This is a genomic window from Corynebacterium frankenforstense (assembly GCF_030211955.1).
Lineage (GTDB): Bacteria > Actinomycetota > Actinomycetes > Mycobacteriales > Mycobacteriaceae > Corynebacterium > Corynebacterium frankenforstense_A.
On the sequence record NZ_JASODI010000010.1, the window covers coordinates 55,505 to 103,212 of the forward strand.

The window sequence follows — 47,708 nt, forward strand, 5'->3', positions numbered from 1 at the left end:
GCGCTGGTTCACCATGATCCTGCGCGTCGAGTTCGACGACGCCGCCACGGGCATCGAGGCGATCCAGGAGCGCATGGGCGCGGTGGAGAAGGAGCAGAACCTGGTCATCCGCATCCAGTCCGAGGCCCTGTTCTCCGCGGTCAACGAGATTTAGGAGGCCGCGACCCATGGCTCTGACACTGAACGCGGCCAACATCCTCGACACCATCGAGATGATCGAGAAGTACCGCCTCGACATCCGCACGGTCACGATGGGCATCTCGCTGCTCGACTGCGCGCGCCCCACGATGGTCGAGACCGCCCGAGCCGTCCACGACAAGGTCGTCGGCCAGGCCAAGGACCTGGTGTCCACCTGCGAGGCGATCAGCTCCGAGCTGGGCGTGCCGATCGTCAACAAGCGCATCTCGGTCACCCCGATCTCGCTGGTGACCGCCGCGGCCGAGGGCGACCCGGTCGAGGTGGCCCGCGCGCTCGACGCCGCGGCCAAGGAGGTCGGCGTCAACTTCATCGGCGGCTACTCCGCCCTGGTGGAGAAGGGCGCGACGACCTCCGAGCGCCGCCTGATCCGCTCGCTGCCGACCGCCCTGTCGGAGACGGACGTCGTCTGCGGCTCGGTCAACGTCGCCTCCTCGCGAGCCGGCATCAACATGGACGCCGCCCGCTCGATGGGCGAGGTGGTCAAGGAGGCCGCCGCGCTGACCGCCGACGACAGCGCGATCGCCTGCGCCAAGCTCGTCGTCTTCGCCAACGCCGTCGGCGACAACCCCTTCATGGCCGGCGCCTTCCACGGCGTCGAGGAGCCGGACTGCGTCGTCTCCGTCGGTGTGTCCGGCCCCGGCGTGGTCGACCGCGCGCTCGGTTCCCTGGAGGGCGCGACCCTGGACCAGGTCGCCGAGGAGATCAAGAAGGCCGCCTTCAAGATCACCCGCACCGGCCAGCTGGTGGGCAGCATGGCAGCCGAGCGCCTGGGCGTGCCCTTCGGCATCGTGGACCTCTCGCTGGCCCCGACCGCCGAGGTCGGCGACTCCGTGGCCCAGATCCTCGAGCACATGGGCCTGGACCAGGTGGGCACCCACGGCACCACCGCCGCGCTCGCGCTGCTCAACGACGCGGTCAAGAAGGGCGGCATGATGGCCTGCTCGCGCGTGGGCGGCCTGTCGGGCTCCTTCATCCCGGTCTCCGAGGACCGCGGCATGATCGACGCCGTGCGCGCCGGCACGCTGCGCATCGAGAAGCTCGAGGCGATGACCTCGATCTGCTCGGTCGGCCTGGACATGATCGCGATCCCGGGCGACACCACCGCCGAGACCATCGCGGCGATCATCGCCGACGAGTCCGCCATCGGCATGATGAACCACAAGACCACCGCCGTGCGCGTCATCCCGGTGCCGAGCACGAAGCCGGGTGACGACGTCAACTTCGGCGGCCTGCTGGGCCACGCCCCGGTCATCGACGTCAACCAGGTCGCGGCGACCGAGTTCATCCACCGCGGCGGGTTCATCCCCGCGCCGGTGCACGGCTTCCGCAACTAGGCGCCGATTGACGACGCCGCGCAGATCGCCCCGGGCGGTTTTGCGCGGCGTCGTCCGTGCGTCGCCGGCTGCGCCGGCCACCGGTCGTTCGGCTCCTGCGGTTCCTGTGGTACCTGCCGCGCCTGTTCCGGCCGCGCGAAGGACCGAGCCCGGCGGCCAACCCCGGGCGCTCCCCCGCGGCCGCTACTCCCCCTCGCCGGAGTCGGGCAGCAGGCGCGGGACGACCTTGCCGGCGTCGGTGCGCGGCAGCTCGTCGAGCCAGACCACCCGGTCGGGCAGGTTGTGCTCGGCGAGGTTCTCGCGCACCAGCTCGCGCAGCGAGTCCTCGTCCAGGGCGCGGCCGGCCTCGTTGTCGGCGCGCACGAGGTAGCAGTCCAGGCGCGACATGATCTCGCCGCGCACGCCCTTGACGTAGACGTCGCCGACGGCCTCCTGCCTGCCGAGGAACTCCTCGAGCTCGCGGGGGTAGACGTTCTCGCCGCCCTTGATGACCATGTCGTCGGCGCGCCCGCGCACGTGCAGGAAGCCCTGCTCGTCGAAGAAGCCGAGGTCGCCGGTGGAGAGCATCCGCCCGCGCACGGTCGTGGCGTCCTTGGCCGAGAGGTAGCCCTGCATCGACTCCGAGTTCGCCGAGTAGATCGTGCCCACCTCGCCGGTGGGCACCTCCTTGCCGTCGTCGTCGAGGATCGCGATGCGCACGCCCGGCGCGACGGTGCCGGCGCGGTCCGGGTCCGCGGCGAGCTCGCGGGCGCTGGCCACGGCGACGGGACCGTGCTCGGTCGAGCCGTAGAAGTTGCAGGTCACCACGCCGAAGCGGGCGTTGAGGTCACGGACGAGGTGCGGCGGGATCGCGTTGCCGGAGGAGACGATGAACTCGACCGACTCGCCGATCCGGCCGTCGGCGGCGGTGCGGTCCCCGGAGGCGACGGCCTCGTCGAAGGCTCCGGTGAGATCGCGCAGGAAGACCGCCGCGGAGATGACGCCGGTGACCTTGTGCCGGGTGATGTCCGCCATCGCCTCGCGGGCGTCGAAGTGGCGGCGCAGCACCATCGTCGAGGCGGTGGCGAAGACCAGGTTGAGGTTGAGCCAGCCCCAGGCGTGGAAGAGCGAGGCGGTCAGCTGGATGACCCCGCCCGGCCGCCACGGCACCTCGGGGAAGATCGAGCCGATTACCTGCGGGCTGCGCGGTACCCCGCGCACCACGCCCTTCGGGCGGCCGGTGGTGCCCGAGGACATGATCACCGTCGGGTTCTGCTTCGGGTGGAAGGGCAGGTTCGGGCGGCGCCCGACGGACTCGATGGCCGTGCCGTAGCTGACCGGGGCGCGCCCGCCGAAGTGCAGGTCGCGCAGCTTCTCGGGCACCCCGTTTTCGGAGCCGTGGCCGACGATGAGCGGGGTGGAGCCGTCGGCGAAGCCCTCGGCGTGGTCGGCGTCGGCGACGACGACCTTGGCCCGGTACTCGTCGGCGGTGCGGCGCAGCTGCGCGGCCGAGGACATCGGGTTCATCACCATCGCCACGGCGCCGAGGTACCCGCAGGCCAACATGGTGATCACGGGCACGCGCGAGTTGCGGGCCACGAGCGCCACGCGGTCGCCCTCGGCCACCCCGTGGGCACGCAGCGCCGCGGCGAAGCGGCGGGCCTGCTCGCGCAGCTCGGCGTAGGTCAGCTCGCCGACCTCGTCGATGAGCGCCGTGCGCTTCGGGCGTCCGGCGGCCGCGCCCTCCATCAGCGACGCCATGGAGAAGCCCCAGCGGACCAGGTTGCCCACCAGCCTGCCGTAGTAGCCGGGGGCGGCCACGTGCACGTAGTCGGTGCGCAGGTAGGACGGCACGCCGGCGATGAACTGGCGCGCGAGGTCCCGCACCGGGACGGCGAGGTCGAGGGGGCGTTCCACCAGAGGGCTGGCCATGTGAACCTTTCATCTTCGGTAGAGGGGCGGGGCGGGGACGGTCCCGTGCAGTGACCATCATCCCGGGGCGCGGGATTGTTACGTTCCTCTGCCAGACTACCTTCACGGGCGCTGCCGCCCGGCGCACCGCGCCGGGCCCCACGCTCCACCGCGCCGGGCGCGCCGGCCGCGATCGGCGGGGCGTCGGCAATTGCACGCCGGATATTTTTATTCACCTGTTGAACTGGGATTTTCCGTCCCCACGCTGAAGGTGCTTCCGGTCACGCCGCCGGTGTCCTAGGCTCATCGGCACCTATTCAGAGCGGCCGAGAGACCCGGCTCGATGACGCCGCAGCAACCCCCAGAGCCCTGGAACGGTGCTAACGCCGAGGTTCGATAGGAACTCCCATGCCCACAGGACTTCTCTACTCCGACTACCGGCCTGGCACGCCGACGGAGCACCCCACGGTGTCCTTCGAGCTGTACCCGCCGCGCAACCCCTCGAAGGTCTCGGGGATCTGGGCCGGCGTGAACAAGCTGGCCACCGCCCGCCCCGACTACGTCTCCGTGACCTACGGGGCCGGCGGATCCGGCGGCGACACCCGCGACACCTCGGTGCAGGTGCTGCTCAACATGATCGACCGCCACCCCGGCCTGCCCGCCGTGGCCCACCTGACCTGCCTGGGCTCCACCCCGGCGGAGATGACGCTGATCATCCGGCTGCTGCTGCGCGCCGGGGTCCGTGACTTCCTCGCGCTGCGCGGCGACCCGCCGGCCGACGACCCGGACTACTCACCCACCCCGGGCACGCTCACCCACGCCGCGGAGCTTGTCGAGCTGATCCGCGAGGTCGCCGCCGACGAGCTGCCCCACGGCGTGGGCACCGGCCCCGGCGGCTCCGGGGCGGCCACCGCGCCGGTGGTCGAGGACTACGTCTCCATCGGGGTGGCCGCCTACCCGGCCTCCCGCGGGGCCAAGCGCGACGGCGACCTGGCCGCGCTGACCGACAAGGCCCGCGCCGGCGCGGACTTCGCGATCACCCAGGTCTTCTACGACCCGGAGGACTACATCTCACTGGTGCGCGAGCTCGCCTTCACCGGAGTGCGCCTGCCGGTCGTCCCCGGCATCCTGCCCCTGCACGATCTGCGTCGACTCCGGGCCATGGAACGCCTGGCGGGTATCCCCGTGCCGGCGCCGCTCGAGGAGATCCACGCGACCGCCGACCCGGCGCTGCGCGTGCGCCGCGCCCTCGGCGCGACCGCCCAGCTGATGACGCGGGTCCTCGACGCCGGCGCGCCGGGGGTGCACCTCTACACGTTCAACCGACCGCGGCCGACCCTCGACCTGCTCGAGTACCTGCGCGCCGCAGGCTACCTGCGCCAACACGCCTCCGCGGTGACCGGGCTGCCCGGCACCGCCGGTGCGCTCGGCGGCGCCGACCCGGCCCGCCGCCAGGCCCACCGCATCGCCCGCGGCCAGGCCGTGGACAGCGAGCTGGTCGGTCTGGCCCTCGGGCGCCTGACGCCCGCGGTCTGAACACCCGTAGAAGCACGCCCCGGGGTGCGACCCCGAAACCCAACGCCGAGCCCGGCTGCAACCTCAACACATTCTTAGAACCTGAAAGGTCCCCTACACCCATGTCCGCCACCTTCCCCGCCGCCACCGTCCTCGGCTACCCGCGCATCGGCGCGGACCGCGAGCTCAAGTTCGCCCTCGAGAAGGCCTGGTCCTCCGACTCCCCGGCCGAGACCGAGGCCCTGCGCGCCACCGCTGACGAGCTGCGCAGGACCCGCACCGCCCGCCTGCAGCAGCTGGGGCTGAAGGCCCCGGCCGCCGTGCCGGAGGACTTCTCCTACTACGACCAGGTCCTCGACATCGTCATCGCCGCCGGTGCGGTCCCGGCACGCTTCGCCGCCGAGGCCGAGGCCCTGCGCGCCGCGAAGGCCGACCCGGAGGCCGCCGCCGCGCTAGCCGCGCAGTTCACCGTCGCCCGCGGCGAGGGCGACCGGGCCGCGCTCGAGATGACCAAGTGGTTCGACTCCAACTACCACTACCTGGTCCCCGAGATCGGCCCGGAGACGAAGCTGGCCTACAACGGCTCGCCGCGCGTGGCCGCCGCCCGCGCCCTCGGCGGCGCCGTGCGCCCCGTCCTCGTCGGCCCCGTGACCTTCCTCGCCCTGGCCAAGCCCACCGAGGAGGCCGGCTCGGGCTACAACCCGCTCGAGCGCCTCGACGACCTCGTCGCCGTCTACGCCGAGCTGCTCGCCGAGCTTTCCGACGCCGGCGTCGAGTGGGTCCAGTTCGACGAGCCCGCCCTGGTCACCGACCGCCACCGCACCCCGCAGGACCGCGGCGAGCTGCTCGCCGCCCTCGAGCGGGCCTACACGACGCTCTCCGACGCCGCGCCGAAGCTCGCCGTGGTGCTCTCCTACGGCCACGCCGAGGACGCCGTCGACGTGCTCGCCGAGAAGACCTCCGTGGAGGCCGTGGGCATCGACCTGGTCCGCGGCCGCGAGCCGGACGCCGAGACCCTGGCCCGCTGGGCGAAGTCGCTTTCCGGACGCACCCTGATCGCCGGCGCGGTCTCCGGCCGCAACATCTGGCGCGCCGACCTGGACGCCAAGCTGGCCCAGCTGGTGCGCATCCGCACCGGCCTGGGCGACCAGGTGGCGCTGTCGGTGTCCACCTCGACCTCCCTGCAGCACGTGCCGCAGGACGTCGAGCGCGAGACCGGCATCGACCCGGAGATCCGCTCCTGGCTGGCCTTCGCCGACCAGAAGGTCCGCGAGACCGCGCTGCTGGCCGCCGCGCTGGCCGACGGCGAGGAGTCCGTCGCCGACGAGTTCGCCGTGACCCGCGAGGCGCTGCGCACCCGCGCCGACCACCCGGGCGTCAAGCGTACCGAGGTGCGCGACGCCACCGCCGCCGTCACCGAGGCCGACCGCCGCCGCTCCCCCTACGACAAGCGCCGCGCCGCGCAGGAGAAGGCCCTCGACCTGCCGCTGCTGCCGACGACGACCATCGGCTCCTTCCCGCAGACCGGCGAGATCCGCAGGACCCGCGCCGCCTTCCGCAAGGGCGACATCAACGAGGCCGCCTACACCGAGGCGATGAACGCGGAGATCGAGAAGGTCATCCGCGCCCAGGGGGAGATCGGCCTGGACGTCCTGGTCCACGGCGAGCCCGAGCGCAACGACATGGTGCAGTACTTCTGCGAACACTTCGACGGCTGCCTGGCCACCACCCACGGCTGGGTGCAGTCCTACGGCTCGCGCTGCACCCGCCCGTCGGTGCTGTGGGGCGACATCTCGCGCCCCGAGGCGATCACCGTGCCGTGGTCGGCTTACGCCCAGTCGCTGACCGACAAGCCGGTCAAGGGCATGCTCACCGGCCCGGTGACCATAATGGCCTGGTCCTTCGTCCGTGAGGACATCGCCTGGGGCGAGGTCGCCGACCAGATCGGCCTGGCGCTGCGCGCCGAGGTCGCCGATCTGGAGGCCGCCGGCATCGGCGTCATCCAGGTCGACGAACCGGCCATCCGCGAGCTGCTGCCGCTGCGCGCCGAGGACCGCGAGGACTACCTGGCGTGGTCGGTCGGCTCCTTCCGCCTGGCCACCTCGGGTGCGGCCGACCAGACCAGCATCCACACCCACCTGTGCTACTCCGACTTCGCCACCATCGTCGACGCGATCGACCGCCTGGACGCGGACGTGACCAGCGTGGAGGCCTCCCGCTCGCGGCTGAAGGTGCTGCCGGCCCTGGCCGAGCACGGCTTCGAGCGCGGCCTGGGGCCGGGTGTGTGGGACATCCACTCCGCCCGCGTGCCCTCGCAGGACGAGGTCCGCGGCCTGATCGACATCGCCGTCGACGCCCTCGACCCGCGGCAGGTCTGGGTCAACCCGGACTGCGGCCTGAAGACCCGCGCCTGGCCGGAGACCACCGCGACGCTGAAGAACCTCGTCGCCGCCACCGAGGAGGTCCGTGAGCGCCTGCAGAAGTAGGACCGCGTGAAAAAGGCCGGAGCGAGATGCTCCGGCCTTTTCCTTGTGGGACGCTAGCGGACCGCCGCGATGGCCTCCTCGAGCGCGCCCAGGATCATCGGCACGGAGGCCGGCTGGGCGTTCGGGCCCATCAGGCCGATGCGCCAGACCGAGTCGGCGTAGGCGCCCACGCCGGCGCCGATCTCGATGTCGAAGTGCTCGAGCAGGTAGGAGCGCACGGCGGCGTTGTCCACTCCCTCGGGCACCTTGACGGTGGTCAGGTCCGGCAGACGGTGGCCCTCGACGGCGAAGAGCTCGAGGCCCATCTCCTCCAGGCCGGCCTGCAGCGCCTCGCCGGCGGCGCGGTGGCGGGCGATGACGTTGGCCAGGCCCTCGTCGAGGATGCGGGTGATCGCCGCGCCGAGCGAGACGACCATGCCGGTCGGGGCGGTGTGGTGGTAGGTGCGCTTGGAGCCGGTGGCCTCGCCGGCGTAGCCGCCGAGCATGCCCAGGTCCAGGTACCAGGACCGCGGGTGCTCCACTCGGCGCTCCCAGGCGCGGTCGGAGACGGTGAACGGCGCCAGGCCCGGGGCAACGCCCAGGCACTTCTGGGTGCCGGCGTAGCCGATGTCGACACCCCACTCGTCGGCCTTGAGCTCGACGCCGGCGATGGCGGTCACGGCGTCGACCAGCAGCAGGGCGTCGCCCTTGCGGCGGCCGATCTCGGCGATGTCGCTGGCGACACCGGTGGAGGTCTCGGCGTAGACGACGGCGAAGATCTTCGGGTCGGGGTGGGCCTCGGCCAGCTTGACCGGGTCGACGGGGCTGCCCCACTCGAAGTCGACGCGCACGACCTCGGCGCCCATGCGGGCGGCGACGTCGCACATGCGCTCGCCGAACAGGCCGTTGACGCCGACGACGACCACGTCGCCGGGCTCGACGAAGTTGACGAAGGCGGCCTCCATGCCGCCGGAGCCGGTGGTCGACAGCGGCAGGGTGCGGGCGTTCTCGGTGCCCCACAGGGTGCGCAGTCCGGCGCAGACCTCGTCCATCTCGGCGATGAACTCGGGGTCCAGGTGGCCGAGCAGCGGGCGGGTCAGCGCCGTGGTGGCCTCCGGGTAGGGGTTGCACGGCCCGGGGCCGAAAAGGTGACGGGAAACGAAGTGTGACGGGGAACTCATGCCTACCAGTGTGGCACCGGACACGACCGAGCGCACACCGGGGGGTGGTGTCAGGCGAGTTCGACGAGCTCCATGTAGTCGTCGCTCCACAGGTCCTCGGTGCCGTCGGGCAGAACGACGACCCGCTCGGGCTCCAGGGCGCGCACCGCGCCGGGATCGTGGGTGACCAGCACGACGGCGCCGGTGTAGGTGCGCAGCGCGTCGAGGACCTGCTCGCGCGAGACCGGGTCGAGGTTGTTCGTCGGCTCGTCGAGCAGCAGCACGTTGGCCCGCGAGCTGACCAGCGCGGCCAGCGCCAGGCGGGTCTTCTCGCCGCCGGAGAGCGTACCGGCGGGCTGCTCGAGCTTCTCGCCGGAGAACATGAAGGCGCCCAGCAGGGTGCGCAGCTCCTGCTGGTAGACGTCCGGGCAGGCGGCCACCGTGTTCTCCCAGACGGTCTTGTCCGGGTCGATGGTGTCGTGCTCCTGGGCGAAGTAGCCGATCTTGAGCCCGTGGCCGCCGACCACGCCGCCCTCGCCGTCGGTGCGCTCGACACCGGCGAGCAGCTTGAGCAGCGTGGTCTTGCCGGCGCCGTTGAAGCCGAGGACGACCACGCGCGAGCCGCGGTCCACGGCCAGGTCCACCCCGGCGAAGACCTCGAGCGAGCCGTACATCTTGGTCAGACCGGTGGCCATCAGCGGCGTCTTACCGCAGGGCGCGGGCTCCGGGAAGGAGATGTGGGCGATCTTGTCGGCCACGCGCACCTCGTCGAGCTCGCCCATCATGCGGTCGGCGCGGGCGGCCATCTGCTTGGCGGCGCGCGCCTTAGTGGCCTTCGCACCGAGCTTGGCGGCCTGCGTGCGCAGGGCGGAGGCCTTCTTCTCCGCGTTGGCGCGCTCGCGGCGCCGCCGGGCCTCGTCGGTGGCGCGGGCGTCCTTGTACTTGGCGAAGCCCATGTTGTAGACGTCCGCCTCACCCCGGACGGCGTCGAGGTACCAGACCTTGTTGCACACGGCGTCGAGCAGCTCGACGTCGTGGGAGATCATGATCAGCCCGCCCTCGTGGCGCGCCAGGAAGTCGCGCAGCCAGCCGATCGAGTCGGCGTCGAGGTGGTTGGTCGGCTCGTCGAGCAGCAGCGTGGTCGCCGACTTGCCGGAGCCGGCGGTGGCGGAGAAGAGGATCTGCGCGAGCTCCACGCGCCGGCGCTGGCCGCCGGAGAGCGTCTTGAGCGGCTGGTCCAGGATGCGGGCGGGCAGGCCGAGGTTGTCGCAGATCTGCGCGCACTCGGCCGCGGCCTCGTAGCCGCCGAGGGCGTGGTAGCGCTCCTCGAGGCGGGAGTACTTGGAGATCGCGGCGTCGCGCTTGCGCTCGTCCTCCGTGGTCTCCATGATCTCCTGCTGGCGCTCCATCGAGGTGCGGATGCGGTCCAGCCCGCGGGCGGAGAGCACGCGGTCGCGCGCCGACTGGTCGATGTTGCCCTCGCGGGAGTCCTGCGGCAGGTAGCCGATCTCCCCGGCGCGGTCGACGGAGCCGCCGTAGGGCTCGGTCTCACCGGCCAGGATGCGCATCGTCGTCGTCTTGCCGGCGCCGTTGCGTCCGACCAGGCCGATCCGGTCGCCCGGCTGCACGCGCAGCTGGTCGCCGGGGGCGGTCAGCAGGGTGCGGGCTCCGACGCGTACCTCGAGATCATGAGTGACAATCACGCCGAGACATCCTAACAACCGCCCCGGCTTCCTCTATCATCGGCGGCATGGGTCACTCCAGCAGAACCGGCGCCTCCGCCCACGGCACGGGCGTCGAGGGCCGTGAGTACGTCATCCGCTACAGCCTCAGCCCCTACCAGCGCGGTTCCATGGTCGGCCGGTTCGCCGGCGAGCCGTCGAAGGCGGACGTGCGCTCGTTCCTGGCGGGCTACTCCATCGACGCAGCCAAGCTTTCCGACGTCTCGGTGACCCCCGTCCCCGATTTCCGGCACCGTCGGCCGGCGGGCGGTGCCCCGGCGCCGCAGCGCCGGGCCCCGCAGGCGCCGCGACCCGCGCGGGCCGCGGGCTCCCCCGCTGCGTGGGCGAAGCCCACGCAGCAGACGCGAACCGCGCCCGCCGGGGCGGGCGCGCAACGGGGAGGGACGGGGCGTCGTCAATCGAACTACCCCGCCCAGCCGCAGGGCGTCACCTTCAACGACCTGCTGAAGGCCGCGCGCGAGGCGCGCGACGCGCTGCGCTAGACGGCGAAGCCGAGCGCGCGCAGCTGCTCGCGGCCCTCCTCGGTGATCATGTGCGGGCCCCAGGGCGGGATCCACACCCAGTTGATCTCCACCTCGTCGGCCGCGCCGTTGTTGACCACGGCCACCGAGGCCTGATCCTCAAGCATGTCCGTCAGCGGGCACGCCGGCGAGGTCAGCGTCATGTTGATCACCGCGGTCTTCACGTCGTCGGAACGGTCGATGAAGATGTCGTAGACCAGACCGAGGTCGACGACGTTGATCCCGAGCTCGGGGTCGATGACGTCGCGGAGGTACTCCTCGACGTCGGCGGCGTCCTTGATGTCCTGCTCCGTCTGGGGCGGGGCCTGCGGGCCGTCGGCGGCGGCGCGCTCGGGGGTCCCGGCGTTCTGGTCCTCTTCGGTCATTACCTGTCAGAGCCTCCGTTCATCTTGTCGAGCGCCTCGGCGGTGGCGGCCTGGAAGGCCTTCCAGCCGAGCAGCGCACACTTGACCCGGGCGGGGTACTTGGCCACCCCGGCGAAGGCGACGCCGTCGCCGATCAGCTCGGGGTCGCCCTCATCCTTGCCGCGCGAGGTGATCATGCGGTCGAAGTCCTCGAGCTTCTCCATCGCCTTGGCCACCGGCTGCCCGACGATCTCCTCGGCCATCACCGACGTGGAGGCCTGGGAGATCGAACAGCCGCTCGCCTGGTAGGAGACGTCCTCGACCGTCTCGCCGTCCGCCGAGAGGTGCACGCGCAGCGTGACCTCGTCGCCGCAGGACGGGTTGACGTGGAAGACCTCGGCCTCGAAGGGCTCGCGCAGCCCGGAGTGGGTCGGGTTCTTGTAGTGGTCCAGGATGACCTCCTGGTACATGGATTCAACGCTCACGCTACTTCACCCCGAAGAAATCTCGCGCGTAGTCGATCGCCTCGGCCAGCCGGTCGATCTCCGCTTCCGTGTTGTACAGGTAGAACGACGCCCGCGCCGTGGACTGCGCGCCCAGGCAGCGGTGCACCGGCCACGCGCAATGGTGGCCCACGCGCACGGCCACGCCGCGGTCGTCGAGGACCTGGCCGAGGTCGTGCGGGTGGATCCCGTCGACGACGAAGGAGACCGCACCGCCGCGGGCGACCGGCTCGGTCGGCCCGAGGATGCGCAGGCCCTCGATCTGCGGGAGCACCTCGAGGGCGTGCGCGGTCAGCTCGTGCTCGTGGGCGGCAACCGCGTCCATGCCGACTTCCTCGAGGAAGTCGACCGCCGCGCCGAGGCCCACGACCTGGCTGGCCATCTGGGTGCCGGCCTCGAAGCGCTGCGGCGGCTCGGCGAAGGTCGTCTTCTCCATGGTCACGACCTCGATCATGGAGCCGCCGGTCAGGAACGGCGGCAGCTGCTCGAGCAGCTCCGCGCGCCCGTAGACCGCGCCCACGCCCGAGGGCCCGCACATCTTGTGCCCGGAGAAGGCGGCGAAGTCCACGCCGAGGGCGTGCACGTCGACCGGCTGGTGGGGCACGGACTGGCAGGCGTCGAGCACGGTGAGCGCACCGACGGCGCGCGCCCGGCGCACCAGCTCCGGCACGTCGGTGACCGCGCCGGTCACGTTCGACTGGTGGGTGAAGGCGACGACCTTGACCGAGTCATCGAGCTCGAGGGAGTCGAGGTCGATGCGGCCGTCCTCGGTCGCCGAGTACCACTTCAGCGTCGCGCCCGTGCGCCGGCAGAGCTCCTGCCAGGGCACGAGGTTGGCGTGGTGCTCCAGCTCCGTGACGACGACGGTGTCGCCCTTACCGACGCGCAGGTCGCCGGCGCGGTGGTCGCCCAGGCAGAACGCGACGAGGTTGAGGCCCTCGGTGGCGTTCTTGGTGAAGGCGATCTCCGGGCCGTCGGCGCCGATGAAGTGCGCGATGCGCTCGCGCGCCTCCTCGTAGGCGTCGGTGGCCTCCTCGGCTACCTGGTAGGCGCCGCGGTGCACGGGGGCGTTGGTGTGCAGCACGAAACGCTCCTCGGCCCGCCACACCCGCTCCGGGCGCTGCGAGGTCGCCCCGGAGTCCAAATAGACGAAGGGCTTCCCGTCACGCACGGTGCGCGAGAGGATCGGGAACTCCGCGCGGACGGCCTCGACGTCGAGGCGCCCGTCGGCGGTTCGGAAGCCGGCCATCAGATGTACTGCTCGTAGCCCTGCGCGTCGAGTTCGTCGGCGAGCTCGGGACCACCGGTCTTGACGATCTGACCGTGGGCGAAGACGTGCACCACATCCGGCTTGACGTACTCGAGGATGCGCTTGTAGTGCGTGATCATCACGATGCCGCCGTTGTTCTGCTCGTGGTACGAGTTGATGCCGTCGGAGACGACGCGCAGCGCGTCGACGTCCAGACCGGAGTCCGTCTCGTCCATGACGGCGAACTTGGGCTTGAGCAGGTCGAGCTGCAGCACCTCGTGGCGCTTCTTCTCGCCGCCCGAGAAGCCCTCGTTGACGGAGCGCTCGGTGAAGGACTTGTCGATCTTCAGGTTCTCGCGGGCCTGCCCCATCTCCTTGATCCAGTCGCGCAGCTTCGGCGCCTCGCCGCGCACGGAGGTCACGGCCGAGCGCAGGAAGTTCGACATGGACACGCCCGGCACCTCGGTCGGGTACTGCATGGCCAGGAAGAGGCCGGCGCGGGCGCGCTCGTCGACCTCGAGGTCGAGGAGGTTGACCCCGTCGAGGAGCACCTCGCCCTCGGTGATCTCGTAGCGCGGGTGGCCCGCCAGGGCGTAGGCGAGGGTGGACTTGCCGGAGCCGTTCGGGCCCATGATGGCGTGCACCTCGCCGGAGTTCACGGTCAGGTTGACGCCGTGGAGGATCGGCTTCGGCTCGGCGTCCTCCTCCGCGGGGACGACCTGGGCGTGCAGGTTCTTGATTTCGAGAGTAGACATCGCTTTTCTCCGCTGTTCTCTAAGTTGTCGGTGTCAGTGAGTGGGGTCGGGTCCGGCCCCCTGAGTGGTGGGCGGGACCCTAGAGGACGACCTTCTCCAGCTCGTCCTCGACGCGCTTCTCCAGCTCCTCGCGGACGGACTCGACCGGGATCTTGTTGATGACCTCGGTGAAGAAGCCGTGCACGATGAGGCGGCGGGCCTCGGCCTCCGGGATGCCGCGGCTCATCAGGTAGAACAGGTGCATGTCGTCGAAGCGGCCGACGGTCGCGGCGTGGCCGGCGCCGGGGATGTCGCCGGTCTCGATCTCCAGGTTCGGGATCGCGTCCGCACGCGCGCCCTCGCTGAGCACCAGGTTGCGGTTGGCCTCGTAGGTGTCCGTGTTGCTGGCCTTGGCGCGGATGAGCACGTCACCGACCCAGCAGGTGCGCGCCTCGGTCTTGGTCTCCTTGTCGCCCTGCAGCGCGCCCTTGTAGAGGACGTTGGAGGTGCAGTTCGGCTCGGAGTGGTCGACCAGGAGGCGGTTCTCGAAGTACTGGCCGTCGTCGGCGAAGTAGACGCCGAGCATCTCGACGTTGCCGCCCTGGCCGCCGAAGCGCACGCGCGGGGCGACGCGCACGACCTGGCCGCCGAAGGTGGCCACGCTGTGGTGCAGGTCCGCGTCGCGGCCGATGAGCGCCTGGTGGTTGGACAGGTGGACGGTGTCGTCCTCCCAGTCCGCGTCGGTGACCACGGTCAGCTTGGCGCCGTCGCCGAGGACGTACTGGACGTTGTCGGCGTAGATGGCCGAGCCCTGGTAGCGCAGGACGACGGTCGCCTTGGCGTGGGCGCCCAGCTCGACGAGGATGCCGCCGAAGGCGGTCTTGTCCGCGCCGTGGCCGGTGACGTCGATGTGCACCGGGGAGGCGACCTCGGTGTCGCGGGCGACGTTGACGTAGGTCAGCTCGTCCATCGAGGTCCAGGCCTGCGCGGCCACACGGTCGGCCGGGGCGCCGGCGCGCAGGGCGCGCTCGTCGTCCTTGGCCAGGGTGCCGACCTCGACGCCCTGCTGGCCGTCGGCGACGGTGACCTCGATGTCCGGGGCGGTCTGCTCCGGGAACTTGCCGTTGTGCAGGCCGCGCAGGGCGCGCAGCGAGATGAAACGCCAGATCTCGTCGCGGCCCCCGGGCACGTCGAAGTCGTCGACGTTGTAGGAGGTGAAGACGTCACCCTTGGTGTCGTGCGGCGTTCCGTTCTTGACGATCTCCGTCAACTAACCCACCGATCCTTCCATCTGCAGTTCAATCAGGCGGTTGAGCTCGAGTGCGTACTCCATGGGCAGCTCCTTGGCGATCGGCTCCACGAAGCCGCGCACGATCATGCCCATGGCCTCCTCCTCGGACAGTCCGCGGCTCATCAGGTAGAACAGCTGGTCCACCGAGACCTGCGACACGGTCGCCTCGTGGCCGAGGGTGACGTGGTCGTTGCGGATGTCATTGTAGGGGTAGGTGTCCGTGCGCGAGATGTTGTCCACCAGCAGCGCGTCGCACTCGACGTTGGCGGTCGAGTGGTGGGCGTTGGCGTGGATCTCGATCAGGCCGCGGTAGGCGGAGCGCCCGCCGTTGCGGGAGACGGACTTGGAGACGACGTTCGAGGAGGTGTGCGGCGCCATGTGGACCATCTTCGCGCCGGTGTCCTGGAACTGGCCCTCGCCGGAGAACTGCGCGGAGAGCACCTCACCGCGGGCGTAGGGGCCGGTCATCCAGACGGCCGGGTACTTCATGTTGGTCTTGGAGCCGATGTTGCCGTCGATCCACTCCATCGTCGCGCCCTCCTCGGCGCGGGCGCGCTGGGTGACCAGGTTGTAGACGTTGTTCGACCAGTTCTGGATGGTGGTGTAGCGGCAGCGCGCGCCCTTCTTGACGATGATCTCGACGACCGCGGCGTGCAGCGAGTCCGACTTGTAGATCGGGGCGGTGCAGCCCTCGACGTAGTGGACGTAGGCGTCCTCGTCGACGATGATCAGCGTTCGCTCGAACTGGCCCATGTTCTCCGTGTTGATGCGGAAGTAGGCCTGCAGCGGGATGTCGACGTGCACGCCCTTGGGCACGTAGATGAACGAGCCGCCGGACCAGACCGCGGCGTTGAGCGCGGAGAACTTGTTGTCGCCGGCGGGCACGACGGTGCCGAAGTACTCCTGGACGAGCTCCGGGTACTCGCGCACGGCGGTGTCGGTGTCGACGAAGATGACGCCCTGGCGCTCGAGGTCCTCGCGGATCTGGTGGTAGACGACCTCGGACTCGTACTGGGCGGCGACGCCGGCGACGAGGCGCTGCTTCTCGGCCTCGGGGATACCCAGCTTGTCGTAGGTGTTCTTGATGTCGGAGGGCAGGTCGTCCCAGGAGGTCGCCTGCGTCTCGGTCGAGCGCACGAAGTACTTGATCTTGTCGAACTCGATGCCCGACAGATCGGGGCCCCAGGTCGGGATGGGCTTCTTCTCGAACGTCCGGTAGGCCTTGAGGCGCTGCTCGAGCATCCACTCGGGCTCGTTCTTCATCCGGGAGATGTCCCGGACCACGCTCTCGTCGAGGCCGCGGCGCGCGCTGGCGCCGGCGGTGTCGGAGTCGTGCCAGCCGTAGCTGTACTTGACGTCCATCTCCTCGATGATCTCGTCATCGGACCGCGGCTTGCCGACGTTCGGGTTCTGCGTCGCTTGGGTCATGAGCCTCTCCTTTCCTCAGGAGTGTTGATGGTGGACAGCGGAATGTTCGTGGTGCACACGTCGTTGCCGTGGGCGATGGCGGCCAGGGGCTGCACGTGCAGCCCCGCGCGTCTCGCGATCGCCTCGTGCTCGGCGGCGCACAGTTCCGGGAACTTCTCTGCCACGTGGGAAACCGGGCAGTGGTGTTGGCATATCTGCACACCCCCGCCGGCGGCGGTGACTGTTGCAGCGTATCCGTTCTCGTCGAAGGCCCGCGCCACGGCGCGGACCGTCTCCTCCACGGACTCGGGGTCGTCCTCGTCCGCCCGCGGGATCCCGGCGAGGATCTCCTCGATCCTGCGCCGGGCCAGGTCGCGCACGGCCTCCTCCCCGCCGACGTCGCGCAGCGCCTCGAGGGCGAGCGCGGTCAGCGAGTCGTAGTCGTGCCCGAAGCCCTCGCGGCCGCGGTCCGTCAGCCGGAAGCTGCGGGCGGGCCGGCCCCGGCGGCGCGTGACACCGCGCGGGGGGTTGCGTCGGACGGACTCGATGAGCCCCTCCTCGTGGAGGATGTCTAAGTGGCGGCGCACCCCCGCCGCGGACATGCCGAGATGCTCGGCCATCTCCGCCGCGGTCACCGGGGCGTGCTTGAGGAGTGCGCGCATGATCCGGTGACGGGTCTCCCCCTCGGGCGCTTTCGCGTGGTCGTGGGGTGTTTTCGCCTCGGACATCGGTCACCTCCTGGCGGCGTTCGCCTTTAGACAACAGCGATGTTACGTATTTCCCGTGACCGCGCCAACATCGGGTCTCCTTACCCGCCGGCGTGTAGCCTCCGACTACGATCAGGCCCGTGCGAGGCGAGCGATGGGTGCTCTGGCGGGCACTCGTGAATGACCTGCCCCGGATCGGATCCGCGGGCAGCCGCTCGGCGCGCCTGCACTCCTCCGCGCTCGTCACCGCCGTCGCCGGCTCCGACCTCGCCTCGAGGCACACCTTCGGCGGCCTGCGCCCCCGGGAGATGCTCTCCTTCGCCGTCGTGCGCTGGGTGGGCACCGTCGGCGCGCTGCTGATGGGCTTCGGCGCCCTGGGCGCCGGCGCCCTGCCGGTCGTCGACAACCCCTACCGCGCCTTCCCCGGCGGCACGCTGCTCGCCCAGCTGCTCCAGGCCTCCTCCGTCATCGTCCTGCTGGGCGTGGCCCTGCTGGTCCTGGCGTGGGTGTGCATGAGCCGCTACGTCGGCGCGGACCTCGGCGGCGTCTTCGGCCGCCCTACCCCCGGCCGGGTCAGCCCCGGCATGCTGTGGCGCACCGCCGCCGCCTGGGTCGCCCCGCTGGTACTGACCGCTCCCCTGTTCACCCAGGACATCTACTCCTACCTGGCCAACGGCGCGATCGTGCGCATGGGCCTGGACCCCTACTCCGCCGGCCCGGTCGATCTTCTGGGCACCGAGCACCACCTGGCCCGCTCCGTGCCCTTCATCTGGGCGCACTCCCCCTCCCCCTACGGCCCGGTCGCCCTCGGGATGGCCGCCGCCGTCAGCCGGGTCACCGGCGACTCGGTGATCCTCGGCGTGCTCGCCCACCGGCTTCTCGGCGTGCTGGCGCTGGCCGCGGCCGCCTGGGCCGTCACCCGCCTGGCGCGGCGCTGCGGCATCTCCGCGTCCACCGCGCTGTGGCTGGGCCTGCTCAACCCGCTGACCCTGCTGCACCTTGTCGGCGGCATCCACAACGAGTCGGTCATGCTCGGCTTCGTCCTCGTCGGCATGGAGGTCGGCCTGCGCGGCGTCGACCACATCGCCGCCCGCGCCGGCACCGCCGGGCACTGGCGCGGCCTCGGCCTCTTCGTCCTCTCCGGCGCGCTGATCTCGTGTGGCGGCATGGTCAAGGTCGTCGGCTTCTTCGGCCTCGGATTCACCGGCATGGCCCTGGCGCGCGCCCTGGCCGGGCGCCCCAGCACCGACGAATCCGGGACACGAGAGATTGACGACGCCGCGTCCGGCACCCGTGCGCGCCCGGGCGTGCGCCCGGCGGTGCTCGCCGTGGCGATGGCGGCGGTTCTCCAGGTGGTCATCCTCGTGGCCACCGCCGCGGTGGTCTCCGTGGTCACCGGCATCGGCCTGGGCTGGGTGACCGGCCAGGGCGGGGCGGCGACCATCCGCAGCTGGATGTCGATCACCACCGACGTCGGCGTGATCGCCGGCTTCGTCGGCATGCTGCTCGACCTCGGCGACCACACCGACGCGATGCTCTCGGTGACCCGCGCCGCCGGTGTGCTGGTCTCCGTCGGTTTCTCGCTGCGCATGCTCCTGGCGACCTACCGCGGCACCATCCACCCGGTCGGCGGGCTGGGGGTGTCCTTCTTCGTGCTGGTCATCTTCTTCCCCGTCGTCCACCCCTGGTACGTGCTGTGGGCCGTGGTCCCCCTTGCCGCCTGGGCCAACCGCCGGTTCTTCCGCTGGGCGGTCGTGCTCTACTCCGCGGCGTTCAGCTTCTTCGTCCTGCCGCGCGGGCTGGCCCTGCCGCCGGGCACCGTGCTGACCATCTACGTGGCCACCGTCGTGACCACGCTCGTGGTCGTCGCGCTGGGCTGGTGGGCGTTGAGGAAGGCGCGCTTCGTTGGCCTAGACTAGGCCGTCGTGAGTCTCAATCCCCCGAACACCCCCGGGCTCGTACTCGAGCGCGTGGTCAAGCGCTACGGCGCGACCACCGCCGTCGACGGCTTCTCCATGACCGCCGGACACGGGGAGATCACCGCGCTGCTCGGCCCCAACGGCGCGGGCAAGACGACGACCATCGAGATCTGCGAGGGCTTCCACGCCCCGGACTCCGGCTCTGTGCGCGTCCTCGGCCTCGACCCTGCCCGCGAGCCGGAGCGGGTGCGCGAGCGCATCGGCATCATGCTCCAGGGCGGGGGTGCCTACTCGGGCATCCGGGTCCGCGAGCTGCTCCGGCTGACCGCCTCCTACAACCGCGACCCCCTCGACCCCGACTGGCTGATCGATCTGCTGGGCCTGGAGCGGGTGGCCAAGACGACCTACCGGCGCCTCTCCGGCGGCCAGCAGCAACGCCTCTCACTGGCGCTGGCCGTCGTCGGCCGCCCCGAGCTGGTCTTCCTCGACGAGCCGACCGCGGGCCTGGACGCCCAGTCGCGCCTGGCCGTCTGGGACCTCGTGCGCGCGCTGCGCCGCGACGGGGTGACCGTGCTGCTGACCACCCACCTGATGGACGAGGCCGAGAGCCTGGCCGACCAGGTCGTCATCATCGACCACGGCCGGCGCGTGGCCGCCGGCACCCCCGCCGAGCTGACCGCCGGCACCGACGGCACCCGCCAGGACGTCGCCCTGAACGTCGACGGCGACCTGGACGCACGTCTTTTGGCCGTCGCCGCCGGGGTGCCCGAGGAGGCCGTCAGCCGCGTGCGCCCGCGCGCCTGGCGGGTCACCCTGGACCCGGCCGGGCCGAACCAGGTCGCCCGGCTGGTCACGGCCGTGGCCGAACAGGGCGTGACGGTGCGGGGGCTCGAGGTCGCCCACCGCAGCCTGGAAGACGTCTTCCTCGACCTCACCGGAAGGAGCCTGCGGCGATGACCACCACCGACAACCGTGCGACCGACGTCGCCCACCTGCCCGCCGGGACGTTCGCGCCCGCGCCGGGGCGCGCGGGCGTGATCAAGATGGTCCTCGCCCAGGGCCGCATCGAGTCCCTGCTCTTCCTGCGCCACGGCGAGCAGCAGCTGCTCAGCCTCGTCATCCCGGTGGCGATGCTGCTGGGCCTGACCTTCCTGCCCCTGGAGTGGCCCATGGCGGGCAGCGGAGACCCGCTCGACCGGTTCTTTCCCGTGGCCCTGGCCATCGCGGCGACCTCCTCGGGATTCACCGGCCAGGCCATCTCGCTGGCCTTCGACCGCCGCTACGGGGCGCTGAAACGCACGGGCGCGTCCGGCGTGCCCGCGTGGACGATCATCGCGGGCAAGGCCATCGCGGTGGCGGCCACGGCGCTGGTCCAGACGCTGCTGCTCGGCGCGATCGCGCTGGCGCTCGGCTGGCGCACGGACCTCACCGGTGCGCTGCTGGGCCTGGTCACCATCGTCATCGGCGCGGCCGCCTTCACCGCCATGGGCCTGCTGATGGGCGGCACGCTCAGCTCCGAGCTCGTGCTCGGGCTGGCCAACCTCATCTGGGTCGCGCTGATCGGGGTGACCGGGTACGTGCTCTACGTCCAGGGTCTCGACGCCGCGTCCTGGTGGGACGTGGTGCCCTCGGTGGCCATGGCCAGCGGGCTGACCGTGGCCTTCTCCGGCGGCGTGCCCTGGGTCCAGTGGCTCATCCTGGCGGCCTGGGCGGCCGCCGCGTCGGCCGCCTGCACCCGCTGGTTCCGGTTTGCGGGATAGATCACTCCCCTTTTTATTGGATCTGCCTGCGCGTTCGCGGATTCGGCGGGCGCGGGCGGCCCAGGTATGCTCGGGGCCTGTGACTACCGCGACCCAAACCCCGACCAAGACCCGCCGTGGGCCGAGCCTGCGCACCCAGCGCGTCCTGGCCATGATCCTGCTGATCGCCCAGGGCGGCATCACCGTCACCGGCGCGACCGTGCGCGTGACCGGCTCCGGCCTCGGCTGCGAGACCTGGCCGAACTGCCACGAGGGCTCGCTGGTGCCCGTCGCCGGCGCCGCCCCGGCCGTCCACCAGGCCATCGAGTTCGGCAACCGGCTGCTGACCTTCGTGCTCCTGGCCGTGGCCGTCGCGGTGCTCGTCGCCGTCGTCGGCGCCAAGCGCCGCAACGGCCTGCTCACGCTGGCGATCATCTCGCTGACCGGCATCTTCGTGCAGGCCGTCATCGGCGGCGTCTCCGTGTGGCTGGACCTGAAGTGGTGGGCCGTCGCCCTGCACTTCCTGCCCTCAATGATCCTGGTGTGGGTCGCCGCCGTGCTCTACACCCGCCTCGCCGAGCCCGACGACGGCGTGCGCCAGCGCACCTTCTCCCCCGCCGCGCGCGTCTGCGCGGTCGTCGCCGCCTGCGCCCTGGCGATCGTGCTGACCACCGGCACCATGGTCACCGGCGCGGGCGTGCACTCCGGTGACGCCGGCGACGGCATGGCCGGGCGCCTTGACGTCGACATCGACCTGATGGCCCACATCCACGCCTGGAGCATGTACGTCTACCTGGCGTTCACCCTGATCACCGTCTGGCTGCTCTACCGCTCGCGCGCCGACCGACCGGCGATCCGCACCGGCTGGGTGCTCGTGGGCTGCATCGTCGTGCAGGCCGCCATCGGCATCGCCCAGTACCGCATGGGCGTGCCGCGCTGGACCGTGCCGATCCACATCGGCATGAGCTCCGTGGTCACCGCGTTCACCGCCTTCCTCTGGGCGCACGGCGTCGTCCGCTTCCGCGACTCCGCCCGCGTGCCCGCCGAGGCCCTGGGGCGTTAGCGCCGCCGAATCTCTCCGGGAGTTGCCGGACGACCACCGACGCCGAGGGCACCCGCCGTCGGCGTTCGCCGTCGCCGGGCCCTGTGATCGCGCTACCGTGGGGTGCATGAAGGCAATCCAGGTCACCCGCCACGGCGGCCCCGAGGTGATGGAGTACACCGACGTGCCCGACCCGGTCCCCGAGCCGGGACAGGTGCTCGTCGGCGTCGACGTCGCCGGGATCAACTACATCGACACCTACTACCGCGAGGGCCTCTACCACTCCGCCCCGCCCTTCGTGCCCGGCTCCGAGGGCACCGGCCGGGTCATCGAGGACCCGGCCGGCCAGATCGCCCCGGGCACCGTCGTCGCCTGGTGCTCGGCGCCCGGCTCCTACGCGGAGAAGGTCGTCGTCGACGCCGACCGGCTCGTCGCCGTCCCGCAGGACATCCCGCAGCACGTGGCGGCGACCATGCTGCTGCAGGGCATGACCGCCCACTACCTGGTCAACGGCGTCTACCCGCTGGCCGCCGGCGACTCCTGCCTGATCACCGCCGGGGCCGGCGGCGTGGGGCTGCTGGCCACCCAGCTGGCCGCCCACCGCGGCGTGCGCGTCTTCTCCGTGGTCTCCACCAAGGAGAAGGAGGAGCTGGCATACGAGGCCGGGGCCACCGAGGTGTTCACCTACTCCGAGAACCTCGCCGAGACCGTGCGCCGGCGCAACGGCGGGCGCGGCGTGGACGTCGTCTACGACGGCGTGGGCCGCGACACCTTCGGCGAGTCGCTCGAGGCCGTGCGCCCGCGCGGGACGGTCTGCCTCTTCGGCGCGGCCTCCGGGCCCGTCGAGCCCTTCGACCCGCAGCTGCTCAACACGCACGGCTCGATCTTCCTGACGCGCCCCTCGCTGGGCGCCTACACCGCCGACGCCGACGAGTTCCGCATGCGCGCCCAGGCGATCACGCAGGCGATCGTCGACGGCACCCTGAACGTGCGCGTGGGCGGGGTTCACCCGCTCTCCGACGCCGCGCAGGCCCACCGGGACCTGCAGGAGCGGCGCACCACGGGCTCTCTGGCGCTGGACGTCACCGGCGACGGCGAGTAGCGCGACGTCGTCAATCGAACTGCACGACGAAGGCCCCCGCATCCGGACCGTGGTCCGGGTGGGGGCTTCCGGGTGGGGCTAGAACCAGGCGGGCGACCAGCCGGCGAGCACGCCGAGGGTCTCCCAGCCGATGACGGCGTCGATGGACAAGCCCACGAAGAGCACCGCCAGGTAGTTGTTCGACAGGATGAACAGCTTGAGCGGGTGCACCTTCTCACCGCGGCGCACGCCGTTGTGCAGGTTGGTGGCCATGATCAGGAAGGCCGCGCCCGAGAGGACGGCCACGACGCCGTAGATCCACGAGGCGGCCGGCACCAGCAGCAGCGAGACGATGACGGTCGCCCAGGAGTACCAGAGGATCTGGCGGGTGACCTCGACGGGCTCGCGCACGACCGGCAGCATGGGCACCTGGGCGCGCTTGTAGTCCTCGCGGTACTTCATGGCCAGCGACCAGGTGTGCGGCGGCGTCCAGAAGAAGATGATCAACCACATCACGATGGCCTGCCACCACTTCGCCGGCGACGGGTCGGGGGCGTTGGCGACGATGACCGCCCAGCCGACGACGACGGGCATGCAGCCGGCCGCGCCGCCCCAGACGATGTTCATGTAGGTGCGCCGCTTGAGGAACTTCGTGTAGACGAAGATGTAGAAGAACACCGTCAGCAGGATGAACACACCCGCCAGCAGCGAGCCGCACAGCAGCCACAGCCAGAAGAAGCTGATGATCATCAGCGCCCAGGCGAAAATCGCGGCGTTGCGGTCACTGACGGTGTTGCGCACCAGCGGGCGGGCGCGCGTGCGGCCCATCTTCCGGTCGATGTCCGAGTCCGCGACCATGTTGAAGGTGTTGGCCGCGGCGGCGCCCATCCACCCGCCGACGACGGTCAGCAGGATGAGCACGATGTTGTTCTCACCGCGCTCGGCCTGCAGCATCGCCGGGATCGCGGCCACGAGCAGCAGCTCGATCACCCTCGGCTTCGTCAGCGCGAAGTAGGCCTTGATCGTGTCCAAGTAGAAGTCCTCCAGCTCACAGTCCTCGCGGTGGGCTCCCCGCAGACAGGGGCGGGGGCACGTGGCAGTGGTCGAAACCGACCGCACGGAAGTTCCCGCCGCCCGGCCGCCGCCCCCGTTCGAGCGGGGTACGGCACGGGGGCGGCGTCGCGTACGAGACAACACTCTATCGTGCCCGCCCGCGCGGCCACGCCACCAGGTGCCGTCGCGCGGGTACGATTGCCTGCGAACCCGGAACTTCCCGGGGCAGCACGGCGCGGTGCCGCCGGGGCGGTCGCGGCGCCCCGGCATCCGGCACCCGCACACCGAGCATCACCGAGAGGAATTGAACAGTGAGCCTTTCTCCTGAACTGCAGGCACTGACGGAGCGTCGGTACCCGGACGACTGGACGGACACCGACACCCGTGCCGTCGACACCGCCCGCATCCTGGCGGCCGACGCCGTCGAGAACTGCGGGTCGGGCCACCCCGGCACCGCGATGAGCCTCGCTCCGCTCGCCTACACCCTCTACCAGCGGGTCATGGACCACGACCCGGCTGACGTGCACTGGACCGGCCGCGACCGGTTCGTGCTCTCCTGCGGCCACTCCTCGCTGACGCAGTACATCCAGCTCTTCCTGGGTGGCTTCGGCCTCGAGCTGCAGGACCTCGAGGAGCTGCGCACCTGGGGCTCCAAGACCCCGGGCCACCCCGAGTACCGCGACACCGACGGCGTCGAGATCACCACCGGCCCGCTGGGCCAGGGCCTGGCCTCCGCCGTGGGCATGGCCATGGCCTCGCGCCGCGAGCGCGGGCTGTTCGACCCGGAGGCCCCGCAGGGTGAGTCCCCCTTCGACCACTACATCTACGTCATCGCCTCCGACGGCGACCTCCAGGAGGGTGTCACCTCCGAGGCCTGCTCCCTGGCCGGCACCCAGCAGCTGGGCAACCTGATCGTCTTCTACGACGACAACGACATCTCGATCGAGGACGACACCGACATCGCCTTCGACGAGGACGTCCCGGCCCGCTACGCCGCCTACGGCTGGCAGGTGCTCGACGTCGAGGGCGGCGAGGACGTCACCGCGATCCTCGAGGCCGTCGAGGAGGCCAAGAAGGACACCTCGCGCCCGTCCTTCATCCGCGTGCGCACCGTCATCGGCTACCCGGCGCCGAACAAGATGAACACCGGCGCCTCCCACGGCGCCGCCCTGGGCGCCGACGAGGTCGCCGCCGTCAAGAAGGAGCTCGGCTTCGACCCGGAGAAGGACTTCGACGTCGACGACGATGTCCTGGCACACACCCGCAAGCTGCGCGAGCGCGGCGCGGCCCGCCACGCCGAGTGGCAGGAGAGGTTCGACGCCTGGGCCGAGGCCAACCCGGAGCGCAAGGCGCTCTTCGACCGCCTGACCGCCGGCGAGCTGCCGGAGGGCTGGGACGCCGAGCTGCCGACCTGGGAGCCCGACGAGAAGGGCATCGCCACCCGCAAGGCCTCCGCGGCCGTGCTGCAGGCTCTGGGCAAGACCCTGCCCGAGCTGTGGGGCGGCTCCGCCGACCTGGCCGGCTCGAACAACACCACCATCGAGGGCTCGCCCTCCTTCGGCCCGAAGTCGATCTCCACGGACACCTGGTCCGCCGAGCCCTACGGCCGCACCCTGCACTTCGGCATCCGCGAGCACGCCATGGGCTCGATCCTCAACGGCATCGCCCTGCACGGCCCGACCCGCCCCTACGGCGGCACGTTCCTGATCTTCTCGGACTACATGCGCCCGGCCGTGCGCCTCGGCGCCCTGATGAAGGTCAACTCCTACTACGTGTGGACCCACGACTCCATCGGCCTGGGCGAGGACGGCCCGACCCACCAGCCGGTCGAGATCCTCGCTGCCCTACGCGCCATCCCGAACCTGGCGGTGCTGCGCCCGGCCGACGCCAACGAGACGGCCGCCGCCTGGCGCGCCGCCCTGGCCCACGACGGCTTCGGCCCGAAGGGCCTGGCGCTTTCCCGCCAGAACCTGCCGGTGCTCGAGGGCACCCGCGAGAAGGCAATGAAGGGCGTCGAGCGCGGCGCCTACGTCCTGGTCGAGGGCTCCAAGGAGACCCCGGACGTGATCCTGATGGCCACCGGCTCCGAGGTCCAGCTGGCCGTCAATGCCGCCGAGCGCCTCGAGTCCGAGGGCACCGCCGCCCGCGTCGTCTCCGTGCCCTGCATGGACTGGTTCGCCGAGCAGGACCAGGCCTACATCGACGAGGTCCTGCCGCCCGAGGTCACCGCGCGTGTCTCCGTCGAGGCCGGCATCGCGATGCCGTGGTACCGCTGGCTGGGCCAGCGCGGCCGCGCCGTCTCCCTGGAGCACTACGGCGCCTCCGCCCCGGCGGCCGAGCTCTTCGAGCGCTTCGGCTTCACCGTGGACGCCGTCCACGACGCCGCCCGCGCCTCCCTGGACGCCTGACCGACGCCCCCGGCGGTACCTCCGGTGCCGCCGGGTCCCGGGGTCCGGTGCCCGCCGGGCGCCCCGGGCCCGCACGACAGTCCCCCCGTTGAACCTACCGACACGGTTGCACCGGTCGACACACCAGAAGTTAGGAAGATCCATATGACCGCTATCGACGATCTCGCCTCGGTGGGCACCTCCACCTGGCTCGACGACCTCTCCCGCGACCGCATCACCTCCGGCAACCTCGCCGAGGTGATCAAGGACAAGTCCGTCGTGGGTGTCACCACCAACCCCGCCATCTTCGCCGCCTCCATGTCGAAGGGCACCGCCTACGACGCCCAGATCGCGGAGCTCAAGGCCGCCGGCGCCGACGTCGACACCGCCGTCTACGCGATGAGCATCGACGACGTCCGCGACGCCTGCGACGTCTTCGCCGAGATCTACGAGCGCTCCGGCGGCAAGGACGGCCGCGTCTCCATCGAGGTCGACCCGCGCATCTCCGACGACGCCGAGCGCACCCTCGCCCAGGCCAAGGAGCTGTGGGCCAAGGTGGACCGCCCGAACGTGATGATCAAGATCCCGGCGACGAAGGCCTCCCTGCCCGCCGTGACCGACGCCCTGGCCGAGGGCATCAGCGTCAACGTCACGCTGATCTTCTCCGTCGAGCGCTACCGCGCCGTCATGCAGGCCTTCGCCGACGGCGTCAAGCGCGCCGCCGAGGCCGGCCACGACGTCTCCGGGATCCACTCCGTGGCGTCCTTCTTCGTCTCGCGCGTGGACACCGAGATCGACAAGCGCCTCGAGGCCATCGGCTCCGATGAGGCCCTGGCCCTGCGCGGCAAGGCCGGCGTGGCCAACGCCCGCCTGGCCTACGCGGAGTACCTGAAGTTCTTCGCGGCCGCCGAGCTGCCCGAGGGCGCCAACGTCCAGCGCCCGCTGTGGGCCTCGACCGGCGTGAAGAACCCGGAGTACCCGGCCGACCTCTACGTCGTGGAGCTGGCCGGCTCGAACACGGTCAACACCATGCCGGAGAAGACCATCGACGCCGCCCTGGACGGCGACAACGTCCACGGTGACACCCTCAACGGCACCGCCGAGGGGGCCGCCGAGGTCTTCGAGAAGCTGCGCGCCGTGGGCGTCGACACCGACGACGTCTTCGTCGTGCTCGAGCGCGAGGGCGTCGAGAAGTTCGTCGCCTCCTGGTCCGAGCTGCTCGAGAAGATGGCCCAGCAGCTGGCCTGATCCCGGCACCTGACCCCGCCCCGCCCCGCCCGAGACCCCGCGGTGTCCCGGGCGGGGCAGCGCCGTCAGGACCCGGTGCCCACCGGTGCCGGCTGGCGTCGCGCGCGACGTTGACCCGCCGCCGCGACGGCGCCCCGTAGACTTTTCCTTCCGTTCCCCTCCCGACCTCCGAGACCGCCCGCTCGACCCCGCCCGCCGGAGCCGCGAAACGCGCCTGCGGGCGGCCCTGATGAAAGGCCGTGACCGTCCCCGTGACCGCCGCACACAGCCCCGCCGACTGGACCAACCCGCTGCGCAACCCGCACGACACCCGCCTGCCGCGCATCGCCGGCACCTCCGGGATGGTCATCTTCGGCGTGACCGGCGACCTCTCGCGCCGCAAGCTCCTGCCCGCCGTCTACGACCTGGCCAACCGCGGCCTTTTGCCCGCCGGGTTCACCCTCGTCGGCTTCGGCCGCCGCGAGTGGTCCAAGCGGGACTTCGAGGACCACGTGCGCGCCGCCGTGCTCGACGGCGCGCGGACCCCCTGGGACGACAACGTCTGGGAGCGCCTGTCCGCCGGCATGCACTTCGTGACGGGCACCTTCGACGACGACGCCTCCTTCGACCGGCTCGCCGAGACCCTCGCCGAGTTGGACCGCCCCCGCGGCACGGGCGGCAACTGGGCGTTCTACCTCTCGGTGCCGCCGGGCAGCTTCGCCGACGTCTGCGCCCAGCTGGACCGCTCCGGCCTGGCGGCCGGTTCCGAGTGCTCGTGGCGCCGCGTGATCGTCGAGAAGCCCTTCGGCCACGACCTGGCCAGCGCCAGGGAGCTCAACCAGACGATCAACTCGGTCTTCCCCGAGGAGGCCGTCTTCCGCATCGACCACTACCTGGGCAAGGAGACGGTCCAGAACATCCTGGCGCTGCGCTTCGCCAACCAGCTCTTCGAGCCGTTCTGGGACGCCCGCTACATCGACCACGTCCAGATCACCATGGCCGAGGACATCGGCCTGGGCGGGCGCGCCGGCTACTACGACGGCATCGGCGCGGCCCGCGACGTCATCCAGAACCACCTGATCCAGCTGGCCGCCCTGGTGGCCATGGAGGAGCCGGTGGCCTTCGACCCCGGGCAGCTGCGCGCCGAGAAGATCAAGGTGCTGCGCGCCGCCGCCCCGGTCGAGCCCTTCGACGAGACGACCGCCCGCGGCCAGTACGGCCCCGGCTGGCAGGGCTCCGAGAAGGTGCCCGGCCTGCGCGACGAGGAGGGCTTCGACCCGGAGTCGACCACCGAGACCTTCGCCGCGCTGACCGTGGAGATCGGCTCGCGCCGCTGGGCCGGCGTGCCGTTCTACCTGCGCACCGGCAAGCGGCTGGGCCGGCGCGTCACCGAGATCGCGCTCGTGTTCAAGATGCCGCCGCACCAGCCCTTCCGCGACGAGCAGACCGCCGCCCTGGGCCCGAACGCGATGGTCATCCGCGTCCAGCCCGACGAGGGCGTGCTCATGCGCTTCGGCTCGAAGGTGCCGGGCTCCTCGATGGAGGTCCGCGACGTCAACATGGACTTCTCCTACTCGGAGAACTTCACCTCCGACTCCCCAGAGGCCTACGAGCGGCTCATCCTCGACGTGCTGCTCGGCGAGGCCAGCCTCTTCCCGACCAACACCGAGGTCGAGCTGTCCTGGAAGATCCTCGACCCCGTCCTCGAGTACTGGGCCGAGAACGGCCGGCCCGACACCTACCCCGCCGGTACCTGGGGTCCGGCCTCCGCCGAGAAGATGCTCGCGCGCCACGGCCGCACCTGGCGCCGCCCGTGACGGGCGTGAAGCCCGCGCGACCCGCCCCGGAGACCGACCCCGCCCGCAGTGAAAGAGACACCATGACCGAGATCCTCACCGACACCTCGACCGGCTACATCGCCCAGCGCCTGGTCCGCGTACACGAGACCACCGCCCAGACCACCGGCCGCGTGCTCACCCTCATCGTCCTCGCCGGCGCCGACGAGAACCTGGAGTCTGTCATCGGCACCGTGAAAGACGCCTCCCGGGAGCACCCCTCCCGCGTGCTCGTCCTCCTCGACGCCGCCCACGGCCGCCCACTGCCGGACGGCAAGGACTCCTGCATCGACGCCGAGATCCACGTCGGCGGCGACGCCGGCGCCAGCGAGCTGGTGGTCATCCGCATGAACGGCGAGGTCGCCGAGCACCCGGCCAGCGTGGTCACCCCGCTGCTGCTGCCGGACACCCCGATCGTGTGCTGGTGGCCCTCGGCGGCCCCGGCCGACCCGGCGGCGACCAAGGTCGGCCGCATCGCCCAGCGCCGCATCGTCGACAGCCGCTGCAGCGGCCACGAGGACGCCCTCGCCGTCCAGCGCAAGCACTACTCCCCCGGCGACTCCGACCTGGCCTGGGCGCGCATCACCCTGTGGCGCGCGATCGTGGCCTCCACCCTCGACCAGCCGCCGCACCACGACATCACCGAGGCGCACATCTCCGGCCCGGCGGGCAGCTCGAGCGTCGACCTGGCCGCCGGCTGGCTGGCCGACCGCCTGCGCGTGCCGGTGACCCGCGAGACCCACACCGGCCACGGCATCCGCCTGGCCATGACGCGTGCCGACGGCGAGCTGGTCATCGACCAGCGCTCCCTGGACACCGTCGAGGTGGACGTGCCGGGCGCTGCGAAGCAGCTGGTCGCCCTCAACGAGCGCTCCCAGGCCGACTGCCTGTCCGAGGAGCTGCGCCACCTCGACCCCGACGACGCCTACGCCGGCGCCCTCGACGGCATCCGCCGCCTCAACTGGGCCTGAGACGGCCCGCAGAAGGAGAACCGAAATGACTGACGCCCCCGTCCACCCCGCCCGCCCCGAGATCGTCCGCGTGGCCGACCTCGAGGAGCTGACCCGCACCGCCGCGGCCCGCTTCATCGAGGTCGTCGCCGCCGTGCAGGCCCCGGGCGGCGGCCGCCACGGCGACGGTGTCGCGCGCGTCGTGCTCACCGGCGGCGGCGCCGGCACCGGGATGCTGGCCAAGCTCGCCGAGTTCGACGCCGCCGCCGACGCCCAGACCGAGACGTTCCCGGCCCTGCGCGTCGACTGGAGCCGCGTCGAGGTCTTCTTCGGCGACGAGCGCGACGTGCCGGTCACCGACCCGGAGTCCAACGAGGGCCAGGCCCGCGCCGTCCTCCTCGAGGCCGTCGGCGTGCCCGGGGCCAACATCCACGGCTGGCGCCTCGGCGCCGGCCGGGCCGGCGGCAACGGCCTCGAGCTGGAGACCGCCGTCGAGCGCTACGCCACCGTGCTCGAGGAGTTCGCCCCGCGCGGCTTCGACCTGCACCTGCTGGGAATGGGCGGCGAGGGACACGTCAACTCCGTCTTCCCGCACACTCCCGGCACGCGCGCCGACGCCCCCGAGGTGCTCGCCGTGACCGACTCGCCGAAGCCGCCGGCCCGCCGCGGCACCATCACACTCAACGGGGTGGCCCGCGCCGAGCGCGTCTGGCTGCTGGTGGCCGGCGCCGGCAAGGCCGAGGCTGCCGCGCACGTGGCCTCCGGCTCGAGCCCGGCCGACTGGCCGGCCGCCGGTGCGCGGGGTGCGGCGGAGACGCTGCTCTTCCTCGACGACGCCGCAGCCGGCGAACTGGGCTGAGCCCCCACCGGGCCGGCACCCACGCCGGACCGACGCCCCGCAAGACAGCGACCCCGTCGCGCCCGGGTGGGCGCGGCGGGGTCGTCGTCAATCGTGGGTGTGTGTCAGGCGTAGGCCTGCAGCAGGTTCAGCGCCACGATGCACAGGATCCAGATGAGGGCCATGATCACCGTGTAGCGGTCGAGGTTCTTCTCCACCACGGTGGAACCCGACAGGTTGGACTGCACGCCGCCGCCGAAGAGGCTGGACAGGCCGCCGCCCTTGCCCTTGTGCAGGAGCACGAACACCGACATCAGCACGGCGCTGAGCACGAGCACGATCTGGAGCGCGAGGATCATTGAAGTGAAGTCCCCTTCTGTCTGACGGGTTGAATGACTCAGGACAGTCTACACCATCGCCGCCCGGCCGGGCGGCGCGTGCCGCGGCGCGTCGATTGCCGACGCGTCGCGGCGCCCGGCGTCGACTAGCCGGAGTTGCGCAGGGCGGTGGCCAGGCCGTTCATGGCCAGCTGGATACCCAGCGGGACCTTCGGGTCCTCGTCGCCGGCGCGGTAGCGGCGCAGCAGCTCGACCTGCAGCACGTTGAGCGGCAGCAGGTACGGGAAGCGGTCGCGCACGGAGCGGGCCAGCCCGGGGTTGTCGGCGAGCAGCTCGTCGCGGCCGGTGACCTTGGCGAACATCTCGCAGGTCAGCTCGTACTCGGCGCGGATGGCGTCGAAGACGCGGCGGGCGACCTCCTGATCCGAGATCAGCGAGGCGTACATCTGCGCCAGGCTCATGTCCGCCTTGGCCATGACCTGGGCCATGTTGGACATCACCGAGGCGAAGAACGGCCAGTTCTCGGCGAGGTCGCGCAGCTCGGCGACCGCGGCGTCGCGGTCCTCGGACTGGTCGATGAAGTCGCGCAGCGCGGTGCCCACGCCGTACCAGCCGGGCAGCATGACGCGCGACTGCGACCAGGACAGCACCCACGGGATGGCGCGCAGGTCATCCAGCGACTCGGTCTGCTTGCGCGAGGAGGGCCGCGAACCGATGTTCAGCTTGCCGATCTCGGCGACCGGGGTCGACTCGGTGAAGTACTGGATGAAGCCGGGGTCCTCGTGGGCCAGGCGGGTGTAGGCCTCCTGGCTGGCGTGGGAGAGCCACGTCATGATCTCGGCGGCGCGCTGCGGGTCGTCGAGGTCGTTGACGTCCATCAGCGAGGCCTCCAGCGTCGCCGAAACCAGCGCCTCGAGGTTGCGGCGCGCCGTCTCCGGCGAGCCGTACTTCGCGGAGATGATCTCGCCCTGCTCGGTGACGCGCACCGCGCCCTGCACGGCGCCGGCGGGCTGGGCCAGGATCGCGTCGTAGGACGGTCCGCCGCCACGGCCGACGGTGCCGCCGCGGCCGTGGAAGAACCGCAGGCGCAGCCCCTCTTCGCGGCAGGCCTGCACGATCTGGGTCTCGCCGTTGAACAGGGCCCAGTTCGCGGCGAAGTAACCGCCGTCCTTGTTGGAGTCGGAGTAGCCGAGCATGACCTCCTGGAGGTCACCCCGGTTGCGCACGTAGGTGCGGTAGAGCGGGATCGACCAGACGGCGCGCAGGATGTCGGCGCCGCCCTCGAGGTCGTCGATGGTCTCGAACAGCGGGATGACGTCGACGGAGCCGGTCGGGTCCTCGCCGTTGGCGTGGATCAGGCCGACCTCCTTGAGCAGCACCATCGGCTCGAGGATGTCGCTGACCGAGGCGGCCATGGAGATGATGCAGTGCGGCACCATCTCGGGGCCGAACTTGTCCACGGCCTCGGCGGCCGCGCGGAAGATGCCGAGCTCGCGTTCGGTCGGCTCGGTGAAGTCGTGGTAGCCGGTGGGCACGAGCGGGCGCGGGGTGCGCAGCTCGTCGACCAGGAGCTCGATCTTCGCCTCCTCGTCCAGGCTCCGGTAGTCCTCAGCGACGTGGGCCAGGGAGAACAGCTCGGTGAGCACGTCCTCGTAGCTCTCGGAGTTCTGGCGGATGTCCAGGGCGTAGAGGTGGAAGCCGAAGGTGCGCACGGCGGCGCGCAGGTCGGCCAGGCGGGCGTCGGCGATGATCTCGTCGTGCTCCGCGCGCAGGCAGGAGTCGATGAGGTCGAGGTCCGCGAGGAACTCCTCGGCGTCGGCGTAGGGCTCGTGGACGGTGAACCAGTCGCCCTCGACGGCGTCGGGGCCGATGAGCCCGACGATGGTGGCCAGGATGCGGCCGCGCACGCCGTGGACGGCGCGGCGGTAGGGCTCGTCGACGCGCGAAGGCACGCCGTTGTGGCCCTCGTCGGCAAGCGCGTAGAGCTTCTCGGAGACCTCGCCGAGCCGGTCGGACAGGCTCAGCTCGTGCTCGAGGTCGTGCAGCTGGACGGCGTAGTACTTCAGCACGGTCTCCGCGGCGCGGGTGGCCGCGTAGTCCAGTGTGGTGCCGGTGACGGATGGGTTGCCGTCGTGGTCGGCGCCGATCCAGGAGCCGGGCTGCACGATCGGGTGCTGCGGCACGGGCGCGCCCGCGGAGTCGGAGAGCAGCTTGACGACGTCGTGGTTGAGCTTCGGGATGGCCTGCAGCAGCGAGAGCTTGTAGTAGCGCAGGCCGACCTCGATCTCGTCCTCGAGGCGGGGGCGGGCGACGCGGATGAGCGCAGTCTGCCACAGGATGGTCAGGCGGCGGCGCACGTCGCGCTCGATCTCGTCGAGCTCGCCGGCGGTCAGGGCGTTCTCGCCGGCCGTCAGCAGCACGCGGCGGCGGCGCATGAGCTCGGAGATGTGCTTCTGAGCGTCGAAGACGGTGCGGCGGCGAGTCTCGGTCGGGTGGGCGGTGAGCACCGGGGCGACCTGGGTTGCGGGGAACTCCCGCGAGATCGTCGCCGGGTCCACGCCGGCCTCGGCCAGCTTGCGCCAGGTCGCGTCGAGGGTGGATGCGGGGGCGGGCTCGCCGGCCTGGCGGCGGTGCAGCCGGGCCGACTCGTCGTAGAGGTCCTCGGCCAGGTTCGCCATGAGGGCGAAGTGGCTGAATGCGCGGATGACGTCGCGGGCCTTCTCGGCCTCGATGTCGTGGAACATGGCGGCCAGGTCGGACATGTCCGCCTCGCCGCGGGCGACCTCGAAGGCGCGCCGGCGCGAGTTCTCGACCAGGTCGAAGGTCTCCTGACCCTCCTGCTCGGCGATGACCTCGCCGAGGACGCGGCCGAGGAACCGGATGTCGTCCTGCATGTTGGTTTGATCGTCAACCATGACGGTTCTTCCTCTCCACCCCGGGCGGCCGCGGGCGCGGGCCCCAGGTCGCCGGGAGGGGTGTGCAGTAGGTGAGGTATTAGGTTCTTGAGCTGCGGTTTCTATGCCCTTGCGGGCGGGTTCGGGCGTGAAAAACCGCCCCGTGGTGGGGTCGCCACCACGGGGCGGCCTCGAGTCACGCCAGGTTGCGTCGCTTACGCGACGGTCTGGGCGGCGTTGGCGGCCAGCTTGGCGAAGGCCTCGCCGTCCAGGGAGGCGCCGCCGACCAGGCCGCCGTCGACGTCGGGCTTGCCGACGATCTCGGCGACGGAGTCGGCCTTGACGGAGCCGCCGTAGAGGATGCGGAACTCCTCGGCGGTCTTCTCGTCGGCGAGCTCGGCGATCAGCGTGCGCAGTGCGCCGCAGACCTCCTGGGCGTCGTCGGCCGAGGCGACCTTGCCGGTGCCGATGGCCCAGACGGGCTCGTAGGCCAGGACGGTGCGGGCCAGCTGGGCGGCGTCGAGGCCGGCCAGCGACTTGCGGGCCTGCTCGACGACGTAGTCGACGTGCTCGCCCTTCTCACGGATCTCGAGCGGCTCGCCGACGCAGACGATCGGCGACATGCTGGCGCCGAGGGCGGCGGCGGCCTTGGCGGCGACGGTCTCGTCGGTCTCGGCGTGGTACTCGCGGCGCTCGGAGTGGCCCACGACCACCCAGGCGCAGCCCAGCTTGGCGAGCATCTCGGCGGAGACCTCACCGGTGTAGGCGCCGGACTCGTGCACGGAGACGTCCTGGGCCCCGTAGGTGAACTGCAGCTTGTCGCCTTCGACGAGGGTCTGGACGGAGCGCAGGTCGGTGAACGGGACGGTGAAGGCGACGTCGATCTTCTCGTAGTACTCCTTCGGCAGGGCAAAGGCGAACTTCTGCAGGACGGTGATGGCCTCGAGGTGGTTGAGGTTCATCTTCCAGTTGCCCGCGATGAGGGGGGTGCGTGCCATGTGCGTTTCGGCCTTTCTGTGGGTGGCTGGTTTCGGGTTACGGCAGGCTCAGCGGTTCAGGACCGCGACGCCCGGCAGTTCCTTGCCCTCGAGGAACTCGAGGGAGGCGCCGCCGCCGGTGGAGATGTGCGAGAAGCCGTCCTCGTCGAGGCCGAGCACGCGCACGGAGGCCGCGGAATCGCCGCCGCCGACCACCGAGAAGGAGCCGTTGTTCTTGGTGGCGTCGATGATCGCCTGGGCCAGGCCCTTGGTGCCCTTGGAGAACGCCTCGAACTCGAAGACGCCCATCGGGCCGTTCCAGAACACGGTCTTGGAGGAGGCGAGCACCTCGGCGAAGCGCTCGACGGACTTCGGGCCGATGTCCAGGGACATCCAGCCGGCGGGGATGCCGTCGAGCTCGACGACCTTGTGCTCGGCGTCCTTGTCGAACTTCTCGGCCGCGACCAGGTCGACCGGCAGGACGATCTTGTCGCCGTAGCGCTCGAGCAGCTCGCCGCAGGTCTCCACCATCTCCTCCTGGAGCAGGGACTCCTGGACGTCGTAGCCCTTGGCCTTGAGGAACGTGTAGCACATGCCGCCGCCGATGACGAGGCTGTCTGCCTTGCCGGCCAGGGCCTCGATGACACCGAGCTTGTCGGAGACCTTCGAGCCGCCGAGGACGACCACGTAGGGCTTGGCGGGCTCCTTGGCCACGGAGTCGAGGACGGAGACCTCCTTGTTGACCAGGTAGCCGGCGTAGGCGGGCAGGCGGCCGGCGACGTCGAAGACGGAGGTCTGCTTGCGGTGCACGACACCGAAGCCGTCGGAGACGAAGGCGCCGTTGTCGGCGGCCAGGGCGACGAGCTCGTCGGCGAACTCGGCGCGCTCGGCCTCGTCCTTGCTGGTCTCACGCGGGTCGAAGCGGACGTTCTCGAGCAGGACGATCTCGCCGTCGCTCAGGCCGTTGGCGCGCTCGTGGGCGTCCTCGCCGGTGACGTCGCCGGCCAGGGCGACGTACTGGCCCAGGGCCTCGCTGAGGGCCTCGGCGACCGGCTTCAGGGAGAACTTCGGGTTGACCTCGCCCTTCGGGCGGCCGAGGTGGGCCATGGCGATGACCTTGGCGCCGCCCTCGAGCAGGGCCTTGAGGGTCGGCAGGGACGCGGTGATACGGCCCGGGTCGGTGATCTCGCCGGCGTCGTTGAGCGGGACGTTGAAGTCGGAACGGACTAGCACGTGGCGTCCGGCGACGCCCTCGGCGAGCAGGTCGTCGATGGTCTTGATGGCCATGTCTGGGTTTCTCCTCGGTGAAAAGTTAGGGGTGTGTCTGGGTGTTCAGGTATGCGAAGAGCGGCCCCGGCTCAAAGGGGAACGCGGCGGTGTGCCGCTGCCCCCTCGAGCGAGGCCGCTCATCGGTCGGCACGAGCCGAGTCAGGCGCCTGTTAGAACTTGGAGGCGACGTGCTCGGTCAGGCGGAGCAGCTGGCAGGTGTAGCCCCACTCGTTGTCGTACCAGGAGACGACCTTGACCTGGTTGCCGATGACCTTGGTCAGGCCGGAGTCGAAGATCGAGCCGTGCGGGTCGGTCACGATGTCGTGGGAGACGAGCGGCTCGTCGGTGTAGCCGAGGGTCTCGCTGGCGGCCTCCTTCATCGCGGCGTTGACGGCCTCCACGGAGACCTCCTTCTTCGCGGTGAAGGTCAGGTCGGTGCAGGAGCCGGTGATCACGGGCACGCGCAGGGCGTAGCCGTCCAGCTTGCCCTTGAGCTGCGGGAGGACCAGGGCGACGGCCTTGGCGGCGCCGGTGGAGGTCGGGACGATGTTCACGGCGGCGGCGCGGGCGCGACGCAGGTCGCGGTGCGGGGCGTCGTGCAGGCGCTGGTCACCGGTGTAGGCGTGCACGGTGGTCATCAGGCCCTCTTCGATGCCGAACTTCTCGTCGAGCACCTTGGCCATCGGGGCGAGGCAGTTGGTGGTGCAGGAGGCGCCGGAGATGACGGTGTGCTTCTCCGGGTCGTAGTCCTCGTGGTTGACGTTGTAGACGAAGGTCGCGTCCTCGTTCTTGGCGGGGGCGGAGATGATGACCTTCTTGGCGCCGGCGTCGATGTGCGCGTGGGCGGCGTTGGCGTCGGTGAAGAAGCCGGTGGACTCGATGACGATGTCCACGTTGTGGGCGGCCCAGTCCAGGTTCTTCGGGTCGCGCTCGGCGGTGACGTGCAGCTTGTGCTCGCCGACGGTGATGGACTCCTCGTCGTAGGAGACCTCCTGGTCAAGCTTGCCCAGGATGGAGTCGTACTTGAGCAGCGTGGCCAGCGTCTTGTTGTCGGTCAGGTCGTTGACGGCGACGACCTCCAGGTCGTCGCTGCGCTGCAGGACGGCACGGAAGAAGTTGCGGCCGATGCGGCCGAAGCCGTTGATACCAACACGAATGGTCACAGTTGATCTCCTCGTCAAATCTGCGGTTGTGTCCGAGAGGGACCGTGTGCGCCTCTGTGACGCCCACGTCGTTGCCTCACGATTCAGAGTGTACCGCCCGATCGGCCGTCCCGCACTACCGAACCGCAAAGAAATCAGACACGAGCGGAAATTTACGGGCACATCCGGGCATTACCGGGGGTAACTGAACAGATCCGGGTCCGCAATTCGATGGATCAACCGGGCGGAATATCCCGAACGCCCCGGTGAACGGACCATCCCTGCCCCCGTCCGGGGGTCCGCCCGGGCGCCCGAATGTCCGTAAAGGGACATCACGGGCCCGAATCAGTGACCTTCGCCACTGTCCGCTTCGTCGAGGACCTCCTCGGTCACGGCGGCGTGCGTGTCCGGGACGCCCAGTTCCTTCGCCCTCTTGTCGGCGGTGGACAGCAGACGGCGCACGCGCCCGGCGATGGCGTCCTTGGTCATCGGCGGGTCGGCCAGCCGGCCCAGCTCCTCGAGCGAGGCCTGGCGGTGGCGCACGCGCAGGCTGCCGGCCTCCGCGAGGTGCTCCGGGACGTCGTCGCCGAGGATCTCCATGGCGCGCTCCACGCGCGCGGCGGCGGTGACGGCCGCGCGCGCCGAGCGGCGCAGGTTCGCGTCGTCGAAGTTGGCCAGCCTGCTTGTCGACGCCGTGCGTTCCCGGCGTCGGCGCTTGTCGTCCCACTGCAGCCGGGTGCGGTGCGCGCCCATGCGGGACAGCAGCGCGCCGACGGAGTCGCCGTCGCGTACGACGACGCGCTCGGCGCCGCGGGACTCCCGGTTCTTGGCCGTCGCACCCAGGGCGCGGGCGCAGCCGACGAGTGCCAGCGCCGCCTCGGCGCGCGGGCACTCGACCTCGAGGGCGGCGGAGCGGCCCGGCTCGGTCAGGGTGCCCGCCGCCAGGAAGGCGCCACGCCAGGCGGCCTCCTTGTCGGCGACGGTGCCGGAGATGACCTGCGGGGGCAGGCCCACCACGGCCACCCCGGCGCGGGTGATCAGGCCGGTGCGCCGGTAGACCTCGGCGATGCCGCGGTCGATGACCACGAGGTGGCGGCCGGGCTTGCCGGCGCGGTCGGCCTCGAGGGTGCGCAGGGTGACACGGGCGTCGAAGAGCTCGTCGAGGTAGGCGACCAGCCGGCGCGCCGCACCGCCGTGGTCGAGCTCGACCTCGATGCTCTCCGCTCCCCCGTGGCGCACGGCGTGGCCGCGGAAGCGCAGCACCGCGGCGACCTCCGCCAGCCGTGCGCGGGTGCCCCGCGTCTCGACGCGGGTGAGCTCGTCCTTGACCTCGTTCGTCAGCGACACCGTGCCTGCATTCCTTTCTTTCCCTGTCCCCCGGGGACGCGTCGATACTAGTCCGCGGCCAGCATGCCCGTCAGGGCGGCGGCCAGCTTCTCCGGGTCGTGCACGTTGCGCGGCATGCCGTTCCCGTCGCAGCTGTGCACGTCGGCGAAGACGATCTCGGCGCCGAGCCGGCCGGCGGCTCGGGAGAGGTAGGCGCGCTCGGCCTTCGACAGCAGCGAGTCGGAGTCGACCAGGATGCGGTCGACCCGCAGCGCAGGGGCCTGCTGGGCCATGATGTGGATGTGGCGCTCCAGGGAGAAGCCCTGGGTCTCCCCCGGTTCGGCCGAGAGGTTGAGCACCACGACCTTCAGCGCGTCCGAGGCGTTGATGGCGTCCACCACGGAGTGGACCAGCAGGTGCGGGATGACGCTGGAGAACCAGGAGCCGGGCCCCAACGTGATCAGGTCCGCACCGCGGATGGCCTCGAGGGCCTGCGAGCTCGCCGGCGGGTCGCTCGGCACCAGGCGCACGCGGCGCACGGAACCGGGTGTGGAGGCGACGGCGACCTGGCCGCGGACCTCGCGGACCACGCGCGGGTCGTCGTCAAGCCCGGCGACCTCGGCGGCGATGTCAAGCGGGCGGGTGCACACGGGCACAACGCGCCCGCAGGAGTGGGTCAGGTTCGCGACGGTGTCCAGGGCCTCCTGCACGTCGCCGCCGAGCTCGACGAGCCCGGAGATGAGCAGGTTGCCCACGGCGTGGCCGGCGAGCGCCCCGTGGCCGCCGAAGCGGTGCTGGAGCAGCTCGGCGCTCAGGCCCGGCCCGTCGGCGGACGCGCAGTCGCCGGCCAGGGCGGCCAGCGCCATGCGCAGGTCGCCCGGGGGGACCTGGCCGAGCTCGCGGCGGATGCGCCCGGAGCTGCCGCCGTCGTCCGCGACGGTGACCACGGCGGTGATGCTCGCCGGGTCGCACAGCCGGGCGGCGCGCAGGGTCTGGTAGAGCCCGTGGCCGCCGCCGAGGCAGGTCAGGGCCGGGTGCGCGGTGTCACCGGCGGATACGGCGTGGGCGCTCGCGGTCTTCTCCGCGCTCGCGGTGCTGTCGGGGTCGGGCATGTCTCTCGGGTCTCTCAGTTGTCTGGGGTGCGGGATGGCCGGGCGCGCCACCCCGCGGGGTACGGCGGGCGCGGAGCCGCCGGCTGCGGCGCCCCGCGGGATCGGGGTCCGCCTGTTCAGCGGGCGATGTCGCGGTGGATGACGTTGACGTCCAGGCCGGACTCCTCGCGCAGCCGGCGCCCGATCTCCTCGGCGACGGCGACGGAACGGTGGTGGCCTCCGGTGCAGCCGATGGAGACCGTCATGAAGTTCTTGCCCTCGTGGCGGAAGCCGGCCTGCATCGAGTTGAACATCGTCAGGAAGTTGTCGATGAAGTCCGCCGCGCCGGGGCGGCTGAGCACGTAGTCGGAGACGGGCGCGTCGGTGCCGCGCTGCTCGCGCAGCTCGGGGACCCAGAACGGGTTGGGCAGGAAGCGCACGTCGACGGTCAGGTCGGAGTCGCGCGGGGCGCCGTGCTTGAAGCCGAAGGACTGCACGGTCACGTGCGGCTGCTGGGCCACCGACTCGCCGAAGGCGCCCTCGATGCGGCGGCGCAGGTCGTGCACCGACAGATCGGAGGTCTCGATGCTGACGTCGGCGTCCTCCTTGATGTCGCCGAGCATCGCGCGCTCGCGGTCGATGCCCTGCGAGAGCGTGTCGCGGCCCTGCAGCGGATGCGTGCGGCGCACCGAGTCGAAGCGCTTCATCAGCGCGTCCTTGCGGGCGTCGAGGAAGAGGATCGTCGGGCGCACGCCGCGGGCCTTGAGCTCGGCGAGCGTCTGCATCATCGAGCCGGGGAACATGCGCGAGCGCACGTCGGTGACAATGGCCAGGTGCTCCACCGGCGAGGTGTCCGCCCGGCACATCTCCACCAGCTCGAGCATGAGCTGCGGGGGCAGGTTGTGGGCGACGAACCAGCCGCGGTCCTCGAAGACCTTGGCCGCGGTGGACAGGCCGGCCCCGGACATGCCGGTGATCAAAAGCGGCGGGGCGAGCAGGTGGCCGAGGTTCTCGGTGTCAGCGGCGGTCATGGCCCCCATGGTAAGTCATCGCCGCTCCCCCGGCGGCCGCGTGCCGCTCCCCCGGCGGCCGCGTGGCGCTCCCCCGGCGGCCGCGTGGCGCTCCCCGGCGGCCGCGTGGCACTCCCCCGGCAGTCGCGCGGCGGCCGCGGGCTCACGCCTTGTGCAGCGAGGCGTGGACGTCGCCGGCCAGCTTCGGCCCGAAGCCCTTGACCTCGGCGATCTCCTCGACGCTGGCCTCCTTCAGCTTCTTCAGGGAGCCGAAGTGGCGCACCAGCTCGGTGCGGCGCGCGGGGCCGAGCCCCGGGACGTCGTCAAGCTCACTGCGCCGCATGCGCTTGGAGCGCTGCTGGCGCTGGTAGGTGATGGCGAAGCGGTGCGCCTCGTCGCGGATCTGCTGGAGCAGGAACAGCGCCTGGGAGTTACGCGGCAGGATCACCGGGTCCTCCTCGCCGGGCACCCACAGCTCCTCGAGGCGCTTGGCCAGGCCGGCCAATGTGACGTCAGTTACACCGAGCTCGTCGAGGACGCGCTGGGCGGCGGCGACCTGCGGGGCGCCACCGTCGACGATGAACAGCTGCGGCGGGTAGGCGAAGCGGCGGTTGTCCGTCGACATCTCCTCGACCCTGGCGGCGGCGTCGGTCTCCTCGGCGAAGCTGGAGCCGTCGAACTCCTCGGCCTCGGGCACGGAGCGCTTGTCGCGGTTGTGGCGCAGGAAGCGGCGGCGGGTGACCTCGGCGATGGAGCCGACGTCGTCGCTGTGGCCGTCGCCGGCGGCGTCGCGGATGCGGTAGCGGCGGTAATCGGACTTCTTGGACAGGCCGTCCTCGAAGACGACCAGGGAGGCCACCACGTCGGTGCCCTGCAGGTGCGAGATGTCGGTGCACTCGATGCGCAGCGGCGACTCGTCCATGCCGAGGGCGTCCTGGATGCCCTGGATCGCCGCCGAGCGCGCGGTGAGGTCGCCCACGCGGCGCAGCTTGTGCTGGCGCAGGGCCTCCTTGGCGTTGCGCTCGACGGTCTCCATCAGGGCGCGCTTGTCGCCGCGCTGGGGCACGCGCAGCTCGACGGGCCCGCCGCGCAGCGCCTCCAGCGCCGCGGCGGTGTCGGCGGGCTCCTCGGGCTCGTCCTGCAGCAGGATCAGCCGCGGGATGACCTCGTTGCGCCGGCGCGAGCCGGTGCGGTGCTCGCCGGCGGCGTCGGTGCCGTGGGACATCTTGTCCACCCCGCGGCGCCCGTAGAGCTTGGCGTCCTCGGCGGCCTCCTGCTCGGCGCGCTCCGCGGCGTCGCCGTAGAACTGGATCAGGAAGTTCTGGATCAGGTTCGGCAGCGCCGGATCGGCCTCGCCCTCCTCGACCGGCCCGGTGTCGCCGGCCTGGTCGCCGGCCTTCTCGACGACCCAGCCGCGCTGGCCCCGCACGCGGCCGTGGCGAACGTGGAAGATCTGCACGGCCGCCTCGAGCTCGTCGGTGGAAAAGGCGATCAAGTCGGCGTCGGTGCCGTCGCCGAGCACCACGGTCTGCTGCTCCATCAGCTTGTCTATCGCGCCCAGGTCGTCGCGCAGCCGGGCGGCGCGCTCGAACTCGAGGTCCTCGCTGGCCTGCTGCATCTCGGCGGTCAGGCGCTTGCGCACGGCGTCGGTGTGGCCGTTCATGAAGCTGCAGAAACCCTCGGCGATCTCGCGGTGCTCGGCGGCGGTGACCTTGCCGGTGCACGGCGCGGCGCACTTGTCGATGTAGCCGAGCAGGCAGGGCCGGCCCAGCTGCTCGTGGCGGCGGAAGACGCCCTTGGTGCAGGTGCGCATCGGGTAGACGCGGGTGAGCAGCTCGAGGGTCTCGCGCACGGCCCAGGCATGGGCGAAGGGCCCGAAGTAGCGCACGTTGCGCCGGCGCGGCCCGCGGTAGAAGAAGGCCCGCGGGAACTCCTCGCCCATGCTCACGGCGAGCATGGGGTAGGTCTTGTCGTCGCGGTACATGACGTTGAACCGCGGGTCGTAGCGCTTGATCCAGGTGTACTCGAGCTGGAGCGCCTCGACCTCGCTGGCGACGACGGTCCAGGTCACCCCGGCGGCGGTGAGCACCATCTGACGGGTGCGCGGGTGCAGGTGGGTGATGTCCTGGAAGTAGTTGGACAGCCGCGCGCGCAGGTTCTTGGCCTTGCCCACGTAGATGACGCGCCCGTCGGCGTCGCGGAAGCGGTAGACCCCCGGGGACGTGGGGATCGTCCCGGGGGCCGGACGGTAGGTGGAGGGGTCTGCCACGGTCAGCGCCTCACTCCTGCGGCATGTAGCGCGACTCCAGCTCGCGGAAGCGCTCGACGTCGTCGAGGATCGTGGAGCGGTCGGTGGCCATCATCGCCCACATGGGCACGAACTCGAACTGCGGCAGCTCCAGGCGGGCCATGCGCGAGCCGCGGGGGAAGGACAGCCCGTAGATGACGGTCCACGGGTAGAAGCGGGTGCCGATGAAGTTGCGCACCTCCACGCCGTCGGCGTTGGCGCGCACGCGCGGGCGGGTGAGCCCCAGGTAGCAGACGACGGAGATGATCAGGCCGATGCCGACGAAGGCCCACTTGTCGATGGTGGTCACCGCCGCGCCGGTGTCACCGACGCCGACGACCAGTGCCATGAAGATGTGCACGGCCATCACGACGACGACCCAGGCCACGCCGATGACGCGCATCGTCGGCGAGCGCACCTCGAGCTCCCAGGGCTTGGTCGAGGTCACCGCCGAGGGGTCGAGCGCGTTGTAGTAGCTCAGTTCCTCGTCGGTCAGCGCGCGGTCGCGGCGCGCGGCGCCCTCGGTGTGGTCCGCGTCGGTCACGCTCCCAGCCTTTCCCGTGTTCTCCACGTTGCAGTCCCTTCTGCTCAACCACTCTAGTGTGCCCGCCGGCGCCCCTCCGGCGCCAATGCACCGTGGTTGAGCGTTGATTTCCGACGCCCGCGTCGGCGCGCCGTGGGCGCGCCCGTCACGGCGTGGGGCGCCTGCGCGCCGCCTGGGGCGGCGCGGGCGCCGGCAAGCTCTTTCTAGTTCCCGCGCACCTCGCGCAGGGTCAGCGCGGTGCGCAGGGCGGCGACTGCGGCCTCGGCGCCCTTGTCCTCGACCGCGCCGGGCCCGCCCGAGCGCTCGACGGCCTGCTCGCGGGTCTCGGTGGTCAACACGCCGTTGCCGACGGGGGTCTCCTCGTCCAGGGCGATGCGGGTCAGGCCCGCGGTCACCGAGTCGCAGACGTAGTCGAAGTGCGGGGTGCCGCCGCGGATGACGCAGCCGCAGGCGACGACGGCGTCGAAGTTGCGCGCGGCGGCCTGTACGACGACGGGCAGCTCGAGGGCGCCGACGACGCGGAAACCCTCGACCGTGGCGTCGGCCGCGCGGCCGGCGGCCAGGGCACGCTCGTGCAGGCGGTCGCAGATCTCCTCGTTCCAGGTGGCGGTGACCACCGCGAGGCGCAGTCCGCTCGCGTCGAGCGAGTCGGTGTCGGCGCCGGCGGCGGGCAGTCCTTCCTTGGCCATGGGGTCTCCTACTCTCCTCGGTTCACGGGGTGGGCGGCGTCCCAGTCCGCCACGGCGGGCAGGTCGTGGCCCATGCGGTCGCGCTTGGTACGCAGGTAGCGGACGTTGTCCTCGTTGACCTCGACGGGCAGGCGGGTGCGCCCGGTGATCTCCACGCCGTGGCCGGTCAGGTCGGCGACCTTGGCGGGGTTGTTGCTCATCAGGTTCACCGACTTGATGCCCAGCTCGCGCAGGATCTGCGCGGCGGTGGAGTACTCGCGCGAGTCGGCGGTGTGGCCGAGCTGCAGGTTGGCGTCGACGGTGTCCAGGCCGAAGTCCTGCAGGCGGTAGGCGCGCAGCTTCTCCATCAGGCCGATGCCGCGGCCCTCCTGACCGCGCAGGTAGATCACGATGCCGCGGCCCCGCTCCTGGATCAGGCGCAGCGCGGCGTCGAGCTGCTGGCCGCAGTCGCAGCGCCGCGAGCCGAAGACGTCGCCGGTCAGGCACTCGGAGTGCACGCGCACGGGCACGTCCACGCCGCCGTCTTGGTCAGGCTCGCCGGCGATGAGTGCGACGCTGTCGAAGCCGGTGACGGTGTTGCAGAAGCCGATGGCGCGGAAGTAGCCGTAGTCGGTGGGCAGGCGGGTCTCCACGACGCGCTCGACGAGCACCTCGTGGTGGCGGCGCCACTCGATCAGCTGGGCGATCGAGATCATGTGCAGGCCGTGGGCGTCAGCGAAGCGGCGCAGCTCGGGCCCGCGGGCCATGTCGGTGGGGTCGTCCTCGGAGACGATCTCGCACAGCGCGCCCACCGGGCGCAGGCCGGCGGCCCGTGCCAGGTCGATGGAGGCCTCGGTGTGGCCGTCGCGCTCGAGCACGCCGCCCTCGCGGGCGCGCAGCGGGACGACGTGGCCGGGGCGGGTGAAGTCGCTGACGGTGGACTTCGGGTCGGCCAGGCGGCGCAGGGTCTCGGCGCGCGAGGTGGCGGAGATGCCCGTGCTGCCCGTCGCGGCGTCGACGGTGACGGTGTAGGCGGTGCCGCGGGCGTCCTCGTTGAGTGCGACCATCGGCGGCAGGTGCAGGCGGTCGGCGTCCTCGCGCACGACGGGCGCGCAAATATACCCGGAGGTGTAGCGCACCATGAAGGCGACCAGCTCGGGGGTGGCCTTCTCGGCGGCGAAGATGAGGTCGCCCTCGTTCTCCCGGTCCTCGTTGTCCACCACGACCACGGCCTTACCGGCCGCGATGTCCGCGATGGCGTCTTCCACGCTGTCCAGCCTGACCGTGGTGGTGCGATCCTCGTTGTCAGTCACGCGCTACACCTTAGTCACCCGTCGACCCACCCCATTCCGGTGGGTGCACCCCCGGTGCACCCCGGCTCCGCCCCCGGTTCGGTCACCGCGCGCGGCCGCGGTGCACGCCCACGGCCATGACCTGCGTCACCTGGTTGCGCCCCGCGGGCGGACGCCTGGTTCAGCCGCGGGCGGGGCCGCGGTTCAGCTCCGCGCAGCGGTGAGCTTCTCGACGTACTTGGCCAGCACGTCGACCTCGAGGTTGACCGGGTCGCCGGGCCCCAGCCCGCCGAGGACGGTGTCGCGCAGCGTCGCCGGGATCAGCGAGACCTCGAAGTGGTCCGCCCCGACCGCCGAGACGGTCAGCGAGGTGCCCGAGACCGCGACGGAACCTTTATCCACGACGTAGCGAGCCAGCTCCGCCGGCAGGCGGAAGCGCAGCACGTCCCAGTGCTCGGAGGGGGTGCGCGAGATCAGCTCGGCGACGGCGTCGACGTGGCCCTGGACGATGTGGCCGCCCAGGCGCCCACCGGCGGCCAGCGCGCGCTCGAGGTTAACCGGGTCGCCCTCGGCCAGCGCACCCAGCGCGCTGCGGTCGAGGGTCTCGGCCATGACGTCGGCGGTGAAGGTGCCCTCGCCGAGCTCGGCGACGGTCAAGCACACGCCGTTGACCGAGATGGAGTCGCCCAGGCGGGCGTCGGAGAGCACGGTCTCGGCGGCGACGGTGAGGCGGGCGGCATCGCTCAGCCGCTCGATGCCTGCTACGCGGCCGATCTCCTCGACGATTCCGGTGAACATGGCGGGTCCTTCCTGGTCTGGTGCGGTATCGGGTGCGTTCAGTTGGTAGCGGGGCCTGCCCCGGTCACAAGTCTTCCCCGGTTGCACGGCGCAGCCGTGCAACGCCCTCGACGAACACGTCCGCGCCGAGGCGTCGCACGGCTGTGGTCTCGAACTCGAAGGCGCCGGAGAGAGTGTCCGTCACGGCCCGACCGAGCACCGGGTGGCCGGCGCCGAGCAGCTTCGGGGCGAGGTAGGCCTGGACGAAGTCGACCACACCTGCGGCGACGAAGCCGGCCGCCAGGCCCGCCCCGCCCTCGACGAGCACGTCGCGCGCGCCGCTCTCCCACAGTCCGGTGAGCGCGGTGTCGATGTCGGGGTAGTGCTCGCAGACCCCGGCCAGGTGGTGCCCGGCCGGGACCTCGCGGGTGCCGATGACCACGCGGCGCGGCTGGTGGTCATACTCCGTGCCGTCGTCGCGGCGGGCGGTCAGACGCGGGTTGTCGGCCAGCACGGTGCCGGTGCCGACGATGATCGCGTCGCGGTGGGCCCGGTCGGCGTGCACGGCGCGGCGGGCCTCGGGCCCGGTGATCCACTGGCTGGTACCGTCGGCGGCGGCGGTGAAGCCATCGAGGGTCTGGGCGAACTTGAGGGTGACCGCCGGGCGGCCGGCCGCCACGGCGGTGAGCCACGGCTCCAGCGTCGGGGCGGGCAGCTCATCGCCCTCCGGGTGGACGACCTCCACGCCGTTGTCGCGCAGCCACTCCGCCCCGCCCCCGGCGACAGGGTCGGGGTCGCGGCGGGCGAAGACGACACGCCTGATCCCGGCCGCCACCAGGGCGTGGGTGCACGGGCCGGTGCGCCCGGTGTGGTTGCACGGCTCGAGGGTGACCACGGCGGTGCCGCCGCGGGCGCGCTCGCCGGCTGCGGCAAGTGCCATCACCTCGGCGTGGGAGCCACCC

General features: G+C 71.4%; 40 protein-coding genes and 1 riboswitch (1 of these 41 cut by a window edge). Of the genes, 15 read left to right on the forward strand and 25 right to left on the reverse strand.

Annotation, left to right across the window (positions count from 1 at the left end):
- Positions 1-154, forward strand: partial view of an ACT domain-containing protein gene (locus QP119_RS06690; protein ID WP_284774683.1) — the 3' portion only. It extends 116 nt beyond the left edge of the window; the window shows 154 of its 270 coding nt (coding positions 117-270); its start codon lies off the left edge, out of view; the stop codon is at positions 152-154.
- 13 nt (positions 155-167) lie between these two features.
- Positions 168-1,532, forward strand: a complete 1,365-nt coding sequence (locus tag QP119_RS06695) for a PFL family protein (RefSeq protein ID WP_284774684.1) — start codon at positions 168-170, stop codon at positions 1,530-1,532.
- A 183-nt stretch (positions 1,533-1,715) separates the two neighbouring features.
- Here the strand turns inward: QP119_RS06695 and QP119_RS06700 are convergent, their stop codons facing one another.
- Positions 1,716-3,443, reverse strand: coding sequence for an AMP-binding protein (locus QP119_RS06700; protein WP_284774685.1), 1,728 nt, complete (start codon positions 3,441-3,443; stop codon positions 1,716-1,718).
- 289 nt (positions 3,444-3,732) lie between these two features.
- Positions 3,733-3,825: riboswitch (SAM riboswitch) on the forward strand.
- A 5-nt stretch (positions 3,826-3,830) separates the two neighbouring features.
- Between QP119_RS06700 and QP119_RS06705 the strand changes: the two genes are divergently transcribed.
- On the forward strand, positions 3,831-4,958 hold the full coding sequence (locus QP119_RS06705; RefSeq protein WP_284774686.1) for a methylenetetrahydrofolate reductase: 1,128 nt from the start codon (positions 3,831-3,833) through the stop codon (positions 4,956-4,958).
- Between the two features lie 101 nt (positions 4,959-5,059).
- Entirely contained in the window at positions 5,060-7,423 is a 2,364-nt protein-coding gene (metE, locus tag QP119_RS06710) for a 5-methyltetrahydropteroyltriglutamate--homocysteine S-methyltransferase (RefSeq protein ID WP_284774687.1), read from the forward strand.
- Positions 7,424-7,476: 53 nt separating this feature from the next.
- Here metE and QP119_RS06715 read toward each other — a convergent pair whose 3' ends face one another.
- Both QP119_RS06715 and QP119_RS06720 read right to left on the reverse strand, forming a co-directional pair.
- Positions 7,477-8,583 carry a pyridoxal-phosphate-dependent aminotransferase family protein gene (locus QP119_RS06715; protein WP_284774689.1) on the reverse strand — a complete coding sequence of 369 codons (1,107 nt, stop codon included), beginning with the start codon at positions 8,581-8,583 and terminating at the stop codon, positions 7,477-7,479.
- 50 nt (positions 8,584-8,633) lie between these two features.
- Positions 8,634-10,265, reverse strand: a complete 1,632-nt coding sequence (locus QP119_RS06720) for an ABC-F family ATP-binding cassette domain-containing protein (RefSeq protein ID WP_284774690.1) — start codon at positions 10,263-10,265, stop codon at positions 8,634-8,636.
- Positions 10,266-10,312: 47 nt separating this feature from the next.
- On the opposite strand from QP119_RS06720, the gene QP119_RS06725 reads away from it, so the two are divergent.
- Positions 10,313-10,786 (forward strand): hypothetical protein, encoded by a 474-nt coding sequence (locus QP119_RS06725; protein WP_284774691.1) that lies wholly within the window; start codon positions 10,313-10,315, stop codon positions 10,784-10,786.
- Here QP119_RS06725 and QP119_RS06730 read toward each other — a convergent pair.
- From QP119_RS06730 to QP119_RS06760, 7 genes are all read right to left on the reverse strand, one after another.
- Positions 10,783-11,190 carry a metal-sulfur cluster assembly factor gene (locus QP119_RS06730; RefSeq protein WP_284774692.1) on the reverse strand — a complete coding sequence of 136 codons (408 nt, stop codon included), beginning with the start codon at positions 11,188-11,190 and terminating at the stop codon, positions 10,783-10,785. The two genes, QP119_RS06725 and QP119_RS06730, sit on opposite strands and share 4 nt — an antisense overlap.
- Positions 11,190-11,654, reverse strand: coding sequence for a Fe-S cluster assembly sulfur transfer protein SufU (gene sufU / locus QP119_RS06735; RefSeq protein WP_284774694.1), 465 nt, complete (start codon positions 11,652-11,654; stop codon positions 11,190-11,192). Before sufU ends, QP119_RS06730 begins: the two co-directional genes overlap by 1 nt.
- Position 11,655: 1 nt before the next feature.
- A complete protein-coding gene (locus QP119_RS06740; RefSeq protein WP_284774696.1) occupies positions 11,656-12,921 on the reverse strand; it encodes a cysteine desulfurase in 1,266 nt (421 codons plus the stop codon).
- Positions 12,921-13,676, reverse strand: a complete 756-nt coding sequence (gene sufC / locus QP119_RS06745) for a Fe-S cluster assembly ATPase SufC (protein WP_284774698.1) — start codon at positions 13,674-13,676, stop codon at positions 12,921-12,923. The genes QP119_RS06740 and sufC overlap by 1 nt, the downstream gene beginning before the upstream one ends.
- A gap of 79 nt (positions 13,677-13,755) precedes the next feature.
- Positions 13,756-14,925: a Fe-S cluster assembly protein SufD gene (sufD, locus tag QP119_RS06750; RefSeq protein WP_284774699.1), complete on the reverse strand. Its 1,170-nt coding sequence runs from the start codon at positions 14,923-14,925 to the stop codon at positions 13,756-13,758.
- Entirely contained in the window at positions 14,926-16,374 is a 1,449-nt protein-coding gene (sufB, locus tag QP119_RS06755; protein ID WP_284774700.1) for a Fe-S cluster assembly protein SufB, read from the reverse strand.
- The gene (locus QP119_RS06760) at positions 16,371-17,081 is read right to left on the reverse strand and encodes a helix-turn-helix transcriptional regulator (RefSeq protein ID WP_284774701.1); all 711 of its coding nucleotides are present in this window, start codon (positions 17,079-17,081) and stop codon (positions 16,371-16,373) included. Before QP119_RS06760 ends, sufB begins: the two co-directional genes overlap by 4 nt.
- 119 nt (positions 17,082-17,200) lie before the next feature.
- Between QP119_RS06760 and mptB the strand changes: the two genes are divergently transcribed.
- The 5 genes from mptB to QP119_RS06785 all read left to right on the forward strand — a co-directional run bounded on the left by mptB (position 17,201) and on the right by QP119_RS06785 (position 22,862).
- On the forward strand, positions 17,201-18,979 hold the full coding sequence (mptB, locus tag QP119_RS06765; RefSeq protein WP_284774702.1) for a polyprenol phosphomannose-dependent alpha 1,6 mannosyltransferase MptB: 1,779 nt from the start codon (positions 17,201-17,203) through the stop codon (positions 18,977-18,979).
- Between the two features lie 6 nt (positions 18,980-18,985).
- Positions 18,986-19,936: an ABC transporter ATP-binding protein gene (locus QP119_RS06770; protein WP_284774703.1), complete on the forward strand. Its 951-nt coding sequence runs from the start codon at positions 18,986-18,988 to the stop codon at positions 19,934-19,936.
- Positions 19,933-20,739: an ABC transporter permease gene (locus QP119_RS06775; RefSeq protein WP_284774705.1), complete on the forward strand. Its 807-nt coding sequence runs from the start codon at positions 19,933-19,935 to the stop codon at positions 20,737-20,739. Before QP119_RS06770 ends, QP119_RS06775 begins: the two co-directional genes overlap by 4 nt.
- 151 nt (positions 20,740-20,890) lie before the next feature.
- Complete coding sequence (locus tag QP119_RS06780) at positions 20,891-21,781, forward strand: COX15/CtaA family protein (protein WP_284774738.1); 891 nt, start codon at positions 20,891-20,893, stop codon at positions 21,779-21,781.
- A gap of 106 nt (positions 21,782-21,887) precedes the next feature.
- Positions 21,888-22,862, forward strand: a complete 975-nt coding sequence (locus QP119_RS06785) for a quinone oxidoreductase family protein (protein WP_284774706.1) — start codon at positions 21,888-21,890, stop codon at positions 22,860-22,862.
- A gap of 78 nt (positions 22,863-22,940) precedes the next feature.
- Here the strand turns inward: QP119_RS06785 and QP119_RS06790 are convergent, their stop codons facing one another.
- Positions 22,941-23,873, reverse strand: coding sequence for a heme o synthase (locus tag QP119_RS06790; protein WP_284774707.1), 933 nt, complete (start codon positions 23,871-23,873; stop codon positions 22,941-22,943).
- A gap of 332 nt (positions 23,874-24,205) precedes the next feature.
- Here QP119_RS06790 and tkt point away from each other — a divergent pair, with 332 nt between their 5' ends.
- The 5 genes from tkt to pgl all read left to right on the forward strand — a co-directional run bounded on the left by tkt (position 24,206) and on the right by pgl (position 31,152).
- Positions 24,206-26,302, forward strand: a complete 2,097-nt coding sequence (gene tkt / locus QP119_RS06795) for a transketolase (RefSeq protein ID WP_284774709.1) — start codon at positions 24,206-24,208, stop codon at positions 26,300-26,302.
- A 144-nt stretch (positions 26,303-26,446) separates the two neighbouring features.
- Positions 26,447-27,529, forward strand: a complete 1,083-nt coding sequence (tal, locus tag QP119_RS06800; protein ID WP_284774710.1) for a transaldolase — start codon at positions 26,447-26,449, stop codon at positions 27,527-27,529.
- 239 nt (positions 27,530-27,768) lie between these two features.
- Complete coding sequence (gene zwf / locus QP119_RS06805) at positions 27,769-29,325, forward strand: glucose-6-phosphate dehydrogenase (RefSeq protein WP_423777768.1); 1,557 nt, start codon at positions 27,769-27,771, stop codon at positions 29,323-29,325.
- A gap of 62 nt (positions 29,326-29,387) precedes the next feature.
- Complete coding sequence (locus QP119_RS06810; protein ID WP_284774711.1) at positions 29,388-30,314, forward strand: glucose-6-phosphate dehydrogenase assembly protein OpcA; 927 nt, start codon at positions 29,388-29,390, stop codon at positions 30,312-30,314.
- A gap of 25 nt (positions 30,315-30,339) precedes the next feature.
- The gene (pgl, locus tag QP119_RS06815) at positions 30,340-31,152 is read left to right on the forward strand and encodes a 6-phosphogluconolactonase (protein WP_284774712.1); all 813 of its coding nucleotides are present in this window, start codon (positions 30,340-30,342) and stop codon (positions 31,150-31,152) included.
- A gap of 104 nt (positions 31,153-31,256) precedes the next feature.
- Here the strand turns inward: pgl and secG are convergent, their stop codons facing one another.
- The 14 genes from secG to ribD all read right to left on the reverse strand — a co-directional run.
- On the reverse strand, positions 31,257-31,490 hold the full coding sequence (gene secG / locus QP119_RS06820) for a preprotein translocase subunit SecG (protein ID WP_075663773.1): 234 nt from the start codon (positions 31,488-31,490) through the stop codon (positions 31,257-31,259).
- 125 nt (positions 31,491-31,615) lie between these two features.
- The gene (ppc, locus tag QP119_RS06825; RefSeq protein ID WP_284774713.1) at positions 31,616-34,384 is read right to left on the reverse strand and encodes a phosphoenolpyruvate carboxylase; all 2,769 of its coding nucleotides are present in this window, start codon (positions 34,382-34,384) and stop codon (positions 31,616-31,618) included.
- Between the two features lie 194 nt (positions 34,385-34,578).
- On the reverse strand, positions 34,579-35,361 hold the full coding sequence (gene tpiA, locus QP119_RS06830; protein ID WP_284774714.1) for a triose-phosphate isomerase: 783 nt from the start codon (positions 35,359-35,361) through the stop codon (positions 34,579-34,581).
- A gap of 48 nt (positions 35,362-35,409) precedes the next feature.
- Positions 35,410-36,627: a phosphoglycerate kinase gene (locus QP119_RS06835; RefSeq protein ID WP_284774717.1), complete on the reverse strand. Its 1,218-nt coding sequence runs from the start codon at positions 36,625-36,627 to the stop codon at positions 35,410-35,412.
- 152 nt (positions 36,628-36,779) lie between these two features.
- Positions 36,780-37,772 (reverse strand): type I glyceraldehyde-3-phosphate dehydrogenase, encoded by a 993-nt coding sequence (gene gap / locus QP119_RS06840; protein ID WP_284774718.1) that lies wholly within the window; start codon positions 37,770-37,772, stop codon positions 36,780-36,782.
- Positions 37,773-38,096: 324 nt separating this feature from the next.
- On the reverse strand, positions 38,097-39,098 hold the full coding sequence (whiA, locus tag QP119_RS06845; protein ID WP_284774719.1) for a DNA-binding protein WhiA: 1,002 nt from the start codon (positions 39,096-39,098) through the stop codon (positions 38,097-38,099).
- A 47-nt stretch (positions 39,099-39,145) separates the two neighbouring features.
- Positions 39,146-40,189: a gluconeogenesis factor YvcK family protein gene (locus QP119_RS06850; RefSeq protein WP_284774720.1), complete on the reverse strand. Its 1,044-nt coding sequence runs from the start codon at positions 40,187-40,189 to the stop codon at positions 39,146-39,148.
- Between the two features lie 116 nt (positions 40,190-40,305).
- Positions 40,306-41,208: an RNase adapter RapZ gene (gene rapZ, locus QP119_RS06855; RefSeq protein ID WP_423777769.1), complete on the reverse strand. Its 903-nt coding sequence runs from the start codon at positions 41,206-41,208 to the stop codon at positions 40,306-40,308.
- A gap of 133 nt (positions 41,209-41,341) precedes the next feature.
- A complete protein-coding gene (uvrC, locus tag QP119_RS06860; RefSeq protein WP_284774723.1) occupies positions 41,342-43,447 on the reverse strand; it encodes an excinuclease ABC subunit UvrC in 2,106 nt (701 codons plus the stop codon).
- Positions 43,448-43,457: 10 nt separating this feature from the next.
- Positions 43,458-44,009 carry a PH domain-containing protein gene (locus QP119_RS06865; protein WP_423777770.1) on the reverse strand — a complete coding sequence of 184 codons (552 nt, stop codon included), beginning with the start codon at positions 44,007-44,009 and terminating at the stop codon, positions 43,458-43,460.
- A 203-nt stretch (positions 44,010-44,212) separates the two neighbouring features.
- Complete coding sequence (gene ribH / locus QP119_RS06870) at positions 44,213-44,698, reverse strand: 6,7-dimethyl-8-ribityllumazine synthase (protein ID WP_284774724.1); 486 nt, start codon at positions 44,696-44,698, stop codon at positions 44,213-44,215.
- 8 nt (positions 44,699-44,706) lie between these two features.
- Positions 44,707-45,990: a bifunctional 3,4-dihydroxy-2-butanone-4-phosphate synthase/GTP cyclohydrolase II gene (locus QP119_RS06875; protein ID WP_284774727.1), complete on the reverse strand. Its 1,284-nt coding sequence runs from the start codon at positions 45,988-45,990 to the stop codon at positions 44,707-44,709.
- A gap of 183 nt (positions 45,991-46,173) precedes the next feature.
- Positions 46,174-46,767, reverse strand: coding sequence for a riboflavin synthase (locus tag QP119_RS06880; protein WP_284774729.1), 594 nt, complete (start codon positions 46,765-46,767; stop codon positions 46,174-46,176).
- Positions 46,768-46,831: 64 nt separating this feature from the next.
- On the reverse strand, positions 46,832-47,708 hold an 877-nt coding region (gene ribD, locus QP119_RS06885; protein WP_284774731.1), incomplete at its 5' end, for a bifunctional diaminohydroxyphosphoribosylaminopyrimidine deaminase/5-amino-6-(5-phosphoribosylamino)uracil reductase RibD.

What these genes read in the sequence shown, in the direction of transcription:
- QP119_RS06695 (WP_284774684.1), top strand. Translation starts at nt 168, where the DNA reads ATGGCTCTGACACTGAACGCGGCCAACATCCTCGACACCATCGAGATG.
- QP119_RS06700 (WP_284774685.1), bottom strand. Translation starts at nt 3,443, where the DNA reads ATGGCCAGCCCTCTGGTGGAACGCCCCCTCGACCTCGCCGTCCCGGTG.
- QP119_RS06705 (WP_284774686.1), top strand. Translation starts at nt 3,831, where the DNA reads ATGCCCACAGGACTTCTCTACTCCGACTACCGGCCTGGCACGCCGACG.
- metE (WP_284774687.1), top strand. Translation starts at nt 5,060, where the DNA reads ATGTCCGCCACCTTCCCCGCCGCCACCGTCCTCGGCTACCCGCGCATC.
- QP119_RS06715 (WP_284774689.1), bottom strand. Translation starts at nt 8,583, where the DNA reads ATGAGTTCCCCGTCACACTTCGTTTCCCGTCACCTTTTCGGCCCCGGG.
- QP119_RS06725 (WP_284774691.1), top strand. Translation starts at nt 10,313, where the DNA reads ATGGGTCACTCCAGCAGAACCGGCGCCTCCGCCCACGGCACGGGCGTC.
- QP119_RS06730 (WP_284774692.1), bottom strand. Translation starts at nt 11,190, where the DNA reads ATGACCGAAGAGGACCAGAACGCCGGGACCCCCGAGCGCGCCGCCGCC.
- QP119_RS06740 (WP_284774696.1), bottom strand. Translation starts at nt 12,921, where the DNA reads ATGGCCGGCTTCCGAACCGCCGACGGGCGCCTCGACGTCGAGGCCGTC.
- sufC (WP_284774698.1), bottom strand. Translation starts at nt 13,676, where the DNA reads ATGTCTACTCTCGAAATCAAGAACCTGCACGCCCAGGTCGTCCCCGCG.
- sufB (WP_284774700.1), bottom strand. Translation starts at nt 16,374, where the DNA reads ATGACCCAAGCGACGCAGAACCCGAACGTCGGCAAGCCGCGGTCCGAT.
- QP119_RS06760 (WP_284774701.1), bottom strand. Translation starts at nt 17,081, where the DNA reads ATGTCCGAGGCGAAAACACCCCACGACCACGCGAAAGCGCCCGAGGGG.
- QP119_RS06775 (WP_284774705.1), top strand. Translation starts at nt 19,933, where the DNA reads ATGACCACCACCGACAACCGTGCGACCGACGTCGCCCACCTGCCCGCC.
- QP119_RS06780 (WP_284774738.1), top strand. Translation starts at nt 20,891, where the DNA reads ATGATCCTGCTGATCGCCCAGGGCGGCATCACCGTCACCGGCGCGACC.
- QP119_RS06785 (WP_284774706.1), top strand. Translation starts at nt 21,888, where the DNA reads ATGAAGGCAATCCAGGTCACCCGCCACGGCGGCCCCGAGGTGATGGAG.
- tal (WP_284774710.1), top strand. Translation starts at nt 26,447, where the DNA reads ATGACCGCTATCGACGATCTCGCCTCGGTGGGCACCTCCACCTGGCTC.
- QP119_RS06810 (WP_284774711.1), top strand. Translation starts at nt 29,388, where the DNA reads ATGACCGAGATCCTCACCGACACCTCGACCGGCTACATCGCCCAGCGC.
- pgl (WP_284774712.1), top strand. Translation starts at nt 30,340, where the DNA reads ATGACTGACGCCCCCGTCCACCCCGCCCGCCCCGAGATCGTCCGCGTG.
- secG (WP_075663773.1), bottom strand. Translation starts at nt 31,490, where the DNA reads ATGATCCTCGCGCTCCAGATCGTGCTCGTGCTCAGCGCCGTGCTGATG.
- ppc (WP_284774713.1), bottom strand. Translation starts at nt 34,384, where the DNA reads ATGGTTGACGATCAAACCAACATGCAGGACGACATCCGGTTCCTCGGC.
- tpiA (WP_284774714.1), bottom strand. Translation starts at nt 35,361, where the DNA reads ATGGCACGCACCCCCCTCATCGCGGGCAACTGGAAGATGAACCTCAAC.
- QP119_RS06835 (WP_284774717.1), bottom strand. Translation starts at nt 36,627, where the DNA reads ATGGCCATCAAGACCATCGACGACCTGCTCGCCGAGGGCGTCGCCGGA.
- QP119_RS06850 (WP_284774720.1), bottom strand. Translation starts at nt 40,189, where the DNA reads ATGCCCGACCCCGACAGCACCGCGAGCGCGGAGAAGACCGCGAGCGCC.
- rapZ (WP_423777769.1), bottom strand. Translation starts at nt 41,208, where the DNA reads ATGGGGGCCATGACCGCCGCTGACACCGAGAACCTCGGCCACCTGCTC.
- ribH (WP_284774724.1), bottom strand. Translation starts at nt 44,698, where the DNA reads ATGGCCAAGGAAGGACTGCCCGCCGCCGGCGCCGACACCGACTCGCTC.
- QP119_RS06880 (WP_284774729.1), bottom strand. Translation starts at nt 46,767, where the DNA reads ATGTTCACCGGAATCGTCGAGGAGATCGGCCGCGTAGCAGGCATCGAG.